This is a genomic window from Enterococcus devriesei, from assembly GCF_001885905.1.
In the GTDB taxonomy this organism is placed as follows: domain Bacteria; phylum Bacillota; class Bacilli; order Lactobacillales; family Enterococcaceae; genus Enterococcus_A; species Enterococcus_A devriesei.
This window is the reverse complement of record NZ_JXKM01000005.1, coordinates 1-57,505: the sequence shown is the minus strand read 5'-3', so window position 1 is coordinate 57,505 and position 57,505 is coordinate 1. Positions and strand designations below refer to the sequence as shown.

Below are 57,505 nucleotides of genomic sequence, written 5' to 3'. Positions count from 1 at the left end.
TAAAATCCTTGGTACAAGTCTGTAAATGAGGCGCTCGAGTCATTACGACAGCTACTGGCGTATTTTGCAGATTGCTGTTGAGGGATGCGCGTAATAGATCTTTGCGGGACAATAGACCAACCAGCTGTTGTTCTTTATCCGTCACATAGATGGAACCGACATCATACATAAACATATTCGTAATCGCGTCGTGGATCGACGTGTCTTGTGGGGTCAAAAGCGGCGATAACATAATTTCTTCCACTTTTACCGAAAAGATCTTGTCGAATAAAAATTGTTCGATTCCCACACCTGTATAGGTATAGCCGACTTTGGGGCTGGCTTCTAAAATACCAGCCATCGTCAAGAAGGATAAGTCTGTTCGTAAAGTAGCATGTGAAATCTCTAAGTGCTCGGCGATTTTTTCACCGCTTAAAGGCTGCTCACGTTTTACGATCTCGATGATTTTTTCTTGCCTTTGTGATAGATTCATAAGTCCTCCTAGTAAGCTCTGAGTAATTTATTTGAAGGGGTAAATCAGAAACTTGAATACACAATCTATTATACACTTAATAACTATATAAACAACATAAACGAATAAATAAACGCATATATGGAAAATCAAAGAAAAAAAAGGCAAAACACTTTCTAAAAAAATAATTTAGCAGTATACTTTTCAATGTGTTAAAACAACCCGTTAGTCAAGGGGTCAAGACGCCGCGTTCTCAGCGCGGAGGCACGGGTTCAAATCCCGTACGGGTTATAAGGGTATTAGAGTTGATGAATCAGCCTTCGGCGGTTCATCAACTCTATTTTTTTACGAGGGCAAAAGAGTAATTAACGATAGGGCATTGATTGGATGAATTTTTCTACAGACAATCCAGTCTTAAAAAGCTGTCAATTTTTTTTAGTGAAACTCTGCAAACAGCCTCGCTATTTTTTAATCATTATTTTGTGATAAAATGAACAATTTTTTGAAATCATCTTTAATGGGCTATCTGCAAGTAGTATAATATTAATTATTTTATGAAATTATCTTTTAGGGTTGTCGTATGACTTTCATAAAGTAATGAAAATAGTTGAAGTGGAGTGATTAGATGGAAAAGCATTTGAAAAAAGCAAAGACGTGGAATATGATTTTAATTATTTTAGGATTGTTGTCAGTTGTAACAGGAGTAATTGGGTTGCCTAAGTCACTAAATCCCAAATTGAGTGATTATAAAGTGATGGGAGATTATGGTCAACAAATGTTTGATTATTTGAATAATCCACTAGTGAAGACCATTTCAATTCTTTCGTTAGTGATTTCAATCGCTTTAGTTATTTTCTATTTTATTGCTAATAAAAAATTGGCGGATCAGATCGCACCGACTAAGCTACCTTATTATATCAATATTGGCTGGAGTATTCTTGGCGCAGCTATTGCTTTTATGATGCAACCGAAGATGGAAGTAGAGGGAATGGATATTTCTTTGATTACGACGATTGTTGGGATGGTCTTTCAATTAATTTTCTTGTTACCTGCTATTTTAGTGATTGTCCATTTATTCAAAGCAGAGCCAGAGGAATAGTCGATGAAAAAAAGAAAATTAACAAAGAAGCAAAGAATCCGTTGGAGTATTATCGCGGGGGTACTGGTTTTAGTATTATTTATCGGAGCTTTCGTTTACTCGCGTATGAAGTCAACTAAAAATGAAGCAAGCAGTGGGTATCAAACAGTCGTATTAAAAAAATCCGATCCGTTGACCTTTAACGGAATCGTACAAGCAACCCACACACAGGATTATTATTTTGATCAAACCTTAGGAAAGATTTCTGAAATAAATATTCAAGACGGGCAAGAGGTCGCATCAGGGACTGTCTTGCTAAGTTATACCAACAATGAGTATCAAGAGCAAGCGGACGAGCAAAGTACGAATTTAGACAAGCTTTATTTAGCAGTTAGCAACGCGCAAGAAATGTTAGCAATCGCCCAAGACAAGCAAGCCAAAGAACAGCAAAAATTAAATACTGCGACGACGAATTATAATAATACGGATGCTAATAGCGAAGACGGCGCAGCAAAAAAAGAGCAATACCAGCAAGAGAAAACACAGTATGAAAGTAGTGTGGATGCAGCAAATGATGCCGTTGTACAAGCCAGACAAGCGCTAGAAAGTGCGAATGTGGAGTTAAGTTCGGCTAATCAAAGCGTCAATACAATTCGTGGAAAGGTCAGTTCAACGGTAACAAGTGCAACCGCGGGAATTGCCTACATCAATGAAAAAGGAAAAAATGATCCGTCTGTTCCAGTTGTAAAAGTTGTCAGTAATGATGTGACGATCGAGGCCAAAGCCTCGGAATATGATTATCCACAGGTTCATCAAGATGCGGCAGTTACGATTAAGCCGATTACAACGAATCAAGAAATCGGCGGAACAATTACGCATATCAACAAGCTGCCGGACCAAGCAAGTGAGGCCGCTGGGCAAGCTGGAGCAGCTGGCAGCACGGCGAGCTCGGTATCCAACTATAGTTTTATCGTAAAGCCGGCAGAAAATTTACAATATGGCTACAATGTTCAGGTTGTCTTGCCGTTAAATGAGATTCGTTTGCCTAAAAAAGCCGTGAGAAAGACCGGGGAAACCCAATACGTCTTTGCCTATCGCAAAGGCAAGGTAGAAGAAGTGACGGTTCAAGCAGAGAATCAAGGCGACTACTTCCTATTAAAAAATGGCCTCAAAGATGGAGACAAAATTATTTCTAATCCAGACAAGTCATTAAGAGATGGTCAGGAAGTGGCGGTGGATTAAATGATCGAACTTAAGCATATTAATAAATATTACCGTAACGATGAAGAATCCCTCCATGTTTTAAAAGATATCAACTTAAAAGCGGATGCCGGAGAAATGATCGCGATCATGGGTCCTTCTGGTTCTGGAAAATCAACGCTGATCAATCTATTAGGTTTCATCGATACAAAATTTGAAGGACAGTATTTATTTGAAGAAGAAAATCTGGTGGCTACGACGGATGATCGCTTGTCAAAAACCCGGAATCAAATGGTTGGTTTTGTATTTCAAAATTTTAGCTTGATTGAAAATTATACCGTTTATGAAAACGTCGAGCTGCCGTTACTTTATAATGGCTACGGCTTTCATCAAACGAAAGAAAAAGTCATGGCCGTATTGGAAAAAGTTGGGATTGCCGATAAGGCGGAAAAACATCCCCGGCAGCTGTCTGGTGGACAGCAGCAGCGGGTGGCAATCGCCCGCGCGCTGATTAATCAACCGAAATTCATTATCGCGGATGAACCGACGGGAGCTTTGGATACCCATACGTCCAATGAAATTATGGAGCTGTTTAAGGAATTAAATCGCCGTGATCAGGCGACGATTTTCTTAGTAACTCATGATCCCGAAGTTGTTCCTTATTGTACCCGGCTCGTTCGTATCAGAGACGGAGCGATCACTGAAGACAGGGCGGTGATTGAAGCATGAAATTTTATGTGAATTGGCGCTCTTCCTTAGGCTCTATTTTTAAAAATAAAAAACGCAGTGCGTTAACGATGTTTGGGATAATTATTGGAATTGCTGCAGTAATCGCTATTTTGTCGGTAGGGCGTGGCTTTGAACGAGACACAATCGAAAGTTTGACGGCAAATGATTCGGAAAAATTAGAAGTGAATATTGATTTTGTTCCGGGAAATGACGCCCTTTATTCCTCCAACATCGATATGATCCAAGCTTCTGATTTTAGTTTGTTGAAAAATGTCGAAGGCGTCGAAGCGGTTGCCTATCCCAAAAATGATCTTTCTTATATTTATAAGGATGTTCAGGTCAAAGATAAGACGAAAAACTATCGTATCGCCGTCGTTGCTAAAAAGGGCAAAGCGGTTCGCTATGGCCGCTCGATCTCGATGTATGATAATCAAACACAAAGCAAAGTCGTGACCATTGATTCTTCCTTAGCCAAAGACTTATTTGGCTCAGCGAAAGCTGCGGTGGGTCGTGGCTTCAACTTAGACAATCAAGTCTTTACGATCGTTGGGGTTTTTCCATCTGGTGAGGGCGAGACCATGTTCTCGATGGGAGAAGCTAAAATTCAAATTCCTCGTCAAACCTACAGCCACTTTTTTGGCAATGAGCAATACACAAGTTCGGTGGTCTTAACTTTAGCCAGTGGTAGTCAGTTGAATAAAGTCGCGGATAAAGCTATCAAAAAATTGCAAGAAGCTGGAGCGATGCGACAGCAGGGAGAGTATCAAGTCTCCAATATGGCGATGATGACTGACGGAATCAGTCAAGTATTAAGCAGTATCACGCTTTTCATTAGTGCAGTTGCGGGTATTTCTTTATTTATCGCCGGGGTTGGTGTGATGAATATGATGTATATCTCGGTCTCTGAACGAACCAAAGAAATTGGAATTCGCCGTGCCCTGGGTGCGACGCGAGGCGCAATTCGCCTGCAATTTTTATTAGAAGGAATGACCTTGACGTTAGTCGGCGGAATTATTGGTTATCTGTTAGGAATGGCGGTGGCTTATGGAATCGGTAAAATGATGGATATTTCGGTGTCCGTGGATCTATTTACTGTCTCGTTGGCTGTCGGTGTTTCAAGCGCAATAGGTCTGCTATTTTCTGTCATGCCTGCCTCTGAAGCAGCTAAAAAAGACTTGATCGATATTTTGAGATAGTCAATCAGGACAAAGTAAAAACCATCGCCGAAGAGCGATGGTTTTTACTTTTATTTACGTTGTTTGCCAGCGTTTCGTCCGCTGTTGTTTTTATTATTATGGTTTTTATTTTGGTTCTTAGGTTGATTGACTTGTTTTGGATTGATCGGTTCAGCTTGTTTGATTGGCTTTGTCACCACTTGTTTTGGTGGATTCTTTTTAAGCTCTTCTTGGATCTGTGCTTTGATCCGTGGGCGCATCAAAACGTTTGTGATAAAGGTTTGGATACAACTGAAGATCCCGCCGACTACCCAGTACAACGCAACTCCGGCTGGAGAAGTGAAGGACATGAAGACGATCATAAGAGGCGAAGCGATCATCATGCTGCGCATCGTTTTCTTTTGTTCTTCAGGAATTCCGATGAGTGAAATATACCCTTGCAACAAGTATGCGACCCCGACAACAGCTACTAAAATATAACTTGGTTTTGCCAAATCGATGCCGATGAAGGTCGAGTGTTGAATGCCTTCAGAGAAACGTGCTGTGTAATACAAAGCAGAGAAAATCGGCATTTGGATCAGTAGCGGCAGACAGCCCATGCCACCCATCATGCTGACGTTGTTTTCTTTGTAGACAGCTTGCATTTCACGCTGTGCTTCCATTTGTTCTTCTTGGTTTGACGCCGCTTTAACTTTTGCTTGTGCAGCATCAATTTGTGGTTTGATCGATTGCATTTTTTCTGATTGGATCAAAGATTTCTTCGATTGATTGATCCCTAAAGGCATGATAACCAAACGAACGATGATTGTTAAGACAATAATCGCCAAACCGTAAGACCAATTGAAATTTTGGACCATCCAATTTAGAAAGTTTTCTAAGGGAACAACTAACATCCGATAAACGAGACCGGATGTATCCGGGTTTCCGTTTTTATCTGAGCGGACACAGCCTGAAAGTAGGATAACGGCACCTAAAAGCCCCGAACCTAAAAGCCAATTTTTAAATTTATTCATTTATTTCTTCCTCTGCTAATAAAAATTTATACAGGAATTACTATACTAGATAACCCAAGCCTTTTCAATCTAATTCGGAAAAAGCAGAGAACCTTGTCAATTTTTTAATAGACGACCTTAAACTGTTTAAAATCGGTGATGCTTGGATCTTCGTATTGCTGGATATGATCGACACGGGCAAATGAATTTTTCGGTTTATTTAATTTTTCTAGAAACTCGTCTAATTGTTCTTTCGTACCGACTGCTTCGATCGTTACGCTGCCATCATCTTCATTTTTAACCGTACCCGTTAAGCCGATTTCAATCGCGATTTGATAGGTTGTATAGCGAAAGCCGACGCCTTGAACGCGTCCAGTTACATTTAAGTGCATCTTCATTAGAAAAACCTCCTATTAAATATTTTCTTACCTTACATGATAACGAGTTTTACTAGTTCTTACAAGAATTCGCGTGCTATAATGACAGACGGAGAAAGACAGCGTAGACAAATTAAATGAGGTGACAGCTTGAAAGAAATCCAATCAAGTAAAAATGAATTAATCAAAGCAACCAAAAAGTTGCAGCAAAAAAAATATCGTCAACAAACGCAGACCTACCTATTGGAAGGTTTTCACTTAATTCAAGAAGCGGTGAAGGCTAAGGTAGTCTTACGAGAAATTTTTATCAGTCAGCGGGGATTAAAGGAATGGTCGGATTGGATTGAAGAGTATTTGACTGATTATTATTTAGTTTCCGATGAGGTGTTAAAGGCCTTAACGACGCAACCAACACCACAGGGAATGATCGCCGTAGCAGAAATGCCGAAGGAACAGTCTGAGGCTTTTGCTGGCGCTTGGCTACTTTTGGATCATGTACAGGACCCGGGAAATGTTGGAACGATGATTCGCACGGCGGATGCGGCTGGTTTTGCTGGTGTGGTTTTAGGTCAAGGGAGTGCGGATCTATACAATGAAAAAACACTGCGCAGCACCCAAGGAAGCTTGTACCATTTATCGGTTAAAAGCGGCGATCTATTGGAAATCGTTCCAATGATGCAGCAAGCTGGGAAAAAAGTTTTTGGAACAGCCCTAGATAAAGCAGCAAAAGAATATTTAGCTGTTGAAAGACTGTCAGATTTTGCTTTGATAATGGGCAACGAAGGGCAAGGAATGACATCGGAATTACTAACGCTGACCGATCAAAATCTGTATATTCCTATTAAAGGACAAGCAGAATCTTTGAACGTGGGAATCGCAGCGGGCATCCTGATGTTCCATTTACTTGAATAAGTCTTTACCATTTGGCAACTGTTATTAAGGAACTGTTAAACTTCAACAATCTCCTCTTGGAAGCCTATCCAACTTTTCTGAGACGTGCTATAATATGCGACAGAGACAAAGAAAAGGGGCTTTATATCCATGACCGAAAACTGGCGTGATGACGAGGAATACGTTTCTTATATTGAGGATTTACTAGCTACCGAAGAAGTCCAAAAATTAGCAAATTATACCCAACATATGAATTCAACTCGTTTGGAACACTCAATCAGTGTTTCATTTAATAGTTATAAATTAGCAAAACAATTTAATGGCGATGCAAGAGCAACTGCTCGTGCCGGTTTGCTTCATGATTTGTTCTACTACGATTGGCGGACAACGAAATTTGATGAAGGATCGCATGCTTACATGCATCCCCGTATCGCGGTTAAAAACGCAGAAAAAATCACGGACTTATCCGACCTTGAACGAGACATCATTATTAAGCATATGTGGGGCGCAACGATTACTCCTCCGAAATATAAAGAAGGCTACATCGTAACGATGGTTGATAAATATTGTGCCATCAAAGAAGCGGCAGTTCCATTAGTTGACCGTTTCAACGCCTACAAAGCACGTTTTAAGAAAGAATGGAACTAGGATAAAATTTCAGGCATCAAACATACCTTGTTTGATGCCTTTCTTTTGCCGTTTTTTGGTTTTAGAAAGGTTAGACATAAAAAATGGAAGTGAGGAGTCACCGATTAAAGCAAAAGTAGGGAAACAATTATTATTCGCACTGATAGGAACCTTTATCGCGGCAATTGGCGTGCGCTTGATCGTGGTCAGTGGGTTAGGTGCTGACGCTATTAGTACCTTAGTATTAGGAATTCTACAGCACGTATCCTTGAAATTTGGAACGATAAGTATGCTGTTTAATGGAATCGTTTTAGTGATTATTTTTTTCTATGATCGCAAGATGATCGGCTTTGGCAGTCTGATCAATAGTTTTGGTTTGGGCTTTTGTCTAAACTTGTTGGATTGGCTAGGACTGCTGCATCAGATTCCAAAGGGAACGGAATATCCTTCGATCATTTTAGGATCAATTGTTTTTGGGATTGGGACAGGAATCTATTTATTAGCCGATGCGGGTTCGGCTGCCTATGAATCATTAATGATTCTGATCAAGCGAGGATTGCACAGCACGGTTAAGACGGCGAGGATTCTATTGGACGCGACTTTTTTCTTAACGGGCTTTTTATTAGGCGGTCACATCGGTTTGGGAACGTTGATCGTTCTATTAGTAATGGGCCCCTCGTTAGAAGTGACCTTGAATCAACTGCCTAAACGAAAATTTTTCCGAGTACGAGCAGTAAAATGATTTACTAACAGTTTAGACAAGCAATTTTTTCCTAGTAACTGAAAGGGTTATTTGCTACAATGAATGAGGTTCATTTTATGTAGTAGAAGACGATTTTTTGACTGAAAATGAATTTTTTAATCAGTAGAAGAATCAAAGAAATTCTAAAAAAATAAAAATTAATTAAGAACAAGGAGTGTTTATTCATGATTGCAGCAAGCGATTTACGTGCCGGTATGACGTTTATTCAAGACGGAAAATTGATCAAAGTTCTAGATGCCAGCCACCACAAACCAGGTAAGGGAAATACAGTTATGCGAATGAAACTACGTGATGTTCGCTCAGGTTCAACGTATGACACAACTTTCCGTCCTGATGAAAAATTTGAAAAAGCGATGATGGAAACAAAAGCGGTTCAATATTTATACAGCCAAGATGATGTGGCAATCTTCATGGACCTTGAAACCTATGAACAATATGAATTACCAATTTCAACAATCGAAGCGGAAATGAAATATCTACTTGAAAACATGGAAGTAAAAATTCAATTCTACGGTGACGAGGTAATTGGTTTAACACCGCCAACAACAGTGGTCCTGAAAGTAGTTGAAACACAACCTTCAATCAAGGGCGCAACAGTTACAGGCTCAGGCAAACCAGCAACAATGGAAACCGGCCTAGTTGTGAACGTTCCTGATTTTATTGAAGAAGGCGAAATGCTGGAAATCAATACAACAGAAGGTACGTATCAAAAACGCGCGAATAAATAATTTGAAAAATAGCTCGAACCTTTCTATATGAAAAGTCCGAGCTATTTTTTTGTCTCCTTTACAACGCGCTCTCATGCTCCATCAATTCGGGATAGTATTCATATTCGGCAAAAACTTTCGGATCATAGTCTACGAAGCGGCGGGCCCAAGTTTCGGCCTCAAAAAAATCCAAGAGCGTTTTGTCGGCGGGTTGATAAGGAATATTTAAAAATGCCGTCAGTTTGCTTAAATCGGGAGTGATCAGAAACATATTGCGGGGATCATACAGATGATAAAAGGGCAGCATCTCATTGGCGGTGACTAACTTTTTTTGCAAGAAGAGCGACTCAAAGGTTCTTAGGGTTACACCGTATTGACCAGCCCGTAATATTTCTAAAATACTGGTGCTATTTTTAACGAGTTTCAGATAATCTTCGTAAGGCAAATAACCGGCCTGCTCATTTCCCCGCTTTGGCAAGATGTGATAGTACGTCGAAAGCCCCAACGCTTCAAAGCGTTTCTTTAATTCTAAGGCTTGTTCTTTGCGGCCATTGTCATTGGCGCCGAAGAAAATATCGTAATCACAATGTTGTAAAGGACTTCCCACTGAACAAGTGTAAAAGGAGCTATTGTGAATTAGCCCAAGATCCCGGGCTTCTAATGGATCAAAGTGATAGATTTCATCAATCGCCGGTTCCTTTTGCGCGGCGTTCAATAAGCGATAATGTTCCAGCTTAAAGTGGTTCCAGAAAAACAGAACGATTTTGGCATTGGTAAAGGGGCGAATGCGTGCGGCCATCGCTGGATCAAAAGCATAGTCTAAAAATATAATTAATTGAAAGTCTTTCAAGTACGTGCGGAGATAATCATTACTGGCTGTAAGTAGCTCTTTCCCTGAACAAACAGCAATATCTGATAAGGCAGGGAAAAAATAAAGGGAACGGTCTTTAGGGACGAGTAAAATCTCAGAGTTTTTCATGTTTCTCCCAGCTTTCTTGTTAAAATTTTTTCAATCATAGCGCTTTCCATAACCAATAGCGATTTTTATGCTTGTAAAAATAAATACAAAAAAAGACTTGTACTCAAATTGAGCCAAGTCTTTTAAGGGATTCTTTGTGTGAAAGAAATAACTACAAAATAATAACGTAACTATTTCTCAAAGATTAATGGGCGCGCTTGAAGTTTGCTACCCAGCGTTTATAAGGTAATACGCCACCTAAGAAATAGGTAATGATCGCTTGGATTGGAATCCAGATCACGGTCTTGATTAGGCGTGGTGCCCAAATCACCCAGCTATTTAGTGGGACATGATACATCATTGCCAGCCACAGGGGGGTTAAGATCAAGTTGATCACGATCGTAGTAACGAGAACCGATTGGATCGAGTTTTTCCAAGTAATCTCTTTCTTATAAAAGAAGTAGCCATAGATCGCTCCTTCAAGAAAGGCATTAATGGTAAAGCCGATAAAAAACGGTGCTTTAGCAAAAAGCGACATTCCAATAAAATCAGCAATCACCGAACCAATCCCTGTCCAAAATGGGCCGAATAGCATGCCCATAATAATCTCTGGGATAAAGGTAAAACTGACTTTGAGAAATTGCGTCTCGATTCCTAATAGGCGAGACAAAGTGACCATCATGGCGATCAAAAGCGCCATCGTTGTGATGCTTCTAGCATCGAGGTGTTTCTTCATTCCTAGCATCTCCTTATAGAGCTGCTACATCTTCATGCAGCGAATGCGAAAATAAAACCGCAGACTAAGTCTTTCGTCCAGAAGGCAACATCCCATCCTTCCAGCACTTAACGCTTTATTTCCTACTCTGATTTATTTTTGGAGGATGACCTCCGTGAAAAATAGTAGCACAGAAATGAAAAGGAAACAATCTTTTCATTTTGGGCTAGTTAAAAATGAGCTATTTTTTTAGGAAATCCTCTTTTTAACTTGTGAATAAAATAGTAAGATAAGGAAATGAATTGAGAAAATGATTGAAGAAAGTGGGAGTTACATGTATACGCCAAGCGAGACAGCGGAAATTTGTAGTAAAAAAGGTATTGAAAAAGTGGAAAAAAATCTAGTGGCAAAAGTGCTGCTAGGCTTCATTGGAGGAGCGATGATCTCATTAGGCTATGTGTCCTATATGAAAATCGTTGCAACGACGCCAGAAGAACTTAGTTTTTTGGGAACTTTATTAGGAGCCTCGGTTTTCCCGATTGGACTGATTGTTATCTTACTTGCCGGCGGAGAACTAGTTACAGGAAACATGGTGGCTGTCTCGATGGCCTGGTTGAATAAAAAAATTGGCTGGCAGGCAGTAATAAACAATTGGCTGATCATCACATTCGCGAATTTGCTTGGAGCAATCTTTGTGGCCTTTTTCTTTGGTCATGTGGTTGGCTTAACCGGAAATGGCGCTAATCTACATGAGATGTTGGTTGTGGCAGATGCCAAACTTGCGGCAACCCCGTTGCAAGCCTTTGTCTCTGGGATTGGTTGTAATTGGTTCGTTGGCTTAGGGGTTTGGTTAAGTTACGGGTGTAAAGATTCTGCTGGAAAAATGATTGGTATTTGGTTTCCAATCATGATTTTTGTTTTGTTAGGCTTCCAGCATAGCGTCGCTAATATGTTTGTATTATCTGATGCGATGATTGAAGGTCATATTGGACTTTCAGCCTTCTTGGCAAATATCATTCCCGTATATTTTGGCAACATCGTCGGCGGGGTAGCATTTGTATCCTTCCCATATTTTATGTCGTATCAAAAAGGCCATTAGAAACGAACAAAAAGAGAGGACTTCATTTTTTGAAGTCCTCTCTTTTATTGTAAAGAAATCAATTACCAAATGCTGACTCGTTTTTCTGGTGCTAAGTACATTGCATCTGTTGGTTGAATGTCGAAGGTCTGATAAAAGTCCTTTAGATTCTTTACTTGGACATTTGCCCGCAACTTATTTGGTGCATGGACGTCGATTGCTAATAATAATTGAGTATACTCTGGGCGAGCTTTCATCCGCCAAATCGTTGCCCAATTAATAAAGAAGGCGGCAAGATCTACCTGATCTTCTTTTTTTCCGGCCTCTAGCGCGCAGCTCAATCCGCCAGCATCGGCAATATTTTCAGAGACGGTTAGTTTGCCGTTGACCTTGCCGTCAGCGATCTCTAAACCGTCAAACTCGGCGATCATGTCGTCGGCTAATGCTTGAAAATGTTTTTTGTCAGACTCGGTCCACCAATTATTTAGATTACCGAACTCGTCAAATAGCGCACCGTTATTATCGAAGGCGTGGGAAATTTCGTGAGCGATCACCGCCCCGATCCCACCAAAGTTTTGGCTGCTGGATTGTTCTAAGCTGTAAAAAGGCGCTTGTAAAATTGCCGCTGGAAAAACGATGATATTTCTGAAGGGATGGTAATAAGCATTTACTGTGTCGGCGCTCATTTCCCATTCCTCACGATCCACCAATTGGTTCCATTTTGCAAATTGATCTTCGCGACTTAAACGGCTGAAGCGCAACGCATTGTGTAGTAAAGGTTGATCTTTTTCGACATGAAATTGACTGTAGATTGCTGGGATCGTATCAGGATAGCCAACATGGATGCCTAAGGTTCTCAGCTTGACGATGGCTTTTTCCCGAGTCTCAGGACTAAGCCAAGTATTTTGACTTAAGCGTTCCTGATAAATACCTACCATACTTTCCACCATCTGGCGAACATCTTTTTTCGCTTGCTCACCGAAATAGTGTTTGCCGTAATAATCGCCTACGACTTGATCGAAGCGGCCGGAAGCAAGGTAATAAGCTGCTTTTTCTTGTGGACGAGCTTCTGGTGCACCAGAAAGCGCACGGCCGTAAGTCCCACCAACTTGGCGAAATTCCTCGCTAAGATAACCGGTCAAAGCATTTAAAGTCATGACCAGCATCCAGCTTTTCATTAGTGGGAAGGTTTCGGGATTGACTAATTCATCCAGCTTTTGGAAATAGGCCGGTTCAGTCACAATAATTTTTTCCGGCAGCACACCGATTAAATGTTCGATCAGCTCTTTTAGTTGCAACTGGCTGCTGTGAGCGACAAAGTCTTCGCCGCTTTCGGGATTGTACATTTTACTGTAATCCGCATTTTCTTCTGCACTTTTTACATGAGGGGCTAGTAATTGATCGAAGTGCAAGGCCTCTTCGGTCATTTTTTCAGCGTAAGCAGCATCATAGCCAGCCAAGGCGAATAATTGCAGCGTCATTTCTTTAAAGATTGTCAGGAGTTGCTGAGCCTGGGGATGATCCGCTTCATAATAGGTTTTATCAGGTAAGATCAAGCTAGGGGCAGCGGCAAACAATGCGTTGACTTTGGCATTTTTCATATCAGCGTCGACATCCAAGCCAAATGGTAAAGGCAGTCCATCTAACACCCAAGAGCTTAATTGTTGATTCAAATCTGAAAAATCTTGTAGCGCTTCAACGCGTTTTAACAAAGGCAGCATCGGCGTTGCACCTTCAGCATCCCGTGTTTTGTAATCGTTGGCTAATTTGAAATAGTCAATGTATTCTTGCATCAGCTTCGAAGGGATCTTTGCTGAACCAGCTTGCATATTTTTCGTATCGGTCATTAGTAATTCATCGACCCCATCCACTAAATCTTGAAAGCCCCCCGTTGCTGGCTTATCAGCAGGAATCTCCGCTGTTTTGATCCATTCTCCATTGACGGCTTCGTACAAATCTTCTTTGATTTTTGTTTGCTCCATAAACAATCGACTCCTTTATTTTTATTATGCATGAATAAGTAAGAGCTTTACAGATTCTGTACCTTTTTCTGATAAACTGTAAAGCAGATAAGATATCTCCTATATTATGATATAGTTTTGGAAAATACTCAAAATAAAATGATTTGGCGGTGATGAAATGACCTATCCAATCAATCAATGGATCGAGTTAAACAGTTTTGAAAACTATCGCACGTGGAAAACACCCAGCGGCTTTCTTTGCGGAACGTATGCCAGTAGCGTCCTATTGGCCTATTGGCAAGATAACCTCGATGCCGCTTGCCTGTCCGCTGAAATCAGAAAACCGCAGCAGTTTGCGCCCGATGTTTTAGTAAACAGTTTGCGCCCGCTATTGCAGCCACTTGATCTGCCGACGGTCCCACTTCAAATCGCTGTAGGCCTGAATCATTATTTTCGCCGCTATCAAGTACCTTACCGTGCGCGGATAACGACTTTAGGTGCCTGGCAGCGAGTAACGAAACGGATTTTAGCTGGCGAGCCGGTTATGATTGGCCTGTTAAAAATATTCGGTAGTACCTACAACAATCATTGGGTAGTTGCTCATGGTTTTTTAGAAACGGCTGAGGGACAACGTTTTTTCAAAATTCATGACAATTGGGGCAACGTTGATAAAATCATTCCCGCCGCTTGGGCGAACGGAACGATTTCTTTGACTGTACAAAGAGACGGCTCTAGAGAAAATAGTTCTAATGCATAACCGCTTCAACAAAAAGTAAAATCTACAGCAAACCAACAAAAATATGTTAAACTGAGGTTACCAAAATACTTGGAGGGACACCATGTCAGAAGAAAGTAATGATAAATTTAAGATTTTCAGCCTAAACGGAAATCGACCTTTAGCTGAAAAAATTGCCGCTGTTTGTGGAGTGCCATTAGGAAAAAGCACGGTGAAGCAGTTTAGTGACGGAGAAATCGCCATTAACTTAGAAGAGACAGTTCGTGGATTTGATGTTTATTTAGTTCAATCGACTAATGAACCAGTGAATGATTATTATTTAGAATTATTAATCATGATCGATGCGTTAAAACGGGCGAGTGCGAAGACGATTAATGTCGTGTTACCTTATTATGGCTATGCACGTCAAGATCGTACGGCCAAACCTCATGAACCGATCACCGCAAAATTGGTTGCCAACTTACTTTCAAACGCAGGTGCAACGCGAGTATTGACTCTTGATTTACACACGGTGCAAGTGCAAGGATTCTTTGATATTCCAGTCGATAATTTATTTACGATGCCGTTGTTTGCTCATTATTATCGTCGCCGCGGAATGGTTGGCGATGATTATGTCGTTGTTTCGCCAAAAAATAGTGGTGTCCAACGGGCCCGCAGTCTGGCAGAGTATTTAGATACAACGATCGCGATTGTCGATACAGCGGAAGAAAACGATCCTGATTCGGGTTATGTGATCGGTGATGTCGAAGGACGTTCGTGTATCATGGTAGACGACATTTTAAATACCGGAGAAGTTTTCTCCAATGCGGCTAAAACATTGATGAAGGCCGGCGCAAAAGAGGTCGTTGCTTGTGCCTCTCATGGGCTATTATCACCGCCAGCCAAAGAAAATTTGGATGCCGCGGATATCAAGGATATTTGTATTACTGATTCGGTCTCAACCGACCCTGCGAGACATCCAGAAAAATTATCTATCATCAGTTGTTCAGATTTGTTAGGTGAAGCAGTCAAACGCATTCATCAAGATCAATCTGTCAGTCCATTGTTTACGATGGAAAAGAAAGATTTTGAGTAAAAGGGCAGTAGCGCCCTTTTTTTTGTAGAGTCTTTTGAACTGTGCTAGAATAATCCTAAAAATCGGAGAAAGGTTCGAATAATAGTGGAAAATATTTATTTAGATCATGCGGCAACCAGTCCGATGCATCCAGAGGTCATCAAGACGATGACTGAAGTCATGTCAGAAACCTTTGGCAACCCATCGAGTATCCATCATTACGGACGTCAAGCTGCTGGGAAATTGGAATTGGCTCGGGAAGTTGTTGCTAAGAGCTTAGGCGTTAAATATCATGAAATTATTTTTAATAGCGGCGGCACTGAAGGCGATAATACCGCTATTTTGTCAACAGCTTTAGGGCGTAAGAACGAAGGGCGGCATTTAATTACGACGCAAATTGAGCACCCGGCAGTTTTGAATACGATGAAATTCCTAGAAACGCAAGGCTTTGAGGTAACTTATTTGCCAGTCGATCGTCAAGGGAATCTTTCAATGGCTGATTTTGAAGCTAGCTTACGGCCAGATACAATTTTAGTTTCAATTATGTATGGCAATAATGAGATCGGAAATTTAATGCCTATCAAAGAGATCGGTGAACGCTTAAAGGATCATCCAGCCTATTTTCATACGGATGCTGTCCAAGCTTATGGCAATCAAGTGATTCGGCCTCATGAGCTAGGAATTGATTTTTTAAGTATTTCAGCTCATAAAATCAACGGACCAAAAGGTGTGGGTTTTCTTTTTAAAAGCGATCAAGCAAGATTAGCGCCACTGTTAAGAGGCGGTGAACAAGAAGAAAAGCGCCGGGCAGGAACGGAAAATCTTGCGGGTGTTTGTGGAATGGCAAAAGCTGTGGAAGTTTTGACGGAAGAGGAACGGGAAAAACGCCGTGTTCTGTACGAACAATTTACGCAGACGGTTCTAACAACGTTGGATCAAGCCGGCATTGTTTATCAAGTCAATGGCGATTTGGAAAATAAATTGCCACATGTTTTAAATCTCCGTTTTAATGGCGTTTCGAATGATTTACTGTTAATGAAGCTAGATTTACGAGGCATCGCTGTTTCAACCGGTTCGGCATGTACAGCGGGAACGATCGATCCTTCCCATGTATTAGAAGCCTTGTACGGCAAAAATGCGCCAGAAATCAAAGAGTCATTGCGAGTAAGCTTCGGTTATGGAAATACGCTGCAGCAAGTCGAGGAATTTGCGGAACAATTAGTTGCTAGTTTGCAAGAACTAACAAAGTAGATTGAAAAGCGGGCTACTTATCTCTATAATTAGATATGAGAAAAAGACGGACGCTCCATAAAAAAAGAGCGCCCAAATAAAATCAGAAACTATGATGAGGTGAGCAAATGGCATTTTCAAAAACTGCGACAGTCAAAGGAGCCAAGTTCCAATACGCGCTAGCGCCAACAGCAAAAAAATATACGTTGCGGGACAATGGATTTACTGAAACGAGTTCAGGGAATTTCCAATTGATTCGTCCGTTACAAGCGACACCCCAAAGCAAAGAAGGCTTCAAATTAAAAATTACGGTAGCCAAAGACATCAGCACGTTAAAAATGTCTGTAACGACGGGGAATGGCTTAAAAGCGGTGGATATTTTCAAAGACAACAAACAAGAAATGGTCCAAGAAAAGTTTTACTTCTTGCTGGATGGCATGATTGATCGTGGATTATTTGTAAAAGAAGAAATTTAGCAAGCCAAAATAGAACTGAGACATTTTAATGTCTTGGTTTTTTTGTTACTAGAAATAACGATAAAATAAGGTGCTGGCTGGTAGATGACTTTCTATCTTCTTATAAACATCGGATTAATTCGCTAATTTCAGTTTTTTTTTCAATAATTCTGAGGTTGAAGAGATTCAACTGATTAAGATTATGGTACACTAACAATATAAATTGTTGGAATGAAGGTGAGAAGTTGCTTCACAAGATGCATACAATCGAGCACCATAAAATTATTTCAGATTTCCGTCTCTTGTCGGGGTTGACTGTCACGATTGAGGACTGCGCCAATTTGACAAAAGAATTCCAAGTCTATGGTGTGGAAGATTATTATATTAGCGATTACAAAGGCAATAGTTATTTGACTCGTTATGTCGATTACTTTATCGACGCGATTCCTTGCCTAAAATATAAGAAAAATTATTTTATCCCATTGATTTTTCGCGATATGCCGGACACGCAAAAAATGTTTCGTGACCCGTATCGTTGGGAAGCATTTTTTATTTTGTTAGATTGGTACTTAACTTATAATCCTAAGAAAGTACTAGTGCCTTGTAGTCAAAAAAAAGCGGACGTGGAAATCGTGGATACTGCCTTTTTAATTTTTCGTCTATGGGAGATTTATGAGGGATCGGCCTTTCCTATCGCTAATTTAAATAATTTATCAGAATTCGAAAAATGGAACAAAGTTTTCCATTTAATCGATACCGAAAATTCCTTTACTCGCAACAAGGAGTTCGATACTACTAAGGTCGAGGACCTAACCCAACTGGAAACAGTCATTACGATCATTAAATTAAAATACCAAGCACTATTGCAAAAACAAGGCTACCGAGTCTAGGGGCCTTGTTTTTTTCATTAGCTGTAAAAGGGCATTTTTTTTAGAGTGGTGGTAAAATAAAGGAAAGAATTCGAAAACGTTTGTAGGTGATAAAAATGAAATACTTTATTTCAGATACCCATTTCTTTCATGAAAACCTATTAGGTGACAATGATTTCGCCCCCCGCCTGTTTGATTCGGTGGAGGAGATGAATCAGCAAATGGTTGATGCTTGGAATGCAGTCGTAAATGAAAAGGATACCGTCTATCATTTAGGTGATGTGGCGATGCATCCTCAGTATGAACGGGGCTTTGCCGAGATCTATACGGTATTAGTGCAATTAAGCGGAAAAATTGTGTTCATTAAGGGAAACCACGATTCCCGGACTTTTTTTAGGTATCTTGAGAAGCATGATCCGGGAATGGAAAATGGTGAGCCAAAGTTTGAATTTCAAGATGTGGGAGCGATCGTCAAATTTAATCATCATCAGTATTATTTGACGCATTACCCAATGCTCTTAGGAAAAACCTTGAACATTCGTAATCTTCACGGACACATTCATAACTATAGTATGCCCATCGCTGAAGATATCAATGTCGGAGTGGACGCACCGGAACGGGACTTTTTGAAAAATAAACTACCTTTTGGCACACCGATTTCAGAAAATTTAATTGATGAAATCGCCGCAGTCAAAGAAGTCGAAGTAAAAAAATTACAATAACGAAAAGCCGAAGAATCAACTGCTTTATCTGCAATTGATTTTTTGTTTGTACTCTTATCCTAGAAAATATGGTAAATTAAAAGAAAAATGAGGGAGATTCAATGAAGGCCAAAGAAATCAGAAAAACAATTTTTTATTACACGCTGGTAATCGCGGCTGTAATCGGCTTGCGTTATTATGTTTTTTCGCCTGTTGTCGCGCTGGGAGATTCAATGAATCCAACCTTGAAGGATGGCGAGCGAATCTTCGGGTTAAAAATACGGAAATCAAACGGTTCGATATCGTCACCTTTCCCGCGCCTGATGATCCCGACATCGATTACGTCAAACGAGTGATCGGCGTATCAGGGGACAGTCTCCGCTATGAAAATGACCAGCTATTTGTTAACGACGAAGCATATGACGAGCCGTATTTAAGCGAATTCAAAAATGATTTGACTGACGATCAGCTATTGACGGAAGATTTTGATTTGACTAGTTTATTTGGCTATGAAAGAGTTCCGGCAGGTAAGCTGTTTGTTTTAGGGGATAATCGGCGGAATTCAAAGGATGGTAGGACCATTGGAATGATCGATCAGAAAAAGGTTTTGACGAAGGTGAAATTTGTCTTTTGGCCACCAAATCAAATCGGAACAGTGGAATGACAAAAAGCATCAGGACTAGCTCTTTTAAAGGACTAGTCCTGATGCTTTTTCTTATTTTTCAGCTTGGATTTCTTGGTAAAGTTTCTTCGTTTCCATAGGCTGTTTATTTGTATAGAAGTAATCACGTTTTTTGGTCACGAGTTTTAAAATCGGTTTTGAACTGTGATCGATAAATAGAACGGACGATTTGCCATCCATCCGAAAATAGCCGGTGGCGTAGTTATTGGTGGCTAAGCCACTTGTCCGAACACTGCGTGTGGGCAAGTGATCAACTAAGGCAACGTCTTCGATCTGATTCAAGGGAATCTTTTTCTCCTTGATAAAGGGACCGTCTAACAGCAAGGTTTCATTTTTTAGTTCATAGGTCAACGGGTTTGGATGATAGTCCAAGACGTACAAGGGAACGACGGCAACTAGCATCGCCAAAACCAGAATGATTGGAAGGAGCCCCATAAAAATTTTGCCGCCAACTCTGCCGAGGTTGACAGAAATATTCATCCCGATTCGATCGGGAATCATCAATCGTCGATCATCCGGATTGTAATAGATCCCATAGCGCCAGTAATAATCATCACCAGAATAACGCACAGTGGTTGATTGAGTCAGTAATTGGTCTTGCTTTTGACGAAGCCGGAACAGCCACCAAATCGTTGATCCGCAAAAGAAAAAAATCAAAGCAAATTCAACGACCATCAAGAAAGTAAAATAGTTGGGACTGATCGTTGTTGTTAATAAGGGGATATAGATCAGCACGCTAAGAATAACACTTAAAAAGACGGAGAGACTTGACCAATAAAATTTTGTCAAATCATTGTATTGCTGATTGATTTTCCGATCATCGGTCAAGGAGCGAACCGGTAGCCGCCGAATCACCCACCAAGTCACTAGTAGTGTCAGCCAAACACCTAAATTCGTCACAAGAAGAATCCAGATCAATGAGCCTAGTTCTTGGCGATATAACAGAAAGCTGAATAAGAGATTCAAGCCTAACGTTAAAAGAAACCACCAAGGTGATACTAGCTTACGATTCTTATTCAAGACGAGTTTCGTGTCGATTTGAATGGGCTGGGTAGGTAGCTGCCATTTGTTATCGATGATTAATTGATGTCCTTTACGTATATAACGGAGCATAATAAAATAATTCGCTCCGATCGTTAAATACAAAAGCAAGAAGAAAAGCAGCATGAAGCTGGAGTCTTTCATAGGAAGCAATAAGATTAGATCAAGAAGTGATAAAATAAGCGCTAGTTGGAATTGACGCTTACGGTAGCTTTTTGAAAAATGAAGAACTTGTGGATCATTGATTTTATCTGCTGGAAAAGTATTTTCAATAATTACATAGTTATGAGGTTTTGCGGCTAGCGCGCTAACAAAAGCCATAATCACGTTACACAGAATCAATATGCCTAAAATTATAGGAGCCATCATTGTTTTTCGTCCCTTCTAAAGGAGTTCAAGATTGTTTCAATTTTGTCTTGTAACTTTTGGTCGTCGGGTTCAGCCAAGTAAAGCTCTGCTAAGACGAGGGTCAAATTTTCCTCGCTGTTTTTCTTTGGGTGTACAGGTAAAGGTGAGACAATGGTCCCTTTGCGACGGTCGGTTAATAAATAGCCTTCTTCTCGTAGTTGCTGGTAGCCTTTCGAGACAGTCATGGTGTTGACACCCAGTTCATCGGCGAATTGACGGACTGTTGGTAATTGTTCGTTCGGCGCTAATTCACCACGAGCAATGCCAAGAATGATTTGTTTGCGCAACTGTAAATAAATCGGTTCCTCCGAATGAGGATCAATTTCTAAAATCATCTCGTTAACCTCCTTTGTATTATCTATATTAATACAAACGATACAAAAAAACAATCAGGAAGCGCTTTAGAAGAAAAATCTATCGAAAATTTAAGATTTATGTTGTATAATTCGTTTTACTGAAAAGTTGCGACCTTCAAATCGTAGAGTTTTCGGAATCTAGATTGAAATGATGGTGATACTGTGTCTAACAGCAACACACGAGTCGTCGTAGGAATGAGCGGCGGCGTCGATTCATCTGTAACAGCTTTGTTGTTAAAGGAACAAGGCTATGATGTAGTCGGCATTTTTATGAAAAATTGGGACGACACTGATGAAAATGGTGTTTGTACCGCGACAGAAGATTATAAGGACGTGGCGAAAGTCGCTGCTCAAATTGGCATTCCTTATTACTCTGTCAACTTCGAAAAGGAATATTGGGATCGGGTCTTTGAATATTTCTTAGCGGAATATCGTGCAGGCCGCACACCAAATCCTGACGTGATGTGCAACAAAGAGATCAAGTTCAAAGCTTTCTTAGATTACGCGATGGAATTAGGAGCGGATTACGTAGCAACTGGCCATTACGCACAAGTCGAAAAAGATGAAAATGGTGTCGTTCACATGTTACGAGGCGTCGATAATAATAAAGACCAAACGTATTTTTTGAGCCAATTATCGCAAGAACAATTAGCTAAGACGATGTTTCCTTTAGGTGGCATGCAAAAGCCAGAAGTTCGTGCAATCGCTGAACGTGCAGGCTTAGCAACCGCAAAGAAAAAGGATTCAACTGGAGTCTGCTTCATCGGCGAAAAGAATTTCAAACAATTCTTAAGCAACTATCTGCCTGCTAAAAAAGGCAAGATGGTCACACTTGATGGTGAAGAAAAAGGTACCCATGATGGTTTGATGTATTATACGATCGGCCAACGTCAAGGCCTAGGCATCGGCGGCGGCGGAAAAACGCAAGAGCCTTGGTTTGTAGTCGGCAAAGACTTAGCAACCAATACTTTATATGTAGGACAAGGTTTCCATCATGAAGCATTGTACGCTACAAGCTTAGATGCTAGCGAGATCCACTTTACTACTAGCGAAGACCGTCCAAAAGAATTTAAATGTACAGCGAAGTTCCGTTATCGTCAACAAGACTTGCCAGTGATTGTTCGTTTATTAGACGGCGATCGAGCAGAGGTTATTTTTGATGAACCTGTTCGCGCTATTACTCCCGGACAAGCAGTCGTTTTCTACGATGGTATGGAATGTCTTGGTGGCGGATTAATCGATCACGCCTATCAAGCAGCTAAAGAGTTACAATATATTTAAGCATAAAAAACGCGGGAACCTTCATTGAAGGTTCCCGCGTTTTTTATGCTAGGCTTTGTGCAAAATGAGCCATCGCAACTTTTACTTCATTTAGTTTTTCTGGTTTGATTAAAGGAAATAATTTTTCTTGTAGCTTTTTAAATTCTTCTAAGCTTAAATTATTGGTCTCTTGATCAGCAAAGCTCTTAACTAAAATTGCTTTTGCTTCTTCTTGTTTTCCTTCAATCGTGTTGTTTAGGAAAAAGTCTAAAAACTTTAATTGTCCTTCAAGCATGATCTTCACTTCTTTCATTAGTATCACTATCATTAATAGTATAAAAAACTAACGAAAAAGTTGCCATTAATAAGTCTTAACGATTAATGAGTTTCTTGAGCTTGTTGATTTTTCTCCGCGATTTCTTTTGTGTTGCGATGGACCAGCAGATAATTAGTTAAAACTAAGGCGGACGTCGAGATAAAGACACCGCGATAACCAAAGATGGAAGAAACACTCGAACCAATCATTGGTCCCACAACATTTCCCGCGGCTTGGAAGGATTGGTTGTAACTGAAAATTCTTCCAGCGGCATCATGAGGAGAATATTTGGTGATCAGTGCTTGTACCGCTGGTAATAGACAAGCGTCAGAGATTCCGACTAAGAAACGGAGAAAGGCTAATTGCCAAACATTGGTTACGATCGACATCGGTAAAAAGACCAACATAGCAAAAATCAAACCGATCCCTAAAATTTTCTCACTGCCGATGCGATCGCCTAACCGTCCAAAGCGGGGTGCTGCGATCAAAGTGGCGATCCCAGGAATCGATGCGATAATACCACTGACGAGAGTGACGTTGCCATGCCCATGCATCAATTGCCGTATATACAGACTAATGATCGGGCTAATGGAATTATTCGAAGCTTGAATGATTAAGGTAGTCACAAACATTCCAATCACGACATGAGGATATTTTAAGTTTTGGAAGATTTGTTTGGCTGGCACCATGTCTTTTTTCTCAACAGGTGTAAATTCTTCGTGGACAAATAATAGACTAAGGATGAAGACTAAGAATAAAATCCCACCGGTGATAAAGAAGGTTAGCCGATAGCCAAAGATCGAAGCCGTGACGCCACCAACTAATGGCCCCAGTAAATTTCCGGTGACCGCACCGGTGGCTAAGGTGCCAAGTACTTGTCCGCTTTTTTCGCGCGGTGTTCCAGTCGCAATTAGAGCGGTGGCGTTGCTAATGTAGCCGGAAAAAACACCTTGCAACAAACGTAATCCAATTAATTGATACACATTACCGACCGTACCCATCAAGCTAATGACGATAGCCATACCCAGGGAAGCCCGTAACAACATTAATTTTCGCCCTTTTTGATCGGCTAGCCTACCCCAAAGTGGAGACACGATTGCGGTAATCAAAAAGGTCGAAGAAAAGGTGATGCCGCTCCAAAAGTTTAGCTGTTGATTCGTATAGCTGCCTAATGAATCTATGTATAAAGACATGAAGGGCATCACTAAACTGAAACCGATGCCGGCCATAAAGGTACCAAACCATAAAACAATTAGGTTTTTTTGCCAAGTAGCGCGAGGTTGAAACAATTTATTTTTGATCTTACTCAAACTGATAATAGCCTTCTTTCAAAAAATTTCCATAATCGTTTTTCATTATAACCCCACGAGATGGGATATTAAATTTTCCAGCGTTGTGTTAGGATAGAATTAAGAAAAAAGCAATATTTTTTCGAGAATAATTTTTTAGATATCGAGCTTTTTATTGATTTTGTTTCAGCTGAAAACATATTTCTTGAATTTTTATTTCAAGGTACTTATGATTGAGGTGGAAAGAAGGGTCGAGGATGTATCAAGTAATCACGATGTATGGCGATAATGAACCTTGGTGGTTCTTTGAAGAGTGGCAGGCAGATATCCAAGAAACGGCAAGCTTTGATTCCTTAGATGAGGCGGTCGATTATTACGAAAATCGCTGGAATGAGCTCCGAAATACCAATACATATAGTAACGCAAAACAAAATTTTTTAAGTGCATTTTGGAAAGAGCAGGATGAACGCTGGTGTGAAGAGTGTGATGACTATTTACAACAGTACTGGGGCCTAGCTCTATTAAAAGACGAACAGCCGTTGACGGTTGACAGCAGAAAGGAATTTTATGAAACAGCTAATTATAGCGGAAAAGCCAAGTGTTGCAAGAGACTTGAGCAAGGTGCTTAACGCTACACAAAAGAATAAAAACTATTTCGAAGGACCCAATGTTGTCGTGACTTGGGCCCTTGGTCATTTATTGAGTCTAAAAATGCCAGAGGATCTAAACAAGGAATGGCAAAGTTGGCAAATGGAAACATTACCGATGATTCCAAAGCAGATCGGGATTACCCCGTTACCAAAAACTCGTGGACAATTAAAAGCGATTCAACAACTAGCGAAGCGTAAAGATATCTCGGAGGCAGTGATCGCCACCGATGCTGGTCGTGAAGGAGAATTAGTTGCTCGCTGGATCTTAGAGTATGTTCGATTTGAAAAGCCCGTTAAGCGGTTATGGATTTCTTCTCAGACCACTAAAGCTATCAAAGACGGCTTCAAACAGCTGAAACCAGCCAAAGAATATGATAATTTATACTATTCTGCTTTAGCACGGGCAAAAGCGGATTGGTTAGTGGGCTTGAATGTAACGCGGGCCTTGACGGTAAAATATGAAGACAGCCTCTCTGCCGGCCGGGTACAGACACCGACCTTGGCGATGGTTCGTCAGCAAGAAAAGAAAATCGAAAAGTTCCGTCCTCAAAGCTATTACGTGATTTCTTTAGAAGTCGAGGGACAAAAAACTAAATTAAACCAAAAAAATCCTTATGCCATCGCTGAACGAGCAGATGCCGAGCAATTAGTCAAAGAGCTAGGAAAACAAAAAGGTACGGTTACAGAGATTAGTCAGAAGGAAAAAGTAGAGCCGGCGCCGCTGCCTTATGATTTAACTGAAATCCAAAGAGAAGCCAATGCCCGCTACCAGTTTTCTGCCAAAAAAACCTTGTCACTGGTTCAAAGCTTATATGAAACGCATAAAATCGTGACCTATCCTCGAACCGACAGTAAATATTTGACGAACGATATGAAGGCGACGATGAAAGAACGGCTACAAGCAGTCGCAGACTTTGCGCCAGAGGTCAAAAGTTATATCAAAAATGGGGCGCAAGTCAAACAACAACGAGTCTTTAATGACAGCAAAGTCACCGACCATCACGCATTATTGCCAACGGAACAACGGCCTCGGTATGAAAAATTATCTACCGACGAACAACGAATCTACAATCTGATCGTTACGCGTTTCTTAGGTTTGTTTGCGGAACCGCATAAAGAAAGCCAACAAAAAGTGACAGTGACTTTTGACAAAGAGAGTTTCACCTTCCGCCAAAATAAAGTGTTGGTAGCTGGCTGGAAACCAGTTGAAGCTGATAAAAAAGCGATTCAATTTTCAGAAGGCATGAAGGTCGTACCAAATTTTACGATTGAAAAAGCGTTGACTACGCCGCCGAAGCCTTTGAACGAAGGCACATTGCTAGCCCAGATGGAGAAGCATAGCTTAGGAACACCGGCAACTCGTGCGGAAATCATTGAAAAGCTGATCAAGTCCGAATTGATGGAGCGTACCAATAGCGGCTTGCAAGTCTCACCAAAGGGCAAACAGCTGCTAGAGCTAGTCAATCCTTCATTAGTAACGCCAGAATTAACGGAGAAATGGGAGAAACAATTAGAAGCGATTGCCACCGGAAAGTACAGCAGCAAACAATTCTTGCAAGAGATCGAAGCGGACACAAAAAGATTAGTCAGTGAAGTCAAGCATAGTGATAAAAAATATCAAGACTTCTCTATTACCGCCAAAAAATGTCCAGAGTGCGGCTCACCGTTACGCGAAAAAAATACTCGCGATGGAAAAATCTTTATCTGTACCAATCCAGAATGTACGTATCGCCGCCGCAAAGATCCGAAGGTTTCCAATCACCGTTGCCCACAATGTCATCGTAAGATGGAGATCATTGATGGGAAGAATGGTTCCTACTTCCGCTGCAAATACGACGGAACAACAGAAAAAATGTTAGATAAAAAAGAACGTTCGAAAAAAATGACCAAGCACGAAGAACGGCGCCTGTTGAAGAAGATCAATGATCAAGAGGAGCCACAAGAAAGCCCGTTAGCCGCAGCACTAAAAGCGGCAATGAAAGAGCAAGACTAATACTAGCTGTTAGACCGATTAAGCGGTTCTAACAGCTTTTTAGTTTTAACGAAGCAACAAGGTCTATTGATGAAGAAAAATATGTCGATTATAATAGAAAGTAACTAACTGGCTCCTTCGTTCAGTTTGTTTTAAACAATCTAAACAGGAGGGGGTAGCCGTGCAGTGGAATTTTTGTAAGAAAAGGGTTACAATGTGATTGGTTTATACCATTCTCGGGAGGGATTTTTTTGAAATCAAGAAAAGATGAAGTGTTGGAACTGTTACGGTCCAATCCAGCAGAGCAAACTGCACAAGAATTGGCCGATCAAATGGGGATCGACCGGACAAATATTAGTCGCTATTTAAATGAGCTGACAAAAGAAGGCTCGGTTAAAAAAATCGATGGTCGTCCAGTAAAATTTCAATCAGCCGCGGTCTCTGCGGAAAAACATATTAACTTCGATAATTTAATTGGTCGCGAGGAATCACTGAAAAGTCAGATTCAAAAATCAAAAGCGGCTATTTTATACCCACCACGGGGCTTACATACGATTATTTTTGGTGAAACGGGGACAGGGAAGACGATGTTTGCAGAATGCATGTATCGTTTCGCGGTCGCTGCGGACGTATTAGACGAAAGCGCGCCTTTTATTACCTTTAACTGTGCCGACTATGCTCAAAATCCGCAACTGCTTTACGGACATATTTTTGGGGTAAAACGTGGCGCTTTTACCGGTGCGGAAGAAACACGCGAAGGCTTAATGGAAAAAGCCGATGGCGGTATTTTATTTTTAGATGAAATTCATCGTTTACCACCAGAAGGCCAAGAGATGCTGTTTACCTTTATCGACAAAGGAACCTTTCGTTCATTAGGGGACGGCAAAGAAAAGCACGCCTCCGTACAAATTATTGGGGCAACGACGGAAACCAGCTCGATGTTTTTATCGACCTTCAACCGTCGGATTCCTATGCAGATCGAGTTGCCATCTTTGGCTGAACGATCTTTAGACGAACGGTTAGGGATTATTAAGGAGTTCTTACAACAAGAAGCCAATCGCTTAGTCCAAGAGATTGCTATCGATAAACGTAGCTTGTTGGCCTTTCTGTTATACAAAGCCGAAGGGAACATCGGACAATTAAAGCGGGACTTGAAACTGGTTTGTGCAAAAGCCTTCCTGCATTATCAAACCAGCAATGATTCAGAAAAATTAATGATCGTGGAAGAGGACTTACCTTTAGTGGTCCAAAAAGGCTTATTGCGGATCAATGAAGTCCAAGATATGCTGATGCCTTTCTTAGATAAAAAGAATCTTTATTTGACCTTGAAGCCTGGAGCGGAGGATGTTGTTTGGGGACAAGATCCGAATAAAGATATGGAAGTCTATAATTCAATCACCTATAAATTGGAAAAACTAGGTCGGGAAAATCTGTCTGAGATCGACTTAGAAGAATTGATTAGTGACGATGTGGATCAATATTTTGAGACGTATGTAGAAGAACTTTCCCACTCTAATGCCTATCGCGAAATTATTTCCGATGATCTTTGGAAATTGGTAAATGATCTCTACGACTTTGCTAGTGCTAAAATGAATCGCGAATACGATGAAAAAGTGCGTTTCGCCTTTGCGCTGCATATTAACTCAACGATCGAACGAATTCGCGGGAATCAATTCATTTCTCATCCCAACTTAAATGATATCCGTCGCAACTATTCAAAGGAATTCTTATTGGCGATCGAATTTTCTAATCGGATTGAAGAAGCTTATAATATTATGATTCCTCTGGATGAGATCGGATTTATCACCATGTTTTTGACGATGGACAGCCACGAGGAACATAAAATCGACGAGAAGCAAGTAGCGATCCTCGTAATCATGCACGGAAAATCGACGGCTTCTAGTATGCTGGAGACCGTTCAAGAGTTATTAGGAACGACCAAAGGGATTGCCTTTAATATGCCTTTGACGCTGGATACGGAAGAAATGTATGCTCAAATCAAAAATTATTTGCAAGGTCAACGAGAAAACTTCACGGAAGGGATCATCTTGTTGACAGATATGGGCTCACCGAATAATTTTGGAAATTTAATCTATCACGAGATGGGCATTCGCACGCGGGTCATTTCAATGGCTAGTACGATGCTGGTTTTAGAAAGTCTGCGTCTGGCAACGTTAGGTCGTTCCCTTGAAGAAATTTATACCAGCGTGATCTCGATGTTCCAAACAATGGTTCGCTTGGAAGAACCTACGCCGAAAGATGAAAAGAAAGTGATCATTGTTGCCTGCTTCACCGGCGAAGGCGTGTCAAAACGCTTGAACGAAGTCGTTTCTCAGATCGTCAACCTCGAAGAATTTGAAGTCATTCAAATGCAGTCGCTGGAGCGAGAAAGTTTCAAGCATCGCATCGATCAACTAATTACGCACAAAGATATCGTAGCGATCGTGGGGACGATGGAGATCCACTATCAAAAGATTCCTTTTATTCCAGCAATGAATTTATTCAAACGCGAAAAGATTTTAGAATTCCAAGATTTATTAGGAAGCAAGATCACGTTACCAGAGATGGTGGACTCCTTGACGAAAAACTTTTCACCAGAGCTAGATGTAAAAACGTTATTTCTAGTAATTGATGATGCGTTACAGACGATTCGCAAAGATCAGGAATTGATTATTGAGAATACGGCATTGCAAGCGTTGAGTGTTCATATTGCTTTCTTGATTGATAAAATCAAAAAAGCCGAAGAACGACCTCCTTTTGAGAACGTCAAGTATTTTCATCAGCAAAATCGTTTATGCTTCAATCAAACAGCTGCTAGTTTGTCGCTACTGGAAAAACAATTTTCAGTTCGTTTTACTGAGGATGACATCGCCTACATTGTTAAAACGCTAGAAGATAATCGCGTAGAACTAGGATTGCACAGTGTGTAATCCTAGTTTTTTTGTGTGTATCTTGAAAACCTTATCATATCGGCTTCTGTGCGCCCGAAAAGTTGGCACGCCAATTGCTTTATATAAAGTGAACAATAAAAAAATTGAGGAGTGTTCGATTATGAAAAGAATTATGCTAGTTTGTGCAGCAGGGATGAGCACCAGTTTATTAGTAACAAAAATGGAAAAAGCAGCGGAAGCTCAAGGATTAGAATCTGATATCTTCGCAGTCTCTGCATCGGAAGCGGATTCAAAATTAGAAGATGCAAGCAAACCTGTTGATGTTTTATTATTAGGCCCACAAGTTCGTTTTATGAAAAACCAATTTGAAACAAAATTAGCAAGCACAGGAATTCCTGTTGATGTAATTGATATGAAAGATTATGGCATGATGAACGGTGAAGCTGTTTTAACTACTGCCCTTAATCTAATGAAGTAAGGAGCTAAAAAAGATGAGTGAAACAATGAGTCAAGAACAATTAGAAGCCGTTATGGGATTGATTATCAATGCCGGCAATGCTAAGAGCGATGCAATGGAAGCGATTCAAGCTGCTAAAGCAGGAGATTTTGCTTTGGCACAAGAAAAATTAACTGCGGCAGATCAAGCATTAGTGGAAGCCCATCATTCTCAAACTGGTCTATTGACAGAGGAAGCCAGCGGCAATCCGATGACTGTAACTTTGTTAGCGGTTCACAGCCAAGACCATTTGATGACGAGCTTGACTTTCAATGATATGGCAAAAGAAGTCGTTGAATTGTATCAACGTTTAAGTAACGAATAAATTTTAAATAGATTGAGGAGTGATTCAATGAAATTAACACGTGATCAGAACAGTTTGAAAGCGATCACAGGTTTGATTGAATACGCTTTTAAGAAACAACAACCGATCATTGACGATTCGCTTTTTCTATCTCGTTATGAGCATGCTGATTGTTATGGCGTGTATCAAGACGATGAATTGACCAATTTGGTGATGGCGAATCACTTTGAAATTCAACTTTTTAACCAAAGAGTCAAAATGGCCGGCGTTGGTTATGTCGCCAGTTATCCTGAATATCGGGGAAAAGGCGGCATCAGTACGATTATGCTGGAGCTTTTGTCGGATCTTCATCAAAAAGGAGTGGCTGTCTCGCAGCTCGCACCTTTCTCAGAAGATTTTTATCGACAATTCGGCTATGAACCGACCAGTCGTCGTAAGACCTATCGGATACCGGCGCTAGCTTTTAATTATTTGACGAGTGAAAAAAGGGGGAGTGTGAAACGCGGATCTTGGCAACAGATGGAATCAGAGATCAAAAAGCTTTATCAACGTTTATTAATGCAGCAGCAAGTTGGAACGGTCGTCCGGGAAGACTGGTGGTGGGAACGTCTGAATCACTATTATGCCCATCGTTTTTATGCCGTTGCTTTCGACGAGGCGGGTGAAGCTAAAGGGTATCTGATTTATCGAATGCAAGGAGCCACATTATTAGTCGACGAGCTCGTCTACGAAGACGTATTCGCTTTGCGCAAATTATTAACGTACTTGAAGGCCCATGTCTCATCATTTGAAGAATTTCTTTATCACGCACCTGTTCACGAACGGATTGAAAAATGTTTCCGTGAACAAGAAGCACTTTCGATTACTTTAGAACCTTATATGATGAGTCGTATTATTGACATTGAGCAATTATTACCACATTTTCCAATTTGTCAAAAAGAAATTATTATTGAAGTAACGGAAGACCAAGAATGTCCTTGGAATGTGGGAAGCTGGCTAGTCAGTCAGGGAATGTGCCGAAAAGTTCAACAAGCAGGCGATATTAAAGCGTCCATTCATGGATGGAGCGAATTATTACTAGGGGAGCTGACTTTAACCGAGGGAATTTTTCTCGGAAAAGTCACAACGTCAAAGGACTTTGACACGGATGTCTTTCCAAAAGGGCAACAAAGCTTTTACGACTATTTTTAAACAGGGGGAAATACAATGGATAAATTTATCAATTTTATGGAAAAACACTTTATCCCATACGCTTCTAAAATTGGGAACCAGCGTCATTTAGTCGCGATTCGGGATGCCTTCACAGTAACCATGCCGTTAATGATTTTAGGGGCATTAGCGGTAATGATCAACAACTTGCCAATTCCAGCTTTCCAAAATGTCATGAACGGTATTTTTGGCGGTGAAGCATGGAAAGGCTTCGGCGGCGCTGTCTGGAACGGAACCTTTGGTGTTCTTTCAGTCTTTATCGCGTTTTTAGTTGCTTACAACTTAGCTAAAGGTGTTGGTAAAGATCCAATCGGAACAGGGGTTGTCTCTGTTGCGTCATTCTTCACTTTAGGAGCTGCTACAAGCGGAATGAACTCTTCTGGTTTATTCGTTGCCTTGATCGTAGGTATGTTAGTAGCTGAAATCTTCACTCGTTTAGTTGGTAATGACAAACTAGTTGTTAAAATGCCTGACGGCGTGCCACCAGCAGTTGCACGTTCATTTGCTTCTTTATTCCCAGCAATGATCACAATTTCGATCTTTGGTGTAATTGCAGCAATCATTGCCGGTTTTGGCGTTGAAGATATGTTCGCGGCTTTCTATGCAATGGTTCAAGAACCGTTCATGGGCTTAGCTAATTCATACGGTTCAGCACTATTGATCGCATTTATCACACCATTCTTATGGTTCTTCGGATTACATGGTGCCAATATGATCGACCCATTCATGCAGGCGATCAATGCGCCAGCGATTGAAGCGAACAATGCAGCAATCTCAGCTGGTAAAGCAGCACCTTATATCGTTAACAAACCATTTATTGACTCATTCGTAAACATGGGTGGTACTGGGGTAACAATTGGTTTAATTATCGCAATCTATTTAGTTGGACGTAAAAATAAACCATTCATGGTCGTAAACAACTTGGCCGCAGCTCCTGGTATTTTCAATATCAATGAGCCATTGATGTTTGGTTTGCCATTAGTATTGAATCCAGTCATGTTCATTCCATTTATCTTGACACCAATGGTTTGTGTAACCACTGCTTACTTTGCAACGAAATTTGGCTGGGTACCAGCCGCAACTGTTATGCCACCTTGGGTTACACCACCAATCATTGGCGGTTTCTTAGCAACACAAAGTATTTCAGGAGCAATTCTTGCTGCAGTTAACTTAGTGATCGCTATTGTAATGTATGTACCATTTGTATCTCTATCTACTAGATTAGAATTGAAAAAAGGAACTGAGATTTAAGGAATACGATGGGGATTAAGGATCACTCGATCCCTAATCCCTTTTCTTTTTATCTGCTAATACTGGTAGCTTAAGAGCCTGAAAACAAAGAATCTCAAAACAATAGACTTAGAAAAAGTTAGGAGCATTACAATGAAGAATTTTCCAAAGAATTTCTGGTGGGGTGCTGCCACATCAGGCCCGCAAAGCGAAGGACGTTTTAATAAAAAGCATGCGAATGTGTTTGATTATCATTATGAGATCGAACCAGAGAAATTCCATAACCAAGTAGGGCCAGACACGGCTTCAAACTTTTACAACAGCTATAAAGAAGACATCCATATGATGCGTTCTATTGGCATGAATAGCCTGCGGACGAGTATTCAATGGAGCCGCTTGATCGATGATTTAGAAACCAATACCGTGAATCAAGACGCGGTTGATTTTTACAACAATGTCATCGACACAATGATCGCTGAAGGTATGACACCCGTCATGAACTTGCATCATTTTGATTTGCCAGTTGAGCTTTACGACAAATACGGCGGCTGGGAATCGAAAAAAGTCGTGGACTTATATGTTGGCTTTGCCCAAAAATGTTTTGAATTATTTGGTGATCGCGTGAAATTCTGGGCGACTCATAACGAACCAATGGTCGTTGTTGAAGGGGAGTATTTATTCCAGTTCCACTATCCAAATATTGTTGACGGAAAGAAAGCAGTCCAAGTAGCTTACAACTTGAACTTAGCGTCAGCAAAAGCGATCCAAGCTTTTCGTAAATTAAACATCAAAGATGCACAAATCGGTACGATTTTAAATCTGACTCCGACGTACGCGGCTTCTGATGCACCTGAAGACCAAGAGGCAGCCCGAATCGCGGAGCTTTGGAACAACAAAATGTTCTTAGAACCAGCAGTTTACGGACATTTTCCAGCTGAGTTGGAAGAATTGTTGACGCAGGACAAAGTCTTGTGGAAAACAACCGATGCAGAAAAAGAAATCTTAAAAAACAATACCGTTGATTTCTTAGGAGTGAATTTCTATCATCCAAATCGGGTGAAGGCCCCCGATGTAGCACCCAATTCTGTTGGTGAATGGATGCCAGACCGTTACTATGATGCCTATGATATGCCAGGTCGTCGTGTAAACTTAGACCGCGGCTGGGAAATTTATCCAAAAGCTTTATACGATATCGCGGTGAACATCAAAGAAAATTATAAAAATATTCCGTGGTATGTCTCTGAAAATGGAATGGGTGTTTCTAACGAAGACCGTTTCAAAAACGCTGAAGGTATGATCGAAGACGACTACCGGATTGATTTTGTTCAAGAGCATTTAGAATGGCTGCATAAAGGAATCGAAGAAGGCTCCAATTGTTTTGGCTACCACATGTGGACACCAATTGATTGCTGGTCTTGGTTGAATTCTTATAAGAATCGCTATGGCTTCATTTCAAATAATATCCACACGCAAATTAAAACGGTCAAAAAATCTGGCTACTGGTTCAAAGAAGTAGCGGAACAAAATGGGTTAGACGACTAAGAAGCAGGAGGAAAACGAATGAAACGTGAATTAGGTATTTCGGTTTATCCCGATCATAGCGATCCGCAAGCTGATCGCGATTATATCAAAAAGGCAGCGGAGCTTGGCTATACTCGCATCTTCATGAGTATGCTAGAGGTAACTGAAGGTAAAGAGAAAGTCAGCGAGAAATTCGGTAGCATTATCCATTATGCGAAAGAGTTAGGAATGGAAACGGTACTGGATATCGCTCCTTCGATTTTTAACGACTTAGGGATCTCTTATGATGACCTGAGCTTTTTTGCTGAGTTAGGAGCTGAAGGAATTCGTTTAGACGAAGGCTTCGATGGCAATAAAGAAGCGATGTTAAGCTATAATCCAGAAGGTCTGGCGATTGAGTTGAACATGAGTAATAATGTGGCTTATCTTGATAATATTTTATCCTATGAAGCGAACGAACCGTTTATCTACGGCTGTCATAATTTTTATCCGCAAGAAGGTTCGGCACTACCATATGATTTCTTTATTGATTGCAGCAAACGATTCAAAAATCATGGGATCAAGACGGCTGCATTTATTACGAGCCAATCAGCGGAATATGGTCCGTGGGATGTCAACGATGGCTTACCAACGTTAGAGATGCATCGTCATTTGCCGATTGATTTGCAAGCGCGCCATATGTTTGCTACAGGCTTAATCGATACGGTGATCATCGGGAATGCTTATGCTTCTGATGAAGAGTTGGAAAAAGTAGCGGCAGTCGATCGTTACAAAGTCAGTTTAGGTATCGAATTTGTACCAGATGTAACCGAAGTCGAGCAAAAAATCGTGGCTGATCCGAAACATTTCCGCAGAGGAGATATTACCTCTACTGCGGTTCGCTCAACATTGGTGAGAGTCAAATACGCGGACGTTGCCAATCCAGTTCATGACAATACCCAAGAATTCCAAGTCGGCGATGTCGTCGTGGGCAATGATGAATTTGGTAAATACAAAAATGAATTACAAATCGTTCTGGAACCTCATAGCGATGCCCGTAAAAATTTAGTCGGAAAAATTCCGCAAGCTGAATTAATTATGCTGGACTTTTTAAAACCGTGGACGAAATTTCAATTTGTTGCTAAAAACTAAATTTGAAGTTCATGATAAAAAGATGAAGGTTCTTTATTGACAAACCCTCTAAAGGCGTGTAAAGTATGACTCAACTTAATCAAACGACAATGAAAAGAAGAGTAGCAGTTCATTTGTTCCCAGAGAGTCTCTGATTGGTGAAAAGAGACAACGATGATTTGTGAACCACATCTTTGAGTCGATTAGTTGAATCAAGTAGGCTGATCCGGGAGTGCCCGTTATAGCAGAGGTCAATTGACCAGTTGAGATCGCTCGTTGTGAGACGGTGATAAAAAAAAGGTGGAACCACGTAATTCACGTCCTTTAGCCCTAGTGGCTAAAGGACTTTTTTATTTCTCAAACTAGTTATTGACCTATCGAGGTTCTTTTTGCGAGAAGAGAACAAAGATGAGGTGGAACCACGTAGCAAACGTCCTCTGGTAGAAATACCAGAGGACTTTTTTTTGCCAGTTTTTCTTTCCTGCTTTGACCAAGAGATGACTAGCAGGTTAGGAAAATGGCATGCGTACGACGATAAAATCTTTTTCTGGTTTTTGGAAAAAGATTGCCATTGTTAGAGCTAGCTGTCAGTTCTACCTTAGCTAAAGCGAACTTGCTGCAAGATTAAACACTTTTGAAAGTCAAACAGCTTTCGAAAAAATGGAGGGATATTGGGATGATAAATTATTTGATCGAAGTCATGCCGCAATTATTACAAGGGGCAGAAATTACACTGAAATTATTTGGCTATACGATATTAGGGTCGTTGCCTCTAGGGATCATTTTATCCTTTGGCTTAGCCAGCCGCTTCAAACCGCTGCAATGGATCATTCGTTTTTACGTCTGGATCATGCGGGGAACACCATTGCTGCTGCAATTGATCTTTGTCTTTTATGGATTGCCATTGGCCGGCATCGTATTTGATCGTTTCGAAGCAGCGCTGTTTGCTTTCGTATTGAACTACGCGGCTTATTACGCGGAGATTTTCCGCGGTGGTATTCAATCAATCCCGGTGGGACAATACGAAGCGTCGAAAGTAATTGGTTTGAATCCATTTCAAACAGTCACACGAATCATCATTCCTCAAGTAGTGAAGATCGTCTTACCTTCTGTTGGAAATGAGGTCATCAATTTAGTTAAGGACACTTCATTGGTTTATATCCTAGGCTTGTCTGATGTGATGCGTGCAGGAAAAATCGCGATGGAACGTGACACGACGTTGTTGCCATTGTTTGGCGTAGCGATTATTTATTTAGTAATGACGGCCGTTGTCTCGGTCATCTTGAAGCAATTAGAAAATCGTTTGAACTATTATCGTTAGGCGGGTGAAAAAAATGATTGAATTAAAAAAAGTAAACAAATCTTTCGGAACAAAAAAAGTCATCAATAATTTGGATCTAGTCATTCCGGATGGGCAGATTTTAGCGATCGTCGGGCCTTCCGGTGGCGGAAAAACCACCTTGTTAAGAACGTTAGCGGGCTTGGAAACAGCTGATAGCGGGACTTTCTTATTAGACGGTCAGCCTTTTGATCCTAGTGGGGCAAAAAATAAAGAGCAAGTGGTGGGGGTCGTTTTTCAAGATTTTCAACTGTTTCCACATTTAAGTGTCTTAGACAATATTACGATCGGTCCACGACTGGTTTTAAAGCAAGATACAGAAACCTATCTAGCCAAAGCGAAAGATTTAGCCGGCTTATTGGGAATCGAAGAGCTGCTAAATAATTATCCTTACCAATTATCTGGCGGGCAAAAGCAACGGCTAGCGATCGCACGGGCAATGGCGATGAATCCGAAGGTCTTAGCTTATGATGAACCAACTAGTGCACTGGATCCTGCGTTACGGCAGCAAGTGGAGAATTTGATCTTAGGCTTGAAGGCTGATGGCGTGACCCAGATCGTCGTAACCCATGACTTAGTATTTGCTGAAGCGATCGGCGATAAAGTTTTAAAGGTGGAACCAATTAAATAAAACATAAATGAAGTAGGAGGAGTTCGTATGAAATTGAAAAAAATTATTTTGGGAATGGTCGCTGTTTTGACTTTAGTGACCTTAGGTGCCTGTGGCAAGAAAGAAGCGAGCAGCAGTGACGACAGCTGGAAAACGATCGAGAAAGAAAAAAAAGTAACGATCGGTTTAGACGATACTTTCGTGCCAATGGGTTTTAAAGATGAAGCTGGAAAAATCGTCGGTTTTGACGTTGATTTGGCCAAAGCAGTCTTCCAGGAATATGGCATCAAAGCCGATTTCCAACCCATCGATTGGTCAATGAAAGAAAATGAATTAGACAATGGTACGATTGATTTGATTTGGAATGGCTATACTGTGACGAAATCACGGGAAAAGAAAGTATTGTTCAGTGACCCATATGCACAAAATGAACAAGTCTTAGTCACGAAAAAAGATAGCGGAATTACCAAAGCTTCCGAGATGAAAGATAAAATTTTAGGTGCGCAAGAAGGGTCTTCTGGTTATGAAGCCTTTGGCAATGAGCCTAAGCTGTTAAAAGACATTGTTAAGGACAACGACGCTACTTTATATGCCAGCTTCAATGAGGCGATGATCGATTTGGAAAATGGCCGGATCAACGGTCTATTGATTGATAAAGTGTATGCGGACTACTACTTGAAACAAGCCAATAAATTGGATAAATACAATATTTCAAGTGTCGGCTTCAAGAATGAAGATTTCGCGGTTGGTGCGCGGAAAGGCGACAAAGAATTAGTCGGAAAAATCAATGATGCCTTCAAGAAATTACAAGAAGACGGTAAGTACGCTGAAATCTCTAAGAAATGGTTTGGCGAAGAATTATCATTACCAAAAGAATAAACAGGAAATGGCGAACAAAACTTTTGTTCGCCTTCTTTTTTTTGTATAATAGAACAGAATGAAAAGAGGGATAGCATGGCGCAGAAAAAGCGTACCAAGAAAAAAAGAAAAACAAAAAAACAAAAACAACTGCAAGAACAGCGCCTGATTATCGGAATCGGTATCTTATTCATCCTGTTCGCAGTCTTTTCCTTATTTAGTCTCGGCTTTCTCGGAAATCTGATCGCCAACGTTCTACGTTTGATTGGCGGCAATACGTATCAGTTCCTAGCCTTGCTTTTAGGTTTATACGGCGCGCTCTTAGTCGCCAAAAATACGAAGCTGCGATTAACGAAGCCGCGGCGCTGGTTAGGCATTGGGATTTTTTATTTAGGCATTTTGTTGATTTTACATGCTCGATTATTTGCGAATGTTGAAAGTCAAAATCCGAATGTATTGAAAACGACCTGGGATCTTTTGATGGTCGATCTTTTAGGCAATCAAATCACCCAAAACGTTGGTGGCGGTATGGTGGGGGGCGCGCTTTATAGCCTCAGTCATTTTCTAGTTTCTCAGATTGGCAGTTATATCATCGCGGTCTTATTGTTAGTGCTAGGTGTTTTCTTATTCAGCTTATTAGACTTTAATCAAGTCACTGATTATTTAGCCAATTTTACGGAGACAATGAAAGAAAAATTATCTGAATCTGATGAAAAAAAAGCTTTGCGAGATGAAAAACGACAAGAACGCCAAGCGCAAAAAGCGCAAGCTAAGGCAGAAAAACAAGCTGCCGAAAAAGCAGCGTTGAAAGCAGAGCAAGTCGAACGGGAAAAAAATCGAGTGCGCTCGTTGACTCCCGGTGAGCAGTTGGCGAAAGAAAATCAAGAAAAAGTCGAGCGGGAGCCGGAACAAATGACGCTTGTTCCGATTGAAGGATTCCAGGAAAACTTGGAATCAGTGGCACCCGCACCCCAGAAAAAAAGGGAGCAACCAGAAGAAGAACTGGAAGATCCAGGCGATCTTGAATTTGAGATCAACGCGGAGCCGGAGGATCACGATTATCAATTACCGCCATCGACCTTATTAGATTCGATTCCAGCGACGGATCAAAGCGACGAATATAAAAAGATCGAGCAAAATATTAAGGTCTTAGAAAAAACCTTTAACAGCTTCGGCGTCGATGCCAAAGTAGTCAAAGCCAGCTTGGGACCTTCTGTTACTAAATTTGAAGTCCAGCCGGCGGTCGGTGTAAAGGTCAGCAAGATCGTTAATTTAACTGATGATATCGCCTTGGCTTTAGCCGCAAAGGATGTCCGGATGGAGGCACCAATTCCCGGCAAGTCATTAATCGGGATCGAAGTACCTAACGGGACGATCAGTACCGTTTCTTTCCGTGATATTATTGAAGCACAACCGAATCATCCAGATAAAATTTTGGAAGTGCCTTTGGGCCGGGATATTTCCGGCATGGTCCAAACCGCGGATCTAACTAAAATGCCTCACTTGCTAGTTGCCGGTTCAACAGGGAGCGGGAAGTCTGTGTCGATTAATGGGATCATCACCAGCATCTTGATGCGGGCCAAGCCCAATGAAGTGAAGCTTATGATGATTGACCCGAAAATGGTTGAGCTGAATGTGTACAATGGGATTCCCCATTTATTGACGCCAGTCGTGACGAATCCAAGAAAAGCGGCACAAGCCTTGCAAAAAGTCGTACAGGAAATGGAAGAGCGCTACGAAAAATTCGCGGCCACTGGTGTGCGAAACATTTCTGGCTTCAATGAGTTAGTGATCCAAAAGAATTTAGAAGACGGTCAGAACCGCCCGATTCTGCCTTTTATTGTCGTCATCGTGGATGAGTTAGCCGATCTGATGATGGTAGCCAGCAACGAAGTCGAAGATGCCATTACTCGCTTAGCGCAAATGGCGCGGGCAGCCGGAATTCATATGATACTGGCGACTCAAAGACCCAGTGTCGATGTCATTACCGGGATTATTAAAGCCAATGTTCCCTCCCGGATCGCCTTCGCTGTTTCCAGCGGGACGGATTCACGGACAATCATTGACAGTAATGGTGCAGAAAAACTTTTAGGTCGCGGAGATATGCTGTTCTTGCCAATGGGAGAGAACAAACCGATCCGGGTCCAAGGCGCCTTTATTTCCGATCATGAAGTCGAGCAGATCGTAGAATTTGTGTCCGATCAGCAAGAAGCGCATTACGAAGAAAAAATGATGCCGACAGAAGAAACCACTTCTTCTCCATCAGAAACGCCGCAGGACGATTTGTATGAAGAAGCCAAAGCATTAGTGATTGAGATGCAGACAGCTAGTATCTCATTACTGCAACGCCGCTTCCGCATCGGCTACAATCGTGCCGCACGAATCGTGGACGAGTTAGAAGATCATGGGGTCATTGGACCTTCTACCGGTAGTAAACCACGAGAAGTTTTAGTGGAAAAAGTCGAAGAAGAGTTAGAAAATCCACTGGATGAATAATGAAAGATAGTCTAGAGAAATCTAGACTATTTTTTTCTTTTTCTAAAGTTGATTGTTTTCTCTTTGTGAATCAGTTATAGTATGTAGCGAATGTTTCAAAATGATTTTTAGTACATAGAGAGTCATTGAACAGAAGTAGGAGGAATCACCTTGGAAAAACCCTCGATTTATGGTTTAAGCAGAGAAGAATTAGTTGAATGGTTTCTGGAGCACGGCGAGAAGAAATTTCGGGCGACACAAGTCTGGGAATGGTTATACCGCAGTCGTGTGACCGAGTTTGCCGACATGAGCAACCTTTCAAAACAAACCATCGCGTTGTTAGAAGAAAACTTTATCATCAATCCACTGAAACAATTAGTCGTGCAAGAAGCTAGCGATGGTACAGTTAAATATTTGTTTGAATTACCGGATCATCTAATGATCGAAACGGTCTTAATGCGTCAGGAATACGGCTTGTCTGTTTGTGTGACAACCCAAGTCGGCTGTAATATCGGCTGTACATTTTGTGCCTCAGGTTTATTAAAAAAACAACGGGACTTGACGGCAGGAGAAATCGTCGCTCAAATCATGTTAGTCCAACATTATTTTGATGAACGTGGCGAAGACGAACGGGTTTCTCACGTGGTTGTGATGGGGATTGGCGAACCATTTGACAACTATAAGAATGTCATGAACTTTTTACACGTAATCAATGACGACAAAGGGATGGCGATCGGTGCTCGGCATATTACTGTCTCAACTAGTGGTTTAGTGCCAAAAATCAAAAAATTCGCGGAAAATGGTCTGCAAGTGAACTTAGCAATTTCATTACATGCACCAAACAATGAAGTTCGTTCATCCATCATGCGAATCAATCGCAGTTTCCCGATCGAAAAATTGATGGAAGCAGTAGATTATTATATAGAAGAGACCAATCGACGGGTGACCTTTGAATACATTATGTTATCCGGTGTCAATGATCGTCCCGAGCATGCGCAAGAATTAGCAGACTTAATGAAAAACAAGAAAAAATTAGTCTACGTAAACTTGATTCCATACAATCCAGTGAGCGAACATGACCAATATTCTCGTAGCAGTAAAGCCGATGTCTTACGTTTTTACGATGTCTTGAAGAAAAACGGCATCAATTGTGTGATCCGTAAAGAACACGGAACCGATATCGACGCCGCCTGCGGTCAATTACGCAGCAAACAAATGAAAAAAGCAGCAGTGAACTAAGTTTAACTCCCTCATTTTTTAAAATGGGGGAGTTTTTCTTCTTGCATTAACAGATTAGAAAATTGTATGCATGTTAAAGTTCTAGTCATGAACTTCGACCTAGCTATGCTAAACTTAAAAGAAGAACGATTTAAAAAACTTAAAGCCTAAATAGGAGAAGGAAATGAAGGAAGCAGACATTCAAATTATTTTAGATCACCGCTATGATCAAGGATGGGATTATTGGACAACAGAGGATCGACGCTTGGGGAAGGGAGCACCTTTCTCGTGTTTAGAAGCGGCGGAATATTTATTGGAAGTGGGCATGGAACCGCAAACGGCTATTTTACAAAAAGTTGCGGAACTTTTGTGGGAAAGTTGGCGTGAGCCTGGTGAGTTTAAGCTTTATCCTAAAGGGGCGACTTTTCCTTGTCAAACGATTCCGGCGGCCACTTTGCTAGTTCGCTTGGGTCACGGGGAGGACCCGCGAATGAAACAAACGCTGGCACATTTGCTGGATACTCGACATGCGGATGGCGGATGGTGGTGTAAAAAATTTTATTTTGGCAAGGGACCGGAAACGGAATTTTCCAATCCGTTACCGACGTTGAATGGGCTGGAATTATTTCGGCGGACAAATTTTGTGGAGGAAGTAGAATTCGATGAGGCGGTAGAATTTTTGCTTAGTCATTGGGAAACAAAATTACCGCTAGGTCCATGTCATTACGGTATCGGTACTTTGTTCATGCAAGTGGAGTATCCGTTTCGTGGTTATGATTTATTTTATTATCTGTATGTTTTATCATTCTATGAAAAGGCCCGTAATGACGACCGTTTTAAAGAAGCCTTTGAAACACTGCAAGGAAAACTAGTAGATCATCAAATTATTGTGGAGCGAGTCGTTCCTAAATTAAGAAAGTTAAGCTTTTGTCAAAAAGGTCAGCCTAGTGAGCTGGCGACCAAACGTTATCAAGAGATTTTGCGAAATTTAGAGAAATAGAAGTTGATATTCTATTAAAAAACTCGCCGAGGACACAAGCTAAACGTGTTCTCGACGAGTTTATTTATTAAGCTAAGACGGTTCCTTCTGGGAATAGACGACGGAAAACTTTTCGTACCAAAGGGCCAGCAACGAGTAATTGGAAAGGGAGGGCCATAACAACATTTTTTAAAATATTCGTTCCCCAAAGAAGTAATAATTGGTTCCATGCTTGTGTGTGGCTCAACCCTTCAATAGCGCCATATAATGACATGAAAAAAACCATCGGCAGAACCATACAGGTAGAAACGGTCATGACTGTTTTTAACGGACTGGCGAAAGTTGGAAGCAGACGAAAAGCAACTTTTTTTGCGGGTCCGGAGACGACGAACCAGTCTAAGACTAGTGCACAGCAATAAGCTAATGGCATACCGAGCCAGCTGGCTTTCAAGACGCTCCAGCTAACTTCGCCGCTATGTAAACCGACGTTGTAAATGCTCATCCACAGCACCATTACGAAACACATCATCAACGTATAGATAAGACTTTCTCTTTTATTTTTTGGCATTATAAAAATCCTCCTTTTGATTAGGCATCCAGTTTTTTCTCGCTGCCTATCTGATTCTACTTCCTATCTCAGTAAGAAGTGGAACGCACAAAAAAGTGGCTGTCGAATAACTCGCTACGACGGCCACTTAGGGATCTTCACTGCGTTATGGAAAGACAAATTTTTGCTGTTTCCATTATATACACATTTTTTCTTTTGATGTAAGTAAAATTTTTATTTTTTTTCGCCGATCTCGTCTTTTAAGCGATATATCTTAGATGGACGACCGATTCCCACAGGACGCTCGCCGATTTCATCAAAATATTGCAGCATCGCTTTTTTGTAATTCGAGTGATCGACTGTTTTAAAGTCCACACCTAAAAATTTGGCAAAGACTTTTCTGGCTTCGGTGATCGTAAACTCTTCGCCTAACACTTGCAAGATCAAAGGTTCGTGATCCATTTTGTTAAGCACACGATTGAAGGCTTTACGGATGATCTCGTTATGGTCAAAGGCGAGCGTGTCTTTACCGATGGATTTTCCAGCTTCCAACTCGATCTCAATAGAAATATCATCACTAGTCAAGCTGATGGTTTCACCGTGACGTTCAAGATTGAACCAGCGGGCATCTTGCGTGTCGTCACCAGCAGTTGGGGGAACTTGCCCGATAAAGGCTAAATAGCTGACAGTGATCACCCAGCCGCGGGGATCGCGATTCGGGGTACTGAAGGTATGGAGCTGTTCCACACTTTTCCGACCAATCGTCAAGCCAGTTTCTTCTTCTGTTTCTCTTCGGACACTGTCGTTGGTTGATTCATTTCGTTCAACGAAACCACCTGGCAGCGCCCAAGAATTACGGTAAGGATTTCCCCGACGTTGAATCAATAAGATTTTTAATTGATCTTCTTCTTTGTTATAACCCATGATCACGATGTCAACAGTGACCGAAGGCTTGTCGTATTCAGGTTGGTCTTGTTCTTTATACCAAGCGATGAATTCCGCTTCATCAGCAACGTGTTCATAATAATCTTTTTCTGCTTCTTTAGAGGCAAATTGTTTCATGCGATCTTCACCCATTTTCTTATAAGTATTCGTGACTTTATTGTAGCATGAATAACAAAAAAAGGGGAACTCCTGTTGGAATTCCCCTTTTGTGTCTCTTATTTCGTTGATTCAGTAGTTGCTTTTTTGCTTGAGCTGTTGGTTGTTAAGAAGTCAGACAAGATATTTTCGAAAGTATCGTCTTTGATCTTCACATTGGCTTTCTTCAATTCGTCAGCGATGACTTTAGAAGAGAAGGTTTGGTCAGCCATTTTAGTATCTTCAGCAATTTGATTCAATTCTTTTTTGTATTTGTCCATGTCATTGCCTTTAGAAGAATTTTTCTCCATTTTAACAATGTAGTAGCTCGATTGGTAAGTAGAAGAGTCCATTGAAGTGATAACATCTGAAACTTCGCCATCTTTCAGCTTGAAGGCTGCTTCTTTTACTTCAGCTGGGACAGTTGATGATTGTGAATCAAATTTGATTTCGCCGCCATCTTCTTTAGTTGTTGAATCTTGTGATTTTTCTTTCGCGATTTTTGCGAAATCACCTTTGTCATCTAATTGTTTCTTGATCTCTTTGGCTTCATCTTCGCTGCTTGCAAGAATAATGCGGGCAGTTACTTCTGGGTGGAATGAATCCCAAGCCGCTTTTACATCTTTATCCGTGATCTTCACATGAGCTTTTAGACCTTCTTGGAAGGCTAATGATTGTTTCAAGTATTCCTTGTAGGTTTTCTTTGTGTAGCCAGCGGATTTTAACTGACTTTCGAAGCTGTCGCCCATTTGTTTTTCTGATTTTTCGTATTCTTTGTCGATTTGCTTATCTGTTACTTTATCGCCATAAGCATTTTCGAAAACTTTGTAGATAATCATGTTGCGAACCAAGCTTTGATTCGTTTGTTCTTTTTTGGCTTCATTGTAGAAGTCTTCTACGGTTATTTTTCCGCCCTTCATTGTGGCGATATCTTGATTTGAACTTCCTGAACAGGCACCCAGTACAATAACACTAAGTAAGCCGGCAGTGGCTAAAAGAATCTTTTTTTTCATTTCAGTATTACAACTCCTAAATTAAAATTTACTTACACTTGTTATTCCTTTTCCACTATAACACACCTAAAAATACAAAAGGAAGAGCTTAAAAATAGTTTCCGAGAAAATTCACAATAAATACACAATTCGCCGCAAAAATGAAGAATTATTTCTCTTCGGCAGCTGAATTAGGCCGCTCTAAAGCAAACCGTCCTTTTTTTATCACTTTTTGGCTTTCCCCTTGTTGCGGGAGCGCTTGATTGATTTTCTCAATTTGTGCTTGGATCTGCTGGATGCGCGGCTCCGCTTGAAAGCGAAACTCTTCCACATCTTTTTCAACACCTGATTTAAAGGCGGGAACCAATGTATCGAAGGTTCCTTTTAACGTAGCAAGGGAATCGCGGAAATCGGTGAGATTATCATTCAGCTCATCGGTCAATTCTACTAGCTCACGGGTATTGATAATAATTTTTTCGCGTGTCTCGATCCCTTTTCGCGGCGCTAAAAGTAAACCACCTAGGGTTCCAAGTCCAGCACCAAATAAAAGTCCTTTGAACAATCCCATGTTAGTTCACCTGTTCCTTGATCTTTTCTGCGATTGCTTGCATCTCTTCCGGTTTTTGCTGTTCCGCATGGTTGCCGAAGTGAATCGAGAAGTCATCTTTTTTACTGTAACGAGGTACTAAATGGATATGAGAATGGAAAACGGATTGATAGGCTAATTCTTTATTATTATTTAAAATATTTAATCCTTCCATTTCGGGAAAAGCTTTTTCTAATGCGCGGGCAATTTTAGGAATACGGGTAAAAACGTCCGCTGCCAATGTTTCATCATATTCAAAAATATCGGTCACATGTTGTTTTGGCACAACTAAGGTATGACCTTTGGTTGCTTGGGAGATGTCTAAGAAAGCATAAATTTTTTCATCCTCATAAATTTTGTAGCTAGGAATTTCTTGGTTGATGATTTTACAAAAGATACAGTTTTCCATTAGAAACATCCTTTCTGATCGTTTATTATTGCTCTATTTTTTGTCGTTTGACTACTTGTAAAAAGAATCAACGACCGTAAATGCTCCCTTAACTTTACCATAACTTGTTCTACTTGTGCGGGAAAAGCTCAACCGATCCTTAAATAATTATAGGATTCTGGTATAATATGAGCTAAGAAATTGGAGGGAACAAAATGAGCTTAGCAATTCAACATGTTACAGGCGGCTACGGCCATTTGCCTGTTTTAAAAGATATTAATTTTGAAGTCAAAAATGGTGAGATGATCGGTCTGATCGGTTTGAATGGGGCGGGAAAGTCCACTACAATTAAAAATATCATCGGACTCTTAACGCCGCAAAAAGGCAATATCACGGTTGATGATTTGACCTTGCAGCAAGAACCGGAAGAATATCGTAAAAAAATCGGTTATATTCCTGAAACGCCTTCTTTATATGAAGAGTTGACGTTAAAGGAGCACATCGAAGTGACCGCGATGGCTTATGGTATCCCAAAAGACGAGGCGATGCAACGGGCGGAAGTCTTATTGAAAACTTTTCGTTTAGAAAACCGTTTGGAATGGTTCCCAACGAATTTTTCTAAAGGAATGAAACAAAAAGTGATGGTCTTATGCGCTTTTCTGATTCAACCAAGCCTCTATATTATCGATGAGCCGTTTTTAGGACTTGACCCATTGGCAATCAATGCCTTGTTAGAATTAATGGTTGCGATGAAGGAACAAGGTGCGGCGATTTTAATGTCTACGCATATTTTAGCAACGGCGGAAAGGTATTGTGATCGTTTTGTCGTTCTACATGAAGGTGAGGTTCGAGCGCAAGGAACGTTGCAAGAGTTGCAAATGGAATTTAATTTGCCAGGTTCTTCATTAGATGAAATATACTTGGCCTTGACGAAGGAGAAAGAGCATGCGTGATTTTTTTCAGTTGCGAAGCCAGCGACATCAGAAAAAAATGATGAAGTACATGCGCTATGTTCTGAATGATCACTTTGTTCTGGTGTGTTTGTTTTTAGTCGGCGGCTTAGCCTTTTATTATTCGAATCTATTGAAGCAATTACCACCTGATTTTCCGTGGAGCTTGCCGATCGTCGGCCTCGTTTGGTGGTTGATCTTACCCTTTGGTAAATTGGCGACCTTGGCGGAACCGGCCGATATGACTTTTTTATTACCAAAAGAAAAAGAAATGGGGCCCTATTTATCTCGTAGCCTTGTCCATTCGATCAGTTTCCCTTTTGCAGTAGAATTACTAATCTGCGGCGCATTGATGCCTTTAGTGGTGTTGGCGAATCACAGCAGTTTCGTCACTTTTTTCTTTTATGTGGCGCTGCTTTGGCTGTTGAAGTTTGCCCATTTACGCTTGCAGCGGCTCGCTTGTTATCAAGAAACCCTTGCTTTGACTCACCGACTGATGTTTGTATGGTTCGCAGTTAGTTTGATGACAATTTTCGTTAGCTTATATCTTACAGCTTGGCTGGGTTTGATTTTAGCCTTGTGTGTCGCCTTGTTTTTTTATTGGCAGACCAATGAACAAAGCCGACTGCTTGATTGGAGTAAAATGATCGACCGTGAAAATGCGCGGCTGCATCGGATTTATCAGTTTATTAATTTATTTACCGATGTTCCTGAGGTGGAAGCGAAGGTGCGACGACGTAAATATCTAGACGGCTTTTTAGCCAATATCGCCTTCAAGCAGGAAAATACGTATTTGTATTTATTTGCCCGTGGTGCTTTGCGGGGAGCCGAATATGGTGGCTTGTTTTTCCGGTTATTAGTGGTTGGCGGGGTGTTGCTAGTCTCGTTAAATGATTTTCGTTTTATTGTCGGCGTCAGCTTGCTATTTATTTATCTGATCGGCTTCCAAATGATCCCCTTGTACAGTCAATTTGATTACATCAGCGCGGTCCAGCTTTATCCCGTGGCGCGTAAATTTAAAAAAGCTGCGTTGCAGAAGGTGCTGACTTTATTGTTAGTAGCGACGGCAATTATTTTTAGCTTATGCAGTTTGATTCATTTGGCAATCATTGAAAGTTTCGTGCTGCTTGTTGTGTTGTTAATAGAAATTGGTTTGTTTAGCTGGTTTTATCTTCCGGCGAGAATAAAAAAAATGGAGGACTGAGTGAATGAAAGTATTATGGAACGATCGGATCGTTGATGAATCAGAAGTAAAAATTGATTTAGAAGACCGGGGTTATCAGTTTGGCGATGGTATTTATGAAGTGATTCGAATTTATGACGGCTGTTTCTATATGGAAAAGGAACATTTGGATCGGCTTTGGACTAGTGCGGAAAAGGTTCGTTTGACCTTGCCTTTCACGCGAACAGAGCTAAGCCAGCGGCTACATCGTCTAGCGGCAGAAGTTGGATTAGCTAATGCTCGCATTTATTTCCAAGTGACGCGGGGAACAGAGAAGCCACGGTTACATGATTTTCCAGATCCGCAAGAAGTGACCCCAGTCTTGCTGGCGGATATCCAACCAGCAACGCGACCAGCTTCCAAGCAAAATATCGGTATTCGAGCAGGCTTTGTAGAAGACAAACGTTGGCTTCATTGTGATATTAAATCGATTAGCCTGCTGGGAAATTTATTGGCCTTAGATGAGGCACAACAAAAAGGCTATGATGAAGCCGTCTTAGTTCGTGATGGTAATGTGACGGAAGCTTCTGCTTCGAATTTATGGATGGTTAGTGGCGGTGTGCTTTATACCCATCCGGATGGAAATTTAATTTTGCCTGGGATCGCTAAATTAAAAATTCGTCAGCTGGCTAAGGTTTTAGGGATCGAACTACGAGAAGAAACTTTTACGGAAAAAGAATTATTAGCTGCGGAAGAATGCTTTAAAACGAGTTCCGTTGCGGAAATCATGCCAATTGTAGAAATTGATGATCAAGCAATCGGTGATGGCATGCCGGGACCAGTCACTAAAAAATTGCTGGCTGCTTATATTGAAGCCATTGAATTAGCTGCCCAAGCCCATCAAAATGAAAAATAAGCAAAGAAGAACATACATGCTCTTGACGAAGCGGACTTCCCAGACTACAATAGTAAATACGTTTAAAATGCTAGGGGAGGGCCTTTTTCATGGAGTTTCAGTTGGATAGTGACTGGCGTGTACAGCCGATCAAAGGCGATACAGGAAAAACGTATATCGGCTATCGCGATGAAGATCGTGTCTTTATTAAACGCAATACCACTCCAATGTTGGCGGCTCTATCTCGTGAAGGCATTGCACCGAAGCTTGTTTGGATCAAACGAACAGGTGATGGCGACACCTTGACCGCTCAGGAATGGCTAGATGGACGAATTCTTGAGCCGGAAGAAATCGTTCAGCGTAACGATGTCGTGGATGTTTTATATCATTTGCATCATTCGGCTTCTTTGAAAGTGATGCTAAAAAAAATGGGCGGCCGACAAGTCTCGCCGCAACAATTATTAGCGGATTATGAAGCGAATTTACCGACGATGATCAAACAAAATGGCTTCATTGAATTAGTCTATGATTATTTGAAAAAAAATATTCCTACTTACGCAAAAAAAAATTACACCGTTGTTCATGGCGATGTGAATCATCGAAATTGGTTGGTATGTTCGAACTACTTATATTTAGTTGATTGGGATTCGGTGATGTTTGCTGATCCGGCGTTAGATATTGGAACGATCTTAGGCAATTATGTTCCGCTATCTAGTTGGAGCAAGTGGCTCGTTCGCTATGGAATTCGGCCAACGGATGAGAATATGGAACGGGTTTATTGGTATGGCTTAATGAGTTTGTTATTAGAAATCGCTCGTCAGTATAAGCGCCAAGAATTTCACCACATGAACCAATCCATCTTACAATTAAAACGAATTTTTGCCGGAAGCTGATGCTCGGTGAAAAAGAAACATTTTTCCGCTTTTTGGAAAAATGTTTCTTTATTATGAACGATACATAAATAGATTCTTTGGAGGAAAAAAATGCGAGTTAGAAATCGTCCGGGCGCGGCAGAAATGTTAGCAGCTCGACCTGAATATGTAGTAGCAGACCCTGAAGCTTGGAAGGGCCGTTGGACAGAACGCTTTGGCAATAATCATCCGATCCAGATTGAAATCGGCATGGGTAAAGGTCAATTTATTACCGGAATGGCCGCCGCTCATCCGGAGATCAATTATATCGGAGTAGAAATGCAAGTCAGTGTGATCTCTTTGGCGTTAGATAAATTAGTCGAAGCGGAATTGCCGAATTTACAATTATTACATGTGGACGGCTCGGAGCTGACAAATTATTTTGCAGATAGTGAAATCGATCAAATTTATTTGAACTTTTCTGATCCGTGGCCTAAGAAGAAGCACGAAAAGCGTCGCTTGACCTCACCAAATTTCCTAGCAGTGGATGAAGAAATTTTACGACCTGCCGGAGAAATTCATTTCAAAACAGACAATCAAGGACTGTTTGAGTATTCACTAAGTAGCTTTTCAAAATATGGTATGACCTTGCAGCAAGTGTGGTTGAATCTGCATGAAAGTAATTATGAAGGCAATATCATGACCGAATATGAAGAAAAATTTTCAAAAAAAGGTCAGCCAATTTATCGGGTAGAGGCCCGTTTCCCAGACAAAACAAAATAAACGTGCAAGCGACGAGACAGAACATACTTCTAAATCATCGTTTATTCGTAAAAAGAGCCGAGATAAACGAATGTCTCGGCTCTTTTTTGCGTTCTACTTCACGCGTCAGTATGGTACCAGTCAGGATTTTATGGTGATTTTATTTGACCGGACCGCTGGAAGGAACAGTCCAATAAAAAATTCTAATCGTTAGAAACGGAGTAGAATTTTTACGTATCTTATTTGTGAGGTGAAAGAAAATGGAGATCGAAGAGCTTTCGGATGAATTAATCCAATACGGGTTTAATCAGCAGATGCAGGATTTTTATTTATTGCCCAAAAAAGAAATGTACCATTGCTTTTTCCGCCGAGGTTCTTTCTTTGAATATAAAAATACTAACCTATCCTATGAAAAAAATGAATTGACTACTGCGACTGCGTTACAGCTGATTAATCGGTTTAAATACTTGGGTCAAATGGACGTGAGTGAAAAACGTAAAGCTCAGTTGGGTGCGATCTCCTACCTCTTGCCTCAAGGAGAAAAACGTTTACGACTTTCGACGGTTGGGGATTATTTGCAGCAGGAAAGCTTAGTTATTCGTTTTTTGCATCAGTTTGGTCAAAGTCCAGAATTCTATCATTTGCCGGAACAAATCGAGGTCCTACAAAATAACAGCAAGAAAAGAGGGCTTTATTTATTTTGCGGTCCGGTAGGTTCAGGAAAAACAACTTTAATGTATAAGTTAGCTAGAGAGCTCAAAGGACAAGTCATTACGATTGAAGATCCTGTAGAAATCGAAGAGCCTGATTTTTTACAATTACAAGTCAATGAAAAAATTCAGCAAAACTACGATGAGCTAATTAAGCTGTCATTGCGACATCATCCAGATGTTTTGATCATTGGTGAGATCCGTGATCCAAAGACGATCCAAGGAGCGATTCGTGCGGCTTTAACTGGTCATTGTGTCTACGCTACCTTGCATGCCTCCAGTTTGGAGTCTGCTGAGGCACGAGTGATTGAGCTAGGTGGAGAAAAAGCCTTACTTAAGGAATGTTTGCGTGGAATCATTTATCAGGAACTTTTGCCAACAACGAATGGTGATCTGGGAGTGTTGATGGCTTATCGCTTTTATCAAGAAGAGCTACGTTTTACTTGGGAGGAAGGTTTAGAAAAAAGTGAGGAAAGAAACCAAGCTGTCTCGCAAACAACGAATTGATTTTGTCCATTTATTAGGAGATTTATTGGCCAACGGCTTTAGCTTGCAACAAGCATTGGGCTTTTTTCTCAGTGCCAATTTATTTTCCCAGACAGTCGTATCAATTGTTCAACAAAACCTTTATCAAGGAAACAGCTTGGCAATGAGTTTTGCTCAATTAAATTATTCTCCAGACCAAGTGTTGCAAATTGAATTAGCTGAGTCTCATGGCGATCTGGCTCAAACCTTTGTTGGGATCGCTCAGCAAATGAAATTGGTACAAAAGCAACGAGAAAATTTTCTCAAAGCAGTCTCCTATCCACTACTATTATTGCTATTTTTGATCATGATTTTATTAGGCATGCGCATTTTTCTGCTGCCGCAGCTGTTAGCCAGCGGAATGATCCAAGCGGAAGATTTTTCAGTGCAGCTGATTAATCATGTACCGATCATCGGACTGGGACTGCTAATTGTTCTGTTGCTGTCATTATTAGGCTGGCGGGAATGGGGCAAGCGAAACAGTTATTTGCATCGGTTTCGTTATTTGGCGCGGATTCCGTTAGTAGGAAAACTTTTCAGCAATTATTATTCGGCGTATTTCGCATTAGAGTGGGGCAAGCTTTTTCAACAAGGTTTGGAGCTGCATCAAATCATTGAATGTTTGCTAGTAGTTGATGGGCAGTCGCTGATGCAAGAGCTGGCCGCCGAGTTGAAGATTCGTTTAGCTCAAGGCAATCCCTTAGCTGAGGAACTAAAACGATATCCTTTTTTGACAAAAGAATTCAGCCGGATCGTGTTTCAAGGAGAAGCACGAGGAAATTTAGGCAAAGAACTCTTGACCTATAGTCAATTAGTTTGGCGTCGTTTTTTCAATCAATTAGAATTTCTATGTTCTTGGCTGCAACCCTTGGTTTTTTTGATCGTCGCCCTTTTGATCGTCAGTCTGTATGTGACCATGTTGCTGCCCTTAACTAATCTGGAGGGGATTCTATGAAAAAAATAGTATCTAAAAAGTTGCCGGGTTTCACTCTTTTAGAAATGCTCGTCGTCTTATTTATCATCAGTCTGCTTTTGTTGTTGTTCGTGCCAAAATTAATCAATCAAAAAGATGCCGCGCAAAAGAAAAGTGATGCAGCGGTCGTCAAAGTAGTCGAAACGCAGATTCAAGTTTTTGAATTGGATTATGGTCATACACCAACTAAAGACGAATTGATTGGAAAAGACTATGTTGATGAAAAGCAATATGCTGTTTATGAAAAAGCAAAAAAGGAATGACGTGGAAGGCTTTACCTTAATCGAACTATTGATCGTTTTAATCGTCGTTATCAGCTTTGTTTTACTGCCGACACTAGCTTTGAAAAGCTGGCAGGAAGAATTAGAAAAACGTTTCTTTTACTATCAATTTGAAAAATCTGTTTTGCATGTGCAACAGATGGCGATCACCGATCATAGAGGAACGCAGGTTGATTTATACCAAGACCAGCAGCTTATTATCTTTTTTACTAACGATACTAAGTTAGCTTGGAGGCAATTAGAAGTCCCCGAATCGATTACCTTAGTTAGTGAAAATTCCATTCTATTTAGTGCAGGAAAGGGGAACATTTCCACGACGCAAATCGGCGTAGGGAGTATTCCAAGGGTTATTTTTACTGAATCCAATGCGCAGCAGCGAGTCATCTATCAATTTCAACTAGGAAGTGGACGCTTTGAAAGAAAATGAAGCCTATATTTTATTAGAGAGTTTGATCAGCTTGGTAATTTTGATAATCCTCGTAACCAGTTACGTCGGTGTCACAGCAGAGTTGCGGCAGGAAAGTCAAGAAAGATTGGCATCGTTGGCCAACTATCGCGATTTATACAATGAGACGAGACGCTGTCGGTTGCACTCGGTAAAATCTTCCAAAGACCAGATCGAAATTTCATTTGAAAAGGGCCGAGCCTATAATCATCAAGGAGGAATCAGGATTGTCAAGAAATAGCGGATTCACTTTGCTGGAATGTTTAATCGCTCTGCTAATGCTGAGCGGCGTGCTATTGCTTTTTTCCGGATTGCTCCAACATGCTCATAAAATGGATCAGGCTCTTATCGGTTACCATCAATTAGAATGGGAAATTTTTTTACTTCAGTTAGATAATGAAATGGAAAATGTAAATTACAAACAAAGCTCACGCTATGAGATCGTGGGAGAGACAGAGAGTAAAGGACGCATTGTTCCGGTCGTCATAAACACAGTCAATAAAAAGATAGTAAAGCATCAAACTGGAGGGTATCAGCCCTTACTGACAGGAGTGAAGGAATTTGTTTGCCAAGAAAACAATCAAGGAGTCGATTTTCGCGTCACCTTTACCGATGGAAAACAAAAAAGTGGGACGTGGATCTATCAATAGCCAAGGCGGGATTTTGCTCTCCGTTTTATTGGCTATTTTTTTATTTAGTTTTTTATTGTTGAAATTAACGGTCAGCTATCATCAAACGGCGGATTTGGTTCAGCGGACGCAACAGCTTTATGAAGCCCGAATCGCCAAAGAATTATTTTTGGCGGATTATAAAACGCTGGACTCAGCAAAAGGGTCATGGGCCTTTAATAAGGGTGTGATCACTTATGAAAAACGTCAGGAGCAATTAGTAGTTCGGGTAAAAATGGAAAAGAAAAGTTATTATTTTTATGAAAAAAATGGAACATCAAATTCTTCGGAGTAGTATAGTTTTAGCAAACGCTTAAATTCTACAGAAAAGTTTACTAAAATTCCTTTTTTCTGAGTTAGAAAATCCCTAATAAAAATAAGAAAGCGATTGATTAATTTGAATATCTCGGCTAAAATAGAACAGGTATTGTGAGTGTTATATTAGTTTGTGAGGTGCAAGATGAACCCTGAAAAAATTGAAACGGCTTTTTCCGTGATGGAAAAGGCGATCATCACATTGCAGCAGTCACTAGGAACTTCTTTTTTTGACGCTTACATCGAAAATGCGGAGAACTTAGTCGATGATGCTAAAGTACGAGTGATCGATCAACAACCAGATGCAGTAACCGTTGCAAAAGTTGAAGCGCTTTATCAAGAGTTATTGGCGCTTGACTTAACAAAAGAAGATTGGCGCAAATTGACGCAATTAATTTTGCTGAAAGGCTCAAAAAAAGAGGCGTTACAGCCCAATCATCAATTAACCCCAGACAGTATCGGCTTTTTGTTTGTCTTTTTGATCGAACAACTAACGCTAAGTAAAGAACAGTCTCTAGAAATATTAGATATCAGCGTAGGAATGGGTAATTTATTATTGACCACCTTAATCAATCTGCAGGCCGCAAATTACTCCGTCAAAGGGATTGGTGTTGACAATGATGAGACGTTGTTAGCAATCGCCGCTTCGGACAGTTTATTGATGGGGGAAAATCTACAATTGTTCCACCAAGACAGTTTGCAAGATTTATTAGTCGATCCTGTTGACTATGTGATTGGTGACTTACCTGTCGGCTATTACCCAAATGATCAACAAGCCGAAAAATTTACGACTCACTCAGAAAAAGAGCACAGCTATGCACATCACTTATTGATGGAGCAGGCGATGAATTATGTGAAGCCTAATGGTTTTGGTCTATTTTTAGTGCCTAGCAATTTTTTAGAGACTGAGCAAGGACCATTGTTACAAAAATGGATGAAGGATAATGTTTTCTTACAAGGCATCATCCAATTACCAGACGAATTGTTCCAATCAGAACACTCTCGTAAAAGTATTTTATTGCTTCAACAAAAAGGCGAGACCGCTAAACAAGCAGAAAAAGTTTTGCTGGTTCACTTACCATCTTTAAAAGAACCAAGCCAAGTGACCGATTTTTTCAAAAAATTCGAAGATTGGAAGTCTTCAAATTTATAAATGCTCGTCTGTTTATGCGAGCCATCATTAACTATGAAGGAGAATTAAAATGTCAAAAACAATCGCAATCAATGCCGGTAGTTCAAGTTTAAAATGGCAGTTGTACCAAATGCCCGAAGAATCAGTTATTGCTAAAGGAATCGTTGAAAGAATCGGGATTAATGATTCAATTTTTACTATCAAGTATGGAGAAGGCCAAAAATTTGAACAAGTTCTAGATATCAAAGACCATGAAGTAGCAGTTCAAATGTTATTGGATCAATTGATTCAATTAAAAATTATTGCTTCCTTTGATGAGATTACTGGCGTAGGTCACCGGGTCGTTGCTGGTGGCGAATATTTCAAAGATTCTGTCTTGATCGATGATGATGTTCTAGCAAAAATCGAAGAGCTAAGTGAATTTGCACCATTGCATAACCCAGCTAATGCGATGGGAATCAAAGCTTTCCGTCATATTTTACCAAACGTGACAAGCGTTGCTGTTTTTGATACATCTTTCCATGCAACGATGCCAGCGACAAACTATTTATACAGTATTCCTAAAGAATATTATGATAAATATTCAGCTCGTAAATATGGCTTCCACGGAACTAGTCATCGTTACGTTTCAGAACGGGCAGCGGAATTATTAGGTAAACCAATCGAAGAAACTAAGATTATCACAGCTCATATTGGTAATGGTGGTTCTATCACAGCGGTCGAAGGCGGAAAATCAATCGATACGTCAATGGGCTTCACGCCTTTAGCTGGCTTGACAATGGGAACACGCTCAGGTGATATCGATGCATCATTATTACCATACTTAATGGAAAAAGCGGGCATCAAAGACATCAATGAAATGATCGATGTTTTAAATAAAAAATCTGGTGTTTATGGTTTGACGGGCATTTCAAGTGATATGCGTGATATCGAACAAGGTGCGGACGATGGCAACGAAGATGCAATCTTAGCGTTAGATATTTACTGTGATCGTATCCGTAAATATATTGCCCAATATATTTCAGTTATGAATGGGGTAGACGCTATCGTCTTTACCGCTGGAGTTGGTGAAAACGCAGATCCAGTACGTCATTTAGTGATGGAAAAAATGTCTTGGTTCGGTATCGAAATCGATGAAGAAATCAATAAGAGTACCCACGGAAAAGAAGCAGAACTTTCAACCGCAAACTCGCGTGTGAAAGTCTATGTTATCCCGACAGATGAAGAAGTAATGATCGCTCGTGACGTTGAGCGTTTAGGTAAATCAAAACCACCCGTGTGA

General features: G+C 40.7%; 59 protein-coding genes, 1 tRNA gene, 2 pseudogenes, 1 riboswitch and 1 other annotated feature (1 of these 64 cut by a window edge). Of the genes and pseudogenes, 47 read left to right on the top strand and 15 right to left on the bottom strand.

What is annotated here, in order from left to right:
• A protein-coding gene (locus RV00_RS08680) for a helix-turn-helix transcriptional regulator (protein ID WP_071862217.1) crosses the window boundary here: on the bottom strand, positions 1-472 show its 5' portion. It extends 158 nt beyond the left edge of the window; 472 of the gene's 630 nt are visible here — the first part of the coding sequence; the start codon lies at positions 470-472; the stop codon falls past the left edge of the window.
• A gap of 198 nt (positions 473-670) precedes the next feature.
• Between RV00_RS08680 and RV00_RS08675 the strand changes: the two genes are divergently transcribed.
• The 5 genes from RV00_RS08675 (at position 671) to RV00_RS08655 (ending at position 4,654) form a co-directional block, all read left to right on the top strand.
• Positions 671-742 (top strand) — tRNA-Glu (locus RV00_RS08675).
• A 334-nt stretch (positions 743-1,076) separates the two neighbouring features.
• A complete protein-coding gene (locus RV00_RS08670) occupies positions 1,077-1,550 on the top strand; it encodes a hypothetical protein (protein ID WP_071862216.1) in 474 nt (157 codons plus the stop codon).
• 3 nt (positions 1,551-1,553) lie between these two features.
• The gene (locus RV00_RS08665) at positions 1,554-2,771 is read left to right on the top strand and encodes an efflux RND transporter periplasmic adaptor subunit (RefSeq protein WP_071862215.1); all 1,218 of its coding nucleotides are present in this window, start codon (positions 1,554-1,556) and stop codon (positions 2,769-2,771) included.
• Complete coding sequence (locus tag RV00_RS08660; RefSeq protein ID WP_071862214.1) at positions 2,772-3,458, top strand: ABC transporter ATP-binding protein; 687 nt, start codon at positions 2,772-2,774, stop codon at positions 3,456-3,458.
• Positions 3,455-4,654 carry an ABC transporter permease gene (locus RV00_RS08655; RefSeq protein WP_071862213.1) on the top strand — a complete coding sequence of 400 codons (1,200 nt, stop codon included), beginning with the start codon at positions 3,455-3,457 and terminating at the stop codon, positions 4,652-4,654. Before RV00_RS08660 ends, RV00_RS08655 begins: the two co-directional genes overlap by 4 nt.
• A gap of 50 nt (positions 4,655-4,704) precedes the next feature.
• Here RV00_RS08655 and yidC read toward each other — a convergent pair whose 3' ends face one another.
• Both yidC and RV00_RS08645 read right to left on the bottom strand, forming a co-directional pair.
• Entirely contained in the window at positions 4,705-5,646 is a 942-nt protein-coding gene (gene yidC / locus RV00_RS08650) for a membrane protein insertase YidC (protein ID WP_071862212.1), read from the bottom strand.
• 104 nt (positions 5,647-5,750) lie between these two features.
• A complete protein-coding gene (locus RV00_RS08645) occupies positions 5,751-6,023 on the bottom strand; it encodes an acylphosphatase (RefSeq protein WP_071862211.1) in 273 nt (90 codons plus the stop codon).
• Between the two features lie 129 nt (positions 6,024-6,152).
• Here RV00_RS08645 and RV00_RS08640 point away from each other — a divergent pair, with 129 nt between their 5' ends.
• From RV00_RS08640 to efp, 4 genes are all read left to right on the top strand, one after another.
• Entirely contained in the window at positions 6,153-6,914 is a 762-nt protein-coding gene (locus RV00_RS08640) for a TrmH family RNA methyltransferase (protein ID WP_071862210.1), read from the top strand.
• Between the two features lie 129 nt (positions 6,915-7,043).
• Positions 7,044-7,541, top strand: a complete 498-nt coding sequence (locus RV00_RS08635) for an HD domain-containing protein (RefSeq protein ID WP_071862209.1) — start codon at positions 7,044-7,046, stop codon at positions 7,539-7,541.
• 55 nt (positions 7,542-7,596) lie between these two features.
• On the top strand, positions 7,597-8,262 hold the full coding sequence (locus RV00_RS08630) for a YczE/YyaS/YitT family protein (RefSeq protein WP_249024087.1): 666 nt from the start codon (positions 7,597-7,599) through the stop codon (positions 8,260-8,262).
• 185 nt (positions 8,263-8,447) lie between these two features.
• On the top strand, positions 8,448-9,011 hold the full coding sequence (efp, locus tag RV00_RS08625) for an elongation factor P (RefSeq protein WP_071862208.1): 564 nt from the start codon (positions 8,448-8,450) through the stop codon (positions 9,009-9,011).
• A 58-nt stretch (positions 9,012-9,069) separates the two neighbouring features.
• Here efp and RV00_RS08620 read toward each other — a convergent pair whose 3' ends face one another.
• A complete protein-coding gene (locus RV00_RS08620) occupies positions 9,070-9,969 on the bottom strand; it encodes a WaaS/CpsH family glycosyltransferase (protein WP_071862207.1) in 900 nt (299 codons plus the stop codon).
• A gap of 184 nt (positions 9,970-10,153) precedes the next feature.
• The gene (locus RV00_RS08615) at positions 10,154-10,684 is read right to left on the bottom strand and encodes a folate family ECF transporter S component (RefSeq protein WP_071862206.1); all 531 of its coding nucleotides are present in this window, start codon (positions 10,682-10,684) and stop codon (positions 10,154-10,156) included.
• A gap of 35 nt (positions 10,685-10,719) precedes the next feature.
• A riboswitch (THF riboswitch) is annotated at positions 10,720-10,816 on the bottom strand.
• Between the two features lie 181 nt (positions 10,817-10,997).
• On the opposite strand from RV00_RS08615, the gene RV00_RS08610 reads away from it, so the two are divergent.
• Positions 10,998-11,762, top strand: coding sequence for a formate/nitrite transporter family protein (locus RV00_RS08610; RefSeq protein WP_071862205.1), 765 nt, complete (start codon positions 10,998-11,000; stop codon positions 11,760-11,762).
• A gap of 62 nt (positions 11,763-11,824) precedes the next feature.
• On the opposite strand, the gene RV00_RS08605 is transcribed toward RV00_RS08610, so the two are convergent.
• On the bottom strand, positions 11,825-13,723 hold the full coding sequence (locus RV00_RS08605; protein WP_071862204.1) for a M13 family metallopeptidase: 1,899 nt from the start codon (positions 13,721-13,723) through the stop codon (positions 11,825-11,827).
• A 157-nt stretch (positions 13,724-13,880) separates the two neighbouring features.
• Here RV00_RS08605 and RV00_RS08600 point away from each other — a divergent pair, with 157 nt between their 5' ends.
• From RV00_RS08600 to lepB, 7 genes and pseudogenes are all read left to right on the top strand, one after another.
• The gene (locus RV00_RS08600; RefSeq protein WP_071862203.1) at positions 13,881-14,459 is read left to right on the top strand and encodes a hypothetical protein; all 579 of its coding nucleotides are present in this window, start codon (positions 13,881-13,883) and stop codon (positions 14,457-14,459) included.
• An 82-nt stretch (positions 14,460-14,541) separates the two neighbouring features.
• On the top strand, positions 14,542-15,513 hold the full coding sequence (locus tag RV00_RS08595; protein WP_071862202.1) for a ribose-phosphate diphosphokinase: 972 nt from the start codon (positions 14,542-14,544) through the stop codon (positions 15,511-15,513).
• 84 nt (positions 15,514-15,597) lie between these two features.
• Positions 15,598-16,743, top strand: coding sequence for a cysteine desulfurase family protein (locus tag RV00_RS08590; RefSeq protein ID WP_071862201.1), 1,146 nt, complete (start codon positions 15,598-15,600; stop codon positions 16,741-16,743).
• Between the two features lie 107 nt (positions 16,744-16,850).
• The gene (locus tag RV00_RS08585; protein WP_071862200.1) at positions 16,851-17,198 is read left to right on the top strand and encodes a DUF1831 domain-containing protein; all 348 of its coding nucleotides are present in this window, start codon (positions 16,851-16,853) and stop codon (positions 17,196-17,198) included.
• 236 nt (positions 17,199-17,434) lie between these two features.
• A complete protein-coding gene (locus tag RV00_RS08580) occupies positions 17,435-18,067 on the top strand; it encodes a hypothetical protein (RefSeq protein WP_249024086.1) in 633 nt (210 codons plus the stop codon).
• A gap of 95 nt (positions 18,068-18,162) precedes the next feature.
• The gene (locus tag RV00_RS08575; RefSeq protein ID WP_071862198.1) at positions 18,163-18,768 is read left to right on the top strand and encodes a metallophosphoesterase; all 606 of its coding nucleotides are present in this window, start codon (positions 18,163-18,165) and stop codon (positions 18,766-18,768) included.
• A 101-nt stretch (positions 18,769-18,869) separates the two neighbouring features.
• Positions 18,870-19,411, top strand: a pseudogene (lepB, locus tag RV00_RS08570) (signal peptidase I).
• A 51-nt stretch (positions 19,412-19,462) separates the two neighbouring features.
• Here the strand turns inward: lepB and RV00_RS08565 are convergent.
• A complete protein-coding gene (locus RV00_RS08565; RefSeq protein WP_084133271.1) occupies positions 19,463-20,839 on the bottom strand; it encodes a PH domain-containing protein in 1,377 nt (458 codons plus the stop codon).
• Positions 20,836-21,213 carry a GntR family transcriptional regulator gene (locus RV00_RS08560; protein ID WP_071862197.1) on the bottom strand — a complete coding sequence of 126 codons (378 nt, stop codon included), beginning with the start codon at positions 21,211-21,213 and terminating at the stop codon, positions 20,836-20,838. Before RV00_RS08560 ends, RV00_RS08565 begins: the two co-directional genes overlap by 4 nt.
• Positions 21,214-21,396: 183 nt before the next feature.
• Between RV00_RS08560 and mnmA the strand changes: the two genes are divergently transcribed.
• The gene (mnmA, locus tag RV00_RS08555) at positions 21,397-22,515 is read left to right on the top strand and encodes a tRNA 2-thiouridine(34) synthase MnmA (RefSeq protein WP_071862196.1); all 1,119 of its coding nucleotides are present in this window, start codon (positions 21,397-21,399) and stop codon (positions 22,513-22,515) included.
• Between the two features lie 43 nt (positions 22,516-22,558).
• Here mnmA and RV00_RS08550 read toward each other — a convergent pair whose 3' ends face one another.
• Positions 22,559-22,789, bottom strand: a complete 231-nt coding sequence (locus RV00_RS08550; protein WP_071862195.1) for a hypothetical protein — start codon at positions 22,787-22,789, stop codon at positions 22,559-22,561.
• 83 nt (positions 22,790-22,872) lie between these two features.
• A complete protein-coding gene (locus tag RV00_RS08545) occupies positions 22,873-24,120 on the bottom strand; it encodes a multidrug efflux MFS transporter (protein ID WP_071862194.1) in 1,248 nt (415 codons plus the stop codon).
• 236 nt (positions 24,121-24,356) lie between these two features.
• Between RV00_RS08545 and RV00_RS08540 the strand changes: the two genes are divergently transcribed.
• The 15 genes from RV00_RS08540 to RV00_RS08470 all read left to right on the top strand — a co-directional run bounded on the left by RV00_RS08540 (position 24,357) and on the right by RV00_RS08470 (position 42,982).
• Positions 24,357-24,728 carry a DUF1033 family protein gene (locus tag RV00_RS08540; protein WP_071862193.1) on the top strand — a complete coding sequence of 124 codons (372 nt, stop codon included), beginning with the start codon at positions 24,357-24,359 and terminating at the stop codon, positions 24,726-24,728.
• On the top strand, positions 24,667-26,742 hold the full coding sequence (locus RV00_RS08535; RefSeq protein WP_071862192.1) for a DNA topoisomerase III: 2,076 nt from the start codon (positions 24,667-24,669) through the stop codon (positions 26,740-26,742). Before RV00_RS08540 ends, RV00_RS08535 begins: the two co-directional genes overlap by 62 nt.
• Before the next feature lie 230 nt (positions 26,743-26,972).
• A complete protein-coding gene (locus RV00_RS08530) occupies positions 26,973-29,651 on the top strand; it encodes a sigma-54-dependent transcriptional regulator (RefSeq protein WP_071862191.1) in 2,679 nt (892 codons plus the stop codon).
• 121 nt (positions 29,652-29,772) lie between these two features.
• On the top strand, positions 29,773-30,090 hold the full coding sequence (locus RV00_RS08525) for a PTS sugar transporter subunit IIB (protein ID WP_071862190.1): 318 nt from the start codon (positions 29,773-29,775) through the stop codon (positions 30,088-30,090).
• Positions 30,091-30,103: 13 nt separating this feature from the next.
• A complete protein-coding gene (locus RV00_RS08520) occupies positions 30,104-30,433 on the top strand; it encodes a PTS lactose/cellobiose transporter subunit IIA (RefSeq protein WP_211272383.1) in 330 nt (109 codons plus the stop codon).
• A 27-nt stretch (positions 30,434-30,460) separates the two neighbouring features.
• Positions 30,461-31,603 (top strand): GNAT family N-acetyltransferase, encoded by a 1,143-nt coding sequence (locus RV00_RS08515; protein WP_071862189.1) that lies wholly within the window; start codon positions 30,461-30,463, stop codon positions 31,601-31,603.
• 15 nt (positions 31,604-31,618) lie between these two features.
• The gene (locus RV00_RS08510) at positions 31,619-32,872 is read left to right on the top strand and encodes a PTS sugar transporter subunit IIC (RefSeq protein ID WP_071862188.1); all 1,254 of its coding nucleotides are present in this window, start codon (positions 31,619-31,621) and stop codon (positions 32,870-32,872) included.
• Positions 32,873-33,004: 132 nt separating this feature from the next.
• Positions 33,005-34,393 (top strand): glycoside hydrolase family 1 protein, encoded by a 1,389-nt coding sequence (locus RV00_RS08505; RefSeq protein ID WP_071862187.1) that lies wholly within the window; start codon positions 33,005-33,007, stop codon positions 34,391-34,393.
• A gap of 18 nt (positions 34,394-34,411) precedes the next feature.
• On the top strand, positions 34,412-35,503 hold the full coding sequence (locus RV00_RS08500) for a DUF871 domain-containing protein (protein WP_071862186.1): 1,092 nt from the start codon (positions 34,412-34,414) through the stop codon (positions 35,501-35,503).
• Positions 35,504-35,583: 80 nt separating this feature from the next.
• Positions 35,584-35,810: a binding site (T-box leader), on the top strand.
• A 351-nt stretch (positions 35,811-36,161) separates the two neighbouring features.
• Complete coding sequence (locus RV00_RS08495; RefSeq protein WP_084133277.1) at positions 36,162-36,803, top strand: amino acid ABC transporter permease; 642 nt, start codon at positions 36,162-36,164, stop codon at positions 36,801-36,803.
• A gap of 13 nt (positions 36,804-36,816) precedes the next feature.
• Positions 36,817-37,452: an amino acid ABC transporter ATP-binding protein gene (locus RV00_RS08490; RefSeq protein WP_071862184.1), complete on the top strand. Its 636-nt coding sequence runs from the start codon at positions 36,817-36,819 to the stop codon at positions 37,450-37,452.
• A gap of 27 nt (positions 37,453-37,479) precedes the next feature.
• Positions 37,480-38,310 carry an amino acid ABC transporter substrate-binding protein gene (locus RV00_RS08485; RefSeq protein ID WP_071862183.1) on the top strand — a complete coding sequence of 277 codons (831 nt, stop codon included), beginning with the start codon at positions 37,480-37,482 and terminating at the stop codon, positions 38,308-38,310.
• 75 nt (positions 38,311-38,385) lie between these two features.
• Positions 38,386-40,785 carry a DNA translocase FtsK gene (locus RV00_RS08480; RefSeq protein WP_071862182.1) on the top strand — a complete coding sequence of 800 codons (2,400 nt, stop codon included), beginning with the start codon at positions 38,386-38,388 and terminating at the stop codon, positions 40,783-40,785.
• Positions 40,786-40,935: 150 nt separating this feature from the next.
• A complete protein-coding gene (gene rlmN / locus RV00_RS08475) occupies positions 40,936-42,003 on the top strand; it encodes a dual-specificity RNA methyltransferase RlmN (protein ID WP_071862181.1) in 1,068 nt (355 codons plus the stop codon).
• 163 nt (positions 42,004-42,166) lie between these two features.
• Positions 42,167-42,982, top strand: a complete 816-nt coding sequence (locus tag RV00_RS08470) for a prenyltransferase (protein ID WP_071862180.1) — start codon at positions 42,167-42,169, stop codon at positions 42,980-42,982.
• Positions 42,983-43,049: 67 nt separating this feature from the next.
• On the opposite strand, the gene RV00_RS08465 is transcribed toward RV00_RS08470, so the two are convergent.
• The 5 genes and pseudogenes from RV00_RS08465 to RV00_RS08445 all read right to left on the bottom strand — a co-directional run.
• Positions 43,050-43,529, bottom strand: a complete 480-nt coding sequence (locus RV00_RS08465) for a DUF2798 domain-containing protein (protein WP_071862179.1) — start codon at positions 43,527-43,529, stop codon at positions 43,050-43,052.
• Positions 43,530-43,742: 213 nt separating this feature from the next.
• Complete coding sequence (locus tag RV00_RS08460; RefSeq protein WP_071862178.1) at positions 43,743-44,570, bottom strand: NUDIX domain-containing protein; 828 nt, start codon at positions 44,568-44,570, stop codon at positions 43,743-43,745.
• A 98-nt stretch (positions 44,571-44,668) separates the two neighbouring features.
• Positions 44,669-45,601, bottom strand: a complete 933-nt coding sequence (locus RV00_RS08455) for a peptidylprolyl isomerase (protein WP_071862177.1) — start codon at positions 45,599-45,601, stop codon at positions 44,669-44,671.
• A 148-nt stretch (positions 45,602-45,749) separates the two neighbouring features.
• Positions 45,750-46,148 carry a YtxH domain-containing protein gene (locus tag RV00_RS08450; RefSeq protein ID WP_071862176.1) on the bottom strand — a complete coding sequence of 133 codons (399 nt, stop codon included), beginning with the start codon at positions 46,146-46,148 and terminating at the stop codon, positions 45,750-45,752.
• Position 46,149: 1 nt separating this feature from the next.
• Positions 46,150-46,590: pseudogene (locus RV00_RS08445) on the bottom strand (HIT family protein); the annotation flags it as partial.
• Positions 46,591-46,769: 179 nt separating this feature from the next.
• Between RV00_RS08445 and RV00_RS08440 the strand changes: the two are divergent.
• The 14 genes from RV00_RS08440 to RV00_RS08375 all read left to right on the top strand — a co-directional run bounded on the left by RV00_RS08440 (position 46,770) and on the right by RV00_RS08375 (position 57,505).
• The gene (locus tag RV00_RS08440; RefSeq protein ID WP_071862174.1) at positions 46,770-47,507 is read left to right on the top strand and encodes an ABC transporter ATP-binding protein; all 738 of its coding nucleotides are present in this window, start codon (positions 46,770-46,772) and stop codon (positions 47,505-47,507) included.
• Positions 47,500-48,708, top strand: a complete 1,209-nt coding sequence (locus tag RV00_RS08435) for an ABC transporter permease (RefSeq protein ID WP_071862173.1) — start codon at positions 47,500-47,502, stop codon at positions 48,706-48,708. The genes RV00_RS08440 and RV00_RS08435 overlap by 8 nt, the downstream gene beginning before the upstream one ends.
• A gap of 4 nt (positions 48,709-48,712) precedes the next feature.
• Entirely contained in the window at positions 48,713-49,582 is an 870-nt protein-coding gene (gene dat, locus RV00_RS08430; protein WP_071862172.1) for a D-amino-acid transaminase, read from the top strand.
• An 89-nt stretch (positions 49,583-49,671) separates the two neighbouring features.
• Complete coding sequence (locus RV00_RS08425; protein WP_071862171.1) at positions 49,672-50,454, top strand: phosphotransferase family protein; 783 nt, start codon at positions 49,672-49,674, stop codon at positions 50,452-50,454.
• A gap of 90 nt (positions 50,455-50,544) precedes the next feature.
• The gene (gene trmB, locus RV00_RS08420) at positions 50,545-51,195 is read left to right on the top strand and encodes a tRNA (guanosine(46)-N7)-methyltransferase TrmB (protein WP_071862170.1); all 651 of its coding nucleotides are present in this window, start codon (positions 50,545-50,547) and stop codon (positions 51,193-51,195) included.
• A 239-nt stretch (positions 51,196-51,434) separates the two neighbouring features.
• Positions 51,435-52,391 (top strand): competence type IV pilus ATPase ComGA, encoded by a 957-nt coding sequence (gene comGA, locus RV00_RS08415; RefSeq protein WP_071862169.1) that lies wholly within the window; start codon positions 51,435-51,437, stop codon positions 52,389-52,391.
• A complete protein-coding gene (gene comGB / locus RV00_RS08410) occupies positions 52,351-53,364 on the top strand; it encodes a competence type IV pilus assembly protein ComGB (protein WP_071862168.1) in 1,014 nt (337 codons plus the stop codon). Before comGA ends, comGB begins: the two co-directional genes overlap by 41 nt.
• Complete coding sequence (comGC, locus tag RV00_RS08405) at positions 53,361-53,645, top strand: competence type IV pilus major pilin ComGC (protein ID WP_071862167.1); 285 nt, start codon at positions 53,361-53,363, stop codon at positions 53,643-53,645. The genes comGB and comGC overlap by 4 nt, the downstream gene beginning before the upstream one ends.
• Complete coding sequence (gene comGD, locus RV00_RS08400) at positions 53,623-54,090, top strand: competence type IV pilus minor pilin ComGD (protein WP_246569676.1); 468 nt, start codon at positions 53,623-53,625, stop codon at positions 54,088-54,090. Before comGC ends, comGD begins: the two co-directional genes overlap by 23 nt.
• The gene (gene comGE, locus RV00_RS08395; RefSeq protein WP_311900492.1) at positions 54,068-54,349 is read left to right on the top strand and encodes a competence type IV pilus minor pilin ComGE; all 282 of its coding nucleotides are present in this window, start codon (positions 54,068-54,070) and stop codon (positions 54,347-54,349) included. The genes comGD and comGE overlap by 23 nt, the downstream gene beginning before the upstream one ends.
• A complete protein-coding gene (comGF, locus tag RV00_RS08390) occupies positions 54,336-54,758 on the top strand; it encodes a competence type IV pilus minor pilin ComGF (protein WP_071862165.1) in 423 nt (140 codons plus the stop codon). The genes comGE and comGF overlap by 14 nt, the downstream gene beginning before the upstream one ends.
• A complete protein-coding gene (gene comGG / locus RV00_RS08385) occupies positions 54,736-55,071 on the top strand; it encodes a competence type IV pilus minor pilin ComGG (protein ID WP_249024085.1) in 336 nt (111 codons plus the stop codon). The genes comGF and comGG overlap by 23 nt, the downstream gene beginning before the upstream one ends.
• Before the next feature lie 165 nt (positions 55,072-55,236).
• On the top strand, positions 55,237-56,244 hold the full coding sequence (locus RV00_RS08380) for a class I SAM-dependent methyltransferase (protein WP_071862163.1): 1,008 nt from the start codon (positions 55,237-55,239) through the stop codon (positions 56,242-56,244).
• 49 nt (positions 56,245-56,293) lie between these two features.
• The gene (locus RV00_RS08375) at positions 56,294-57,505 is read left to right on the top strand and encodes an acetate kinase (protein ID WP_071862162.1); all 1,212 of its coding nucleotides are present in this window, start codon (positions 56,294-56,296) and stop codon (positions 57,503-57,505) included.

What these genes read in the sequence shown, in the direction of transcription:
- trmB (WP_071862170.1), top strand. Translation starts at nt 50,545, where the DNA reads ATGCGAGTTAGAAATCGTCCGGGCGCGGCAGAAATGTTAGCAGCTCGA.
- RV00_RS08510 (WP_071862188.1), top strand. Translation starts at nt 31,619, where the DNA reads ATGGATAAATTTATCAATTTTATGGAAAAACACTTTATCCCATACGCT.
- RV00_RS08605 (WP_071862204.1), bottom strand. Translation starts at nt 13,723, where the DNA reads ATGGAGCAAACAAAAATCAAAGAAGATTTGTACGAAGCCGTCAATGGA.
- RV00_RS08440 (WP_071862174.1), top strand. Translation starts at nt 46,770, where the DNA reads ATGAGCTTAGCAATTCAACATGTTACAGGCGGCTACGGCCATTTGCCT.
- RV00_RS08645 (WP_071862211.1), bottom strand. Translation starts at nt 6,023, where the DNA reads ATGAAGATGCACTTAAATGTAACTGGACGCGTTCAAGGCGTCGGCTTT.
- RV00_RS08635 (WP_071862209.1), top strand. Translation starts at nt 7,044, where the DNA reads ATGACCGAAAACTGGCGTGATGACGAGGAATACGTTTCTTATATTGAG.
- RV00_RS08565 (WP_084133271.1), bottom strand. Translation starts at nt 20,839, where the DNA reads ATGATGGCTCCTATAATTTTAGGCATATTGATTCTGTGTAACGTGATT.
- RV00_RS08610 (WP_071862205.1), top strand. Translation starts at nt 10,998, where the DNA reads ATGTATACGCCAAGCGAGACAGCGGAAATTTGTAGTAAAAAAGGTATT.
- RV00_RS08515 (WP_071862189.1), top strand. Translation starts at nt 30,461, where the DNA reads ATGAAATTAACACGTGATCAGAACAGTTTGAAAGCGATCACAGGTTTG.
- RV00_RS08665 (WP_071862215.1), top strand. Translation starts at nt 1,554, where the DNA reads ATGAAAAAAAGAAAATTAACAAAGAAGCAAAGAATCCGTTGGAGTATT.
- RV00_RS08375 (WP_071862162.1), top strand. Translation starts at nt 56,294, where the DNA reads ATGTCAAAAACAATCGCAATCAATGCCGGTAGTTCAAGTTTAAAATGG.
- comGC (WP_071862167.1), top strand. Translation starts at nt 53,361, where the DNA reads ATGAAAAAAATAGTATCTAAAAAGTTGCCGGGTTTCACTCTTTTAGAA.
- RV00_RS08595 (WP_071862202.1), top strand. Translation starts at nt 14,542, where the DNA reads ATGTCAGAAGAAAGTAATGATAAATTTAAGATTTTCAGCCTAAACGGA.
- comGA (WP_071862169.1), top strand. Translation starts at nt 51,435, where the DNA reads ATGGAGATCGAAGAGCTTTCGGATGAATTAATCCAATACGGGTTTAAT.
- RV00_RS08550 (WP_071862195.1), bottom strand. Translation starts at nt 22,789, where the DNA reads ATGCTTGAAGGACAATTAAAGTTTTTAGACTTTTTCCTAAACAACACG.
- RV00_RS08455 (WP_071862177.1), bottom strand. Translation starts at nt 45,601, where the DNA reads ATGAAAAAAAAGATTCTTTTAGCCACTGCCGGCTTACTTAGTGTTATT.
- RV00_RS08535 (WP_071862192.1), top strand. Translation starts at nt 24,667, where the DNA reads ATGAAACAGCTAATTATAGCGGAAAAGCCAAGTGTTGCAAGAGACTTG.
- RV00_RS08490 (WP_071862184.1), top strand. Translation starts at nt 36,817, where the DNA reads ATGATTGAATTAAAAAAAGTAAACAAATCTTTCGGAACAAAAAAAGTC.
- RV00_RS08615 (WP_071862206.1), bottom strand. Translation starts at nt 10,684, where the DNA reads ATGAAGAAACACCTCGATGCTAGAAGCATCACAACGATGGCGCTTTTG.
- RV00_RS08425 (WP_071862171.1), top strand. Translation starts at nt 49,672, where the DNA reads ATGGAGTTTCAGTTGGATAGTGACTGGCGTGTACAGCCGATCAAAGGC.
- RV00_RS08500 (WP_071862186.1), top strand. Translation starts at nt 34,412, where the DNA reads ATGAAACGTGAATTAGGTATTTCGGTTTATCCCGATCATAGCGATCCG.
- RV00_RS08585 (WP_071862200.1), top strand. Translation starts at nt 16,851, where the DNA reads ATGGCATTTTCAAAAACTGCGACAGTCAAAGGAGCCAAGTTCCAATAC.
- RV00_RS08505 (WP_071862187.1), top strand. Translation starts at nt 33,005, where the DNA reads ATGAAGAATTTTCCAAAGAATTTCTGGTGGGGTGCTGCCACATCAGGC.
- RV00_RS08620 (WP_071862207.1), bottom strand. Translation starts at nt 9,969, where the DNA reads ATGAAAAACTCTGAGATTTTACTCGTCCCTAAAGACCGTTCCCTTTAT.
- yidC (WP_071862212.1), bottom strand. Translation starts at nt 5,646, where the DNA reads ATGAATAAATTTAAAAATTGGCTTTTAGGTTCGGGGCTTTTAGGTGCC.
- RV00_RS08670 (WP_071862216.1), top strand. Translation starts at nt 1,077, where the DNA reads ATGGAAAAGCATTTGAAAAAAGCAAAGACGTGGAATATGATTTTAATT.
- RV00_RS08520 (WP_211272383.1), top strand. Translation starts at nt 30,104, where the DNA reads ATGAGTGAAACAATGAGTCAAGAACAATTAGAAGCCGTTATGGGATTG.
- RV00_RS08560 (WP_071862197.1), bottom strand. Translation starts at nt 21,213, where the DNA reads ATGATTTTAGAAATTGATCCTCATTCGGAGGAACCGATTTATTTACAG.
- RV00_RS08525 (WP_071862190.1), top strand. Translation starts at nt 29,773, where the DNA reads ATGAAAAGAATTATGCTAGTTTGTGCAGCAGGGATGAGCACCAGTTTA.
- RV00_RS08435 (WP_071862173.1), top strand. Translation starts at nt 47,500, where the DNA reads ATGCGTGATTTTTTTCAGTTGCGAAGCCAGCGACATCAGAAAAAAATG.
- RV00_RS08480 (WP_071862182.1), top strand. Translation starts at nt 38,386, where the DNA reads ATGGCGCAGAAAAAGCGTACCAAGAAAAAAAGAAAAACAAAAAAACAA.
- RV00_RS08660 (WP_071862214.1), top strand. Translation starts at nt 2,772, where the DNA reads ATGATCGAACTTAAGCATATTAATAAATATTACCGTAACGATGAAGAA.
- RV00_RS08575 (WP_071862198.1), top strand. Translation starts at nt 18,163, where the DNA reads ATGAAATACTTTATTTCAGATACCCATTTCTTTCATGAAAACCTATTA.
- RV00_RS08450 (WP_071862176.1), bottom strand. Translation starts at nt 46,148, where the DNA reads ATGGGATTGTTCAAAGGACTTTTATTTGGTGCTGGACTTGGAACCCTA.
- efp (WP_071862208.1), top strand. Translation starts at nt 8,448, where the DNA reads ATGATTGCAGCAAGCGATTTACGTGCCGGTATGACGTTTATTCAAGAC.
- RV00_RS08600 (WP_071862203.1), top strand. Translation starts at nt 13,881, where the DNA reads ATGACCTATCCAATCAATCAATGGATCGAGTTAAACAGTTTTGAAAAC.
- RV00_RS08470 (WP_071862180.1), top strand. Translation starts at nt 42,167, where the DNA reads ATGAAGGAAGCAGACATTCAAATTATTTTAGATCACCGCTATGATCAA.
- dat (WP_071862172.1), top strand. Translation starts at nt 48,713, where the DNA reads ATGAAAGTATTATGGAACGATCGGATCGTTGATGAATCAGAAGTAAAA.
- RV00_RS08380 (WP_071862163.1), top strand. Translation starts at nt 55,237, where the DNA reads ATGAACCCTGAAAAAATTGAAACGGCTTTTTCCGTGATGGAAAAGGCG.
- RV00_RS08580 (WP_249024086.1), top strand. Translation starts at nt 17,435, where the DNA reads ATGCATACAATCGAGCACCATAAAATTATTTCAGATTTCCGTCTCTTG.
- RV00_RS08540 (WP_071862193.1), top strand. Translation starts at nt 24,357, where the DNA reads ATGTATCAAGTAATCACGATGTATGGCGATAATGAACCTTGGTGGTTC.
- RV00_RS08485 (WP_071862183.1), top strand. Translation starts at nt 37,480, where the DNA reads ATGAAATTGAAAAAAATTATTTTGGGAATGGTCGCTGTTTTGACTTTA.
- RV00_RS08460 (WP_071862178.1), bottom strand. Translation starts at nt 44,570, where the DNA reads ATGAAACAATTTGCCTCTAAAGAAGCAGAAAAAGATTATTATGAACAC.
- RV00_RS08655 (WP_071862213.1), top strand. Translation starts at nt 3,455, where the DNA reads ATGAAATTTTATGTGAATTGGCGCTCTTCCTTAGGCTCTATTTTTAAA.
- RV00_RS08465 (WP_071862179.1), bottom strand. Translation starts at nt 43,529, where the DNA reads ATGCCAAAAAATAAAAGAGAAAGTCTTATCTATACGTTGATGATGTGT.
- comGD (WP_246569676.1), top strand. Translation starts at nt 53,623, where the DNA reads ATGAAAAAGCAAAAAAGGAATGACGTGGAAGGCTTTACCTTAATCGAA.